Source organism: Pseudomonas sp. Xaverov 83 (assembly GCF_019352905.1).
Classification (GTDB): Bacteria; Pseudomonadota; Gammaproteobacteria; order Pseudomonadales; family Pseudomonadaceae; genus Aquipseudomonas; species Aquipseudomonas yamanorum.
Genome location: NZ_JAAAFU010000097.1, coordinates 1 through 55219, shown reverse-complemented (window position 1 = coordinate 55219; position 55219 = coordinate 1). Strand labels below are relative to the sequence as shown.

Here is a 55219-nt window from a genome sequence, read left to right as displayed (position 1 = left end):
ATCGATGCCGACGTTGTGGTAATGGCCGCCGGGACGGGCATCTCAACGCTGGCAGACATGCTTGGGGCGCCCCTTCCCATACACGCGTCGCCCTCCATTTTCATCCGCTACACCGCGCAATCCAACCTGGTGCAGACACTTATCTCCAGCCCGGAAATGGAAGTCAGGCAAGCGGCCGACGGTACGTTGCTGGCGGCAGAGGATTACCTGGGCGATGCCGTGGAAAACCAGCCGATGGCGATCGCGCTACGCACGGCCAACGCCATTCGGCACGAGTTCCATGGCGTTGATTCGATTGAGCCGCAGTTGGCGTGTATCGGACTCAGGCCCATCCCCGCAGACAGCATCCCCATCATTGGTTATCTACCCAACGTCAAGGACGTGTACGTATGTGTGATGCACCCTGGGGTTGCGCTGGCCGCAATAGTGGGCCGTCTTGCCAGTGAAGAAATCACTGATGGCAAGACCTGCGCCGCTTTCGGGCCATGTCGTCCTGACAGGTTTTTTCAACGGTAGGGGCTTGTTGGCACCCGTTCCCGCGCGCTACCTGAAGATGCCCTATCTAGATCTCAGGTACCGATAAAGCGTCTGCCGACTGATCTCAAAATCACGTGCCAATTTAGATTTACTTTCTCCAGCACCGGCCCGGTCAATTAGATTTACAACCTGATTGTCAGACAGTTTCTTCTTGCGGCCCTTGTACATCCCCCGGACCTTTGCAGTAGCAATGCCTGCCGCCTGTTTTTCCCTCATCGCCGCGCGCTCGAATTCTGCAATCAGCTCCATCACCGCAATGATGGACTCCACAACTTCAAGGCAGTCATGCCGGAAAATCAGGTTTTCGTTCAAGCACTCCAGCGTGACCTGCTTTTCAATCAGCCGGCGAATGAGTGTGCACAGCTGCTCCGTACTGGAGGTGAGCGAGGCCATGCTGTCCACTACCACGGTATCTCCACACTGCAGGTAGCGAAGTAGCCTTTCCTGGCCCGCGGGATTCGCGGCATTGTCTGCCGGCTCATCGCAAAACACGGCATCAAATACATCATCGCTCGTTATTGTCTCTATAGCGCCCTCGGACGCTTGTAGAGAACGCCGAAAATATTTGATGCGATGCAATCTCATGGTGCCTCCTTGGCAATACTTGTACAGAGTCTTTTTATACTTGTACAAACTGTAACTAAATTATCAAACCCTTACACCGATACTTGTAACACTGACCCCACCCAAAATACACAGTTGCAAAGAGTTGAACTTGCCTTATCATTTTGAAGCTTGGAATTCTAACAAGCTTTTCGCAAAAAAGTCGATTTCATATTTCTTGGATGACGCAAGTAATTCAAGCAGGCGAATATGAATAACTACTGTTTTATAGCTCAAACAATTGACTTGACCGGCTTGACGCGGCTGGTAATTTCCCATGCAATCAGAGGATGAATGGATGAAGGTCTTGGAAAACGCCATCGAAATTGATCACCCAACTACCGATCAGGAAAAGATTGATAAGGCAACTCGGAGCATTACGGACCATGGAAACTACCTGCGAAAGCGTTATCCGATCCTGCAGCACCAGAATGCGCTGGGCGCGGGTGTCATGGCGTTCTCCCTGATAGGGATGGTCATTACGGGAGGGCTCTATATAAAGGGTTTTATCCCCGCATGGATGTGTATTCTGGTCAATGCGCTGCTGACTTCGTTCATTCATGAAATCGAACACGACCTGATTCATCGCCTTTATTTTAGAAAACAACCGCTGGCCCATAATGCCATGATGCTCTTCTGCTGGCTGGCACGCCCGGGTATGCCCAGCCCGTGGCTAAGACGTACTCTGCACTTTCATCACCATAAGGAGTCCGGAACTGATTCTGATGTTGAAGCCTGGATCACCACGAGCGGCAGCCCTTGGGGAATACTGCGATTATTGAAACTGGTGGACGGATTTGTATTTGGTTTTCTAAATGCGATTTTTGCCCCGGGATGGCGGCAAAAGGTAAAATTGTTAGGCAAGATTATTCGGCTCAATACACCATTCGGGCTTCTGTATTGGGGGTGCTGGTATGTGTTCCTCGGCTACCACCTGTATGTCTGGTCAGGGTCAATGATTGGGATGGAGGTTCATAGCTCTGCCACGACGCTGGAATTAATGGATATCGTTAATAGCGCAGTAGTTATTCTTATAGCGCCCAATATGATACGGCAGTTCTGCCTATTTTTTATAAGTTCAAACATGCACTATTACGGCGATGTTGCCCCGCGTAACGCATTACAACAAACCCAGGTGATGAACCCTTGGTGGCTGTGGCCCTTCCAGTTGTTCTGTTTCAACTTTGGCAGCACCCACAGCATCCATCACTTCGTGGTGAGAGACCCGTTTTATCTGCGTCAGATGACGGCACCTTATGCTCATAAAGTCATGGCCCAGGCCGGTGTCAGGTTCAATGACTTCGGCACCTACAAGCGAGCGAACCGCTTCTCCGTGGAGCACTCCCAAACTCGGTCTCGTGGGTGAATTCCCCGACAACCATTATCGGTGTTCGGCAAGTATCAAGGGCCACACTTTAAATACGAGGACGTTGAGGTATGAAAGCGCAAGGGATGTGTGCGAAGCAGTTTGAAGCGGTCAAGCAGGCCTTCGAGGACATGTTTGATGATCCGCAGGAACGTGGGGCCGGCCTATGCGTGCAGGTAGGCGCAGAGACCGTTGTCGACCTCTGGGCGGGCATGGCGGATCTGGCAGGCACGAAGCCCTGGACCCGCGATACGCTGGCCAATACCTTTTGCGTTATAAAACCCTACGTCGCGGTGGCCGTCCTGATGTTGGTCGAGAACGGCAAGTTGGAGCTGGATGCGCCCGTGGCCCGTTACTGGCCTGAATTCGCCCAGGGCGGGAAAGCACGGGTCACCTTGCGCCAGGTGATGAACCACACCGCAGGCCTGCCGGCGCTGCGAGCACCCGACCATAACCCCATGATGTATGACTGGGAACATATGCTGCGGGTGCTGGAGGCCGAGCCGCTTTGGTGGGAAGCGGGAACAGACCTGGGGTACGGCACCACCACGTTTGGCTGGATTCTCGGTGAATTGATTCGTCGGGTGGACGGACGCGATCCCTGTGTGTTTATCCACGAAGAGATTCTGGATCCCCATGAGTTGGACGTGCACCTTGGCGTGGACGAAGAACACTTTCATCGTATCGCGCGTTTCGACAGTGCCACGGGACGGGTCGGTGATCCTTACTCGCAGGCATTGCGAACCGTGGTGAAAAACGAGCCGTCGCATATCGCGACACTCGCCTTCACCAACCCCGGAATGGTGCCCAGACGAACCAGTGACCCGCGCTGGTGGGCCTACCGGCAACCCGCCGTGTGTGGACACGGTTCAGCTCACGGCCTGGCCGGTTTCTACAGTGCATTGATGTCGGGAAACTTTATCGGTCCCGAACTGCTTCGTGAGTTCACTCGAGAGCACAGTCATGGCATGGATCGGGTATGGATGCGCCCCATGCGTTATGGATTGGGTTGCATGCTCGAGCAGCAACGCGACCCGACGGCTTCCCATGCGATGGGCCCAAACACCTTTGGCCATATCGGGCTTGGTGGCCCGATCAGTTTCGCTGATCCCGAAAAACAAGTGAGCTTCGGTTTTGTCACCACGACTTCGGGCAGCCATTCGATGATTGATCCACGCCCACGCCGACTTTCATCCCTTGTCTATGCGGCGCTTTGAGAGGCAAGGGGCGGATCTGTTCATCTGAGGCTTTCAAGGGGGCGCAATACTGCCGAATGCAACGCAGCAAGTTTGTGGCAAAACACAAGTTGCTGATGGCAAACCGAAACCTTCCCCTCCCGGCCAACAATGAGTCATTGGCTTATGAACGAAGGCTGGTACAACGACGACATGATTTATTTATAAATAAATTCATACGCCTCGATATAAGAACCTATCTTGTTTGAATGAGCAGTCACCCACACTGCATTCATGCCTTTCTTTCTTTGATCGTTGAATTCCGACTGAGTGGTACAAAGCTCAACCCAGCGTTCAGTCTTTAAATCCTTAATCCGCAGACCCGCCTCACAACGACTGAACTTTCCAACGTAGGGCCCCGGAGCAACCAGCTCGTAAGGTGACGCATACTGAACAATGTCGCCGGGCAACAGGTACGTAACGACGTCATAACTGTGCAAGGACAAAATCAGACCCAGGCAAAAACCACCAAAAAAAGATTCTCCAACACGGTTCGGGTTTCTTACAGCCGGACGATAGTAGGTGGCCCTTGCAGCAAAAAAGAGTCCAACCAGACAACCAATGACTATATAGGTCGTCCACTCGGGAATCGATGGCATTAAAACCGTTCGCATTACAATGCGACCGGCCCAGAGCATATAAGCAATCCATGCTCCAAATACCAGACACACCACCAACAACAAGGTTCTTTTCTTTGATTTGTTTTCAAATGAAGGATATTCCATTCCCTGCCTACTCTATTTTTAATTCCCGGGAAAAGCGCTTCGTGCTTCACGCCAACTTCCTTTACCCGATTGGCATGCCGGGCATATTAACGAATGAGCGTCATGGTGACCGATCTATTTACCCACGACTCACAGACATGCCCAGAGCACCATCGGTTCTACCCATCAGCGCAAATTGTTCAACCGCCTCACATCCCTTATCCTCGTGGCCTTACCTGCCAACGCCCGCCGGAGCCCTCATGGACCTCGCCACCCTCACCCTCTTCCTCCCGGCCTGCTTCGCCCTGAACATGGCGCCCGGCCCGAACAACCTGCTGTCCGTAAGCAACTCCACCCGCTACGGCTACCGTACTTCGTGCCTGGCGGGCGTCGGGCGCTTGTTGGCCTTTGCCGGGATGATCGCCCTCGCGTCCGCCGGGCTGGCGGTGGTGTTGCAAACCTCCGAGTTGTTGTTTTACGGGATCAAGATCCTGGGGGCGGCGTATCTGTTTTATCTGGCGTATCAACTGTGGCGGGCCAATCCGCAGGCGGAGGCTGAGTCGACAGCGCCCAAGGCAGGTTTGTGGGCATTGGCAAGACAGGAGTTCCTGGTGGCCGCCGGCAATCCCAAGGCGATCCTGATTTTTACCGCCTTCCTGCCGCAATTCGTCGACCCGGCACAGCCGATCACACCGCAATTCGCCCTGCTGGGGGCGATGTTCCTGGCCCTGGAATGGGTCGCCATCAGCGCCTACGCCTACATGGGTTTGCATATGCGCCGCTGGTTCGCGCAGCCTCGGGGCAAGCGGATTTTCAACCGGTGCTGTGCGGGGTTGTTGTCGGCCGCCGCGACGGTATTGCTGATGGCGCGCAAGGCCTGAGCACTGCGAAAAACTGGCCAAAACGCTTACAATCGCCGTCTCACCGCAACTCAGGCAGGCCAGTTCGCCCATGGCGCTCGACCCCATCACCATACTGGTCCTCACCATTGCCCTGGCAGGCGCCGCCGCGCTGTACCTGGCGGTCGAGTGGCGCAACGTTCGCGAACCATCACTGCTGTACTGGACCGCCGGTTTCGCCATCATCAGCGTGGGCAGCACCCTGGCGCTGCTGCGGGCCAGCGGCCTGCTGTTGATCGGCATCTGGTTCGCCAACGGGCTGCTGATCACCGCGCATTGGCTGTTCCTGTTGGGCGTTGCGCGTTTTACTCAGGTGCGCCTGTCTCGCGCCTGGTACCTGATCTTCGTGGGCTGGTTTGCCATGCTGCTGTTGCCGGAAGGACAGTCGTGGTCCAAGGCCATGCTGCTGGCCAACTCGCTGCTGGTTGCCCTGCCGACCCTGCGGGCCAGTTTCCTGCTGCGGCCCCATGGCCGGTCACTCAGCGTGGGCGCGGTGCAGCTGCGTTATGTGCTGCTGGCCCACGGGCTGTTTTATCTGGCCAAGTCGCTGGTGGCGATCGTGCCGGGTACGCTGATCGACCTGACGGCGTTTCGTGGCGAGATTATTCAGGTGTCGCTGGTGGAAGGCGCCATGGCGATCATGCTGATTGCGTTGTCGATGACCGGCACCGAGCGCTATCGCCGTGAGGAACAGATTGCACGATTGGCCGCCCGCGATCCGTTGACGGCGTTGTACAACCGCCGCGCCCTTGAAGTGCGAGCACCAAGCCTGCTGAGCAAGGTCTCGCAGGCCCGGCCAGGTGCCCTGCTGTTGATCGACATCGACAATTTCAAGCTGATCAACGACCTGTACGGCCATACCGCAGGCGACCGGCTGCTGGTGGCGCTGAGCGAGATGATCCGCGCGCAGTTGCCCGATGATTCGCTGGCGGCGCGGTTGGGCGGTGATGAATTCGTGATCCTGCTCAACAACACCTCGAACGCGCGCATTGTCGAGCTGGGCAGCGCCCTGCGTGAAGAGTTTCATCAAACCGCCTCACAGGCGTTCGCCACGCCCGAGGCGGTGACATTGAGCATCGGCGCCAGCCTGTTCGACGCGCCGCCCGCGAGCCTTGCCGCCTTGATCGAGCAAGGCGACGCAGCGCTTTATGAATCCAAGCGCGGTGGACGCAACCGTATTCGTCTGGTGGACCGGACTGCGGTGAGCGCTGATTGACTCAATCGGCGCGTCAACCTTTAAGCGCCGCCTCAATCCCCGCGACATCAATCTTGGTCATTCCCATCATCGCGTCAAACGCCCGCTTGGCTGCTGCAGGGTCGGGATTAGTGATCGCCGCGCTCAGCACCCTCGGGGTAATCTGCCAACGCACGCCCCATTTATCCTGACACCAGCCGCAGACATTTTCCTGGCCGCCATGGCTGACAATTGCGTGCCACAAGCGGTCGGTTTCCGCCTGGTCGTCGGTGGCCACCTGAAACGAGAACGCCTCGTTGTGCTGCACGCCAGAGCCGCCGTTCAGCCCCAGGCAAGGAATACCCATGACCGTGAACTCCACGGTCAGGACATCGCCCTGTTTGCCGGCGGGATAATCACCGGGCGCATGATGGACTGCGGTCACTGCGCTGTTCGGGAAGGTCTTGGCGTAGAAGTTGGCAGCGTCCAATGCGCGGCCGTCGTACCAAAGGCACACCGTGTTTTTGCTGAGCATGAGTGTTCTCCAGCGTGGAGGTTCGGACTTGCAGTGTAGTACCGCTACCGACAAGAATGCGTTCGCGTCCTGACACGCCCCCGCTTTAACCCCAACGGTGCAGATAATGAGTAACGGTGTAAGGATTGACCCGCGAACAGTCCCCGTCCCGCAATCCATCAGCCCCGAGGCCCAGGCGATGTTGCGTCGCGCGGTGAATGACGAGGGCGTACCGCTGAACAGCCTGTACACCCTGCCCGCCGCCGATGACCACGATGGCTGGCGACGCATGCAAGCCGCAGTCGCCCAACAGTACGCAGCGTCACAGGTGGGACAGACGGCAGAACACGTTGAGACATTCACCGTGGAAGACGCCACCGTGTACCGGGCGACACCGTCATACGGGGCGGAGTTCGCCTATATCGACCTGCACGGCGGCGCGCTGGTGTTCGGCGGCGGCGAAAACGCCCGCCTCGCCGCCGGCAAACACGCTGACCTGCACAACGTGACCTGCTACGGCGTGGACTACCGCATGCCGCCTGACCACCCATACCCGGCGGCACTCGATGACTGCATGGCCACCTACCGGCACGTACTGGCGCATCACACCCCGGACAAGATCGTGATCGGCGGCCGCTCGGCCGGGGGCAACCTTGCCGCCGCCACGGTGCTGCGGGCCCGCGACGAAGGCTTGCCGCTGCCGGCCGCGCTGGTATTGCTGTCCCCCGAAGTGGACCTGACCGAATCGGGCGACAGTTTCCAGGTCAACCGCACCGTCGACGTGGTGTTGCCCAACCCGCTGATGAGCACCAACCTGCTGTACGCCGCTGGCGCGGACTTGTCTCATCCGTACCTGTCGCCTCTGTTTGGAGATTTCGCTGCGGGCTTCCCGCCGACGTTCGTGCAAAGCGGCACCCGCGATCTGTTCCTCTCCAACGCTGTGCGCCTGCATCGCGCACTGCGACGGGCCGAGGTGCCGGTGGATCTGCATATTTTTGAAGCAATGCCCCACGGCGGTTTCATGGGCGCGCCGGAAGACGCAGAACTGTCGGCGGAACAGGTACGTTTCGTGCGCCACTGGCTGAACCGCGCCTGATCGCTGTGAGTTGACACACCCTGTAATAATCCATAAAGATGGGCGCATTCTTCAGGGTGTGTCCTCAATGTCTGCAACGACCTTCAACTTTTCCGTCATTGGCTTGATTGCCAAGGCGCAAGGTTGCGTTGCGCACGCCCTCAAATCGAAGAAACAGTCGCTCATGTGACCGGGGCGCGCTGTCCCGTCAGATGAGCTGACAGGACATTGAGCGCGAAGGCCCCCTCCTCTTGCTTACTTCCCTCTGCCCTCCTGACGGTGACGAAATCGGTCAACCATCAGGAGAAAGCGCATGTCATCGTTTCAAGGTATCTGGGTTCCCGTCGTTACACCGTTTCATAACGGCACCATAGACTTCATCGGCTTGCGCCGCCTGGTCTGCCATCTGCTGGAAAAAGGCGTGGCCGGGATCATGGTCTGCACCACCACGGGCGAAGCCGCGGCACTGAGCCGCCATGAGCAGTTGGCGATGCTGGATGCCGTACTGGAACTCGTACCGCCGCAGCAGGTGGTGATGGGCCTGGCGGGGTATAACCAGATTGAGCTGTTGCAGTTCCAGGCCGAAATCCTGAAGCGCCCGGTGGCCGGTTTGCTGGTGCCGCCGCCGAGCTACATCCGCCCCTCCCAGGCGGGCCTCGAGGCGTTCTTCCGCACCGTGGCCGATGCGTCCAGCGTGCCGATCATTCTGTATGACATCCCCTATCGCACCGGTATTGCCTTCGAACAGGCGACGCTGCTGAACATCGTTGCCCATGAACGAATCGTCGCGATCAAGGATTGCGGCGGCAACCTGGCCAACACCCTCGCGTTGTTGGCCAGTGTGAAGGTTGATGTGTTGTGTGGTGAGGATGTGCAGATATTCAACGCTCTGTGCCTGGGCGCGACCGGTGCGATTGCCGCGTCGGCGCATGTGCGGACCGAGGATTTTGTGGCGCTGCATCGGCAGGTTCGGGATAACCAATTGATGGCGGCTCGTGAGACGTTTTTCGGCTTGCTCCCGTTGATCCACACGATGTTCGTGGAGCCCAACCCCGCGCCGGTGAAGGCGGCGCTGGCGATGGAAGGGTTGATCGGCAGTGAGTTGCGGGCGCCGATGTTGAGGGCGAGTGAGGCGCTGAAAAGCCGGTTGCAACACGTATTAGCCGCGCGGGAATAACCTGTGGCGAGGGCTGCTTATCCTCTCGCCACCGCCAACCGATGCAACGTGATCTTGCGCACCTCCTGCTTGCTCACCTCAATGTGAGTCTTGAGCAGTTGCTGCGCCTGATCGCTTTGCCGTTGCAAGATCGCATCGAGGATGCTTCCGTGCTCCTCATAGGTCGCTGCAATACGCGCTTGCTGAGTGAAATCCAGCCGCCGAATGATGCGGATTTTCTCGGTAATCTCGTAATGCATGCGCGCCATTTCAGCATTGCCCGTGGCCTGCACCAGCCCGCAGTGGAACGCCTCATCCAGCGCCGAAACGAGCTGGGCGTCATCCAGCCGCGCACTTTCGTCGACCTGCCAAATCGCCCCAAGCCCTTCAAGCCCCTGCTCCGCCATGCCACACAAGCGATTGACGGCGGCCAACTCCAGCACGATCCGAACGTCGTAAAGCTCTTCGAAATAGTTGAAGTCGAACGGCCGCACCTGCCAGCCGCTCCTGAAGAACACCTCCAGGTACCCTTCCCGCTCCAGACGATACAGCGCCTGGCGCACCGGCGTGCGGCTGGCCTGCATGCGCTCGGCCACGTCACCTTCACTGAAGCGATCACCCGGCAACAAACGAAAGTCGAAGATGTCGTCCTTCAACTGCTGGTAGACCCGTTCCGCCAGGCTATCCGGCCGTTCGCTGGGCTTTCTCGTGGTTGAGAGCTGCATGGCTATTTCCTGCTCGCCATGTAGGCGCGCCAGCCACCGAATTCGGTGATGTCGGTGGCGCCTGCCAGGGCCCAGGGCTCGCAGATAAACCCTTTCACACTGCGCCCGTCCGCCAGGGTCAGGTTGCCGATACCCAGCGGCGCCGGAATCTCCGCGACGAACTCGCCAAAGCGGGCGATCGGCATGTCCCACAGTTCAACGATGATCGAGCGGCCCGAATCATCCTTGGCCAGCCCCGGCTTGGGCGGAACCGTGCCAGGCAGCGCATGCAAGCGGTAGTGGCTCGCCGTCAGGGTTTGCTCCACCAGCACGGCGTTGCGGCTGGTCAGTTGGAAATTCAGCGGCATCCCGGTGAGGTGCGCGCCCACCACCGCCACCCGTACGCTGCCCGGAACCTGCCGCGCGGGTGCCGGTTGCGGCAGATTGCGTTCGGTAGCTCCCAGCGACAGATCGAGGCCGGCCTGCCAACGCTTACCCAGATGCGCCAGGGCGGCGTCGTGCCAGGCAGGCGCAATCAGGGTGATGCCGCACGGCAGGCCATCGCTGCGCAGCCCGGCGGGCACGGCCAGTGCCGAGAGATCGGCCAGGTTGGTGAAGTTGGTGTAGAAACCAAACTGCGAGTTGTAGAGCACCGGTTCCAAGGCCATTTCCGCCAGGGTACGAATCGTCGGCGAGGTCGGCACCAGCAAGGCGTCGAAACCGGCCAGGGTGTCGTTGATGCGGCGGCTCAGTTCGGCGCGCAGGTATTCGGCTTTATAGGCATCGCAGGCGCTGTACTTGTGGCCGTTTTCAACGATGCCACGCACCACCGGGTTGATCGCTTCGGCGTTGCTGGCGAGCATGCCTTCCAATGCCACCGTGCGCTCCGCAACCCAGGAGCCGTAATAGAGCTGCTCGGCGAGTTGCTGGAACGGGCTGAAATCCACCGCCGTGATCTCGGCCCCGAGGGATCGAAACCTGAGCAGCGCTTGTTCGAACACGGCCTGGTTCTGTGCGTCGCCAAAAAACTCCAGGCTGGCCGGCACCGCCAGTTTGAACGTGGCCCCCACCGCTACCGGCGCGGTGTTGGGATTGATGCGTGAATAAGCGTCGCTCCCGTCGTAAGCCGCAGCGACGCCCGCAACCGTCTCGGCATCTTCAACGGTCAGCGCAAACACCGAAATACAGTCCACGGTGCGACAGGCCGGCACCAACCCGGTGTTGGACAGTCGACCCTTGGTCGGTTTCAGCCCGACGATATTGTTGAAGCCCGCCGGTACCCGCCCGGAGCCGGCGGTGTCGGTGCCCAGGGAGAACGCTACCAGGCCACGGGCAACCACCGACGCAGAGCCCGAGCTGGAACCGCCGCTGACATAGTCCGGGTTGAAGCTGTTACCTACCGCGCCGTAGGGCGAGCGTGTACCCACCAGGCCAGTGGCGAACTGATCCAGGTTGGTCTTGCCCATCAAGATCGCCCCGGCCGCCCGCAGCCGGGCCACCACTGATGCATCCGCCTTGGCCGTATAGGCAAACTCAGGACACGCCGCCGTGGTCTCCCAACCTGCCGCATCGATGTTGTCCTTGATGGCAAACGGCACGCCATACAACGGCAACTGGTCGATATCGCCGTCGACCGCCGCAAACCGCTCGGCCAGTTGCGCCAACTGGTCACGCAACTGCTGCGGTTGTACCCGGCTGATCCAGGCGTTGTCCTCGGCGGGAAGCGTGCCCGCCAGGGTCAACAGGATGTCGGGGGTCAGCGCCTGGCTGCGGTAAGCGGCCTGCCATTCGCCAAGGGTCCAGCCAAGTTGTTCGTTGCGCATTGAGGATTCCATCTTGTATCCAAGTTTGGATTTCTTTTAGCAATCGCTGGGCCAATCAGCTGCAAGCCAATGAATACGTGGCGCTGGCAGAAAACCGGCGGATTGGCCGCCCTCAACCGTGCTCCGTGATGAAGCAGCAATGCGCCAAAAAAAGACATTCAGGCGGCCGCCCGGTTGCGAGCGGGTCGATACCGGCCTATGTTCGAAACCATGCTGTAGACGCTGCTGTCCATCCCATACGCCCTTTCCGTAGCAGGTGACGACATGCCCACCGCTTCCCGCCCCGCCGTGCTCGAACTGATCGGCAACACCCCGCTGGTGCGGGTCAGCCGCTTCGATACCGGCCCGTGCACGCTGTTCCTCAAGCTTGAATCCCAGAACCCCGGCGGCTCCATCAAGGACCGCATCGGCCTGGCCATGATCGACGCCGCCGAACGCGACGGCCGCCTGCGCCCCGGTGGCACCATTATCGAAGCCACCGCCGGCAATACCGGCCTCGGCCTGGCGCTGGTGGGCCGCGCCAAAGGTTACCGGGTGGTGTTGGTGGTGCCGGACAAGATGTCCACCGAGAAAGTCTTGCACCTGAAAGCCATGGGCGCCGAGGTGCACATCACCCGCTCGGATGTCGGCAAGGGCCACCCCGAGTATTACCAGGATGTGGCGGCGCGGCTGGCCAAGGACATTCCCGATTCGTTCTTCGCCGACCAGTTCAACAACCCGGCCAATCCCCTGGCCCACGAAACCAGCACTGCGCCGGAAATCTGGGCCCAGACCCAGCATGACCTCGACGCCATCGTGGTCGGCGTCGGCTCGGCCGGCACCCTCACCGGCCTGACCCGTTTCTTCAAGCGCGTACAACCCGACCTGGCCATGGTGCTGGCCGACCCGGTCGGTTCGGTGATGGCTGAATACAGCCGCAGCGGCACCATGATCGAACCCGGCTCGTGGGCCGTGGAAGGCATCGGTGAAGACTTCATCCCCTCCATCGCCGACCTCTCCAGCGTGCGCCACGCCTACTCCATCAGCGACGAAGAAAGCTTCGACCACGCCCGCCAGCTGCTGCGGGCCGAAGGCATTCTCGGCGGCTCTTCCACCGGTACCCTGCTCGCCGCCGCCCTGCGCTATTGCCGCGAACAGACCGAGCCCAAGCGCGTCGTCACCTTCGTCTGCGACACCGGCACGCGCTACCTGTCCAAGGTCTACAACGACCAATGGATGAACGATGCCGGCCTGCTCCAATACAAACACTACGGCGACCTGCGGGACCTGATCGCCCGCCGTTTCGAGGACGGCCGGGTGATCAGCGTCGGCCCCGACGACAGCCTGCTCACCGCCTTCCAGCGCATGCGCCTGGCGGACGTGTCGCAATTACCGGTGCTGGTGGACGGCCAAAAACTGGTGGGGGTGCTCGACGAGTCGGACGTATTGCTCGGCCTGCATCAGAACGCCGCGCATTTTTCCATGACCGTGGCCAGCGCCATGACCAATGCTCTTCACACCCTTGCGCCCAGCGCCAGCCTTGCGCAATTGCAGGCCGAACTGGATCGCGGACTGGTGGCAATCATTGCCGACGCCTCGGGCTTTTACGGCCTGATCACCCGCGTCGACCTGCTCAATCACTTACGGAGATCCCTTGCATGACCCAGCACGATAAAAGCGCCTTCGCCACCCGCGTGATCCATGCCGGGCAATCCCCGGACCCGACCACCGGGGCGCTGATGCCGCCGATCTACGCCAACTCCACCTACCTGCAGGAAAGCCCCGGCGTTCACAAAGGATTCGACTACGGGCGCTCCCACAACCCGACGCGCTTCGCCCTGGAACGCTGCGTGGCCGACCTGGAAAGCGGCACCCAGGCCTTCGCGTTTGCCTCGGGGCTGGCGGCGATTTCCACCGTGCTGGAGCTGCTCGACGCCGGTTCCCACGTGGTCTCCGGCAATGACTTGTACGGCGGCACCTTCCGTCTCTTCGACAAAGTGCGCCAACGCAGCGCCGGGCATCGCTTCAGCTTCGTCGACCTGACCGACCTGTCGGCTTTCGAAGCCGCGTTGCAGGACGACACCCGGATGGTCTGGGTCGAAACCCCGAGCAACCCGCTGCTGAGCCTGACCGACCTCAGCGCCATCTCCCGCATCTGCAAGGCCCGGGGCATCATCTGCGTAGCAGACAACACCTTCGCCAGCCCATGGATCCAGCGCCCGCTGGAGTTGGGTTTCGACATCGTGGTGCACTCCACCACCAAGTACCTCAACGGCCACTCGGATGTGATCGGCGGCATTGCGGTGGTGGGCCAGAATCCTGAACTGGCCGAACGCGTGGGCTTCCTGCAAAACTCCGTGGGTGCGATTGCCGGACCGTTTGATGCGTTCCTGACCCTGCGTGGGGTGAAGACATTGGCGTTGCGCATGGAGCGCCATTGCAGCAATGCGCTGGAGCTGGCGACATGGCTGGAGCAACAGCCGCAAGTGGCGCGGGTTTATTACCCAGGCCTGGCATCACACCCGCAGCATGAGCTGGCACGCCGGCAGATGCGTGGGTTTGGCGGGATGATTTCGGTAGACCTGAAAAGCGACCTGGCGGGCGCCACACGCTTCCTGGAAAACGTGAAGATCTTTGCGTTGGCTGAAAGTCTGGGGGGCGTCGAAAGTTTGATTGAGCACCCGGCGATCATGACCCATGCGAGCATCCCGGCAGCGACCCGGGCACAGCTGGGAATTGGTGATGGGTTGGTGCGGTTATCGGTGGGGGTTGAGGACGTGGAAGACCTGCGGGCGGATCTGGCGCAGGCGTTGGCAAAAATCTAACGCGCAAACTGCCGGAGCGAGCATGCCCGCTCCGGCAACACTTTAAATAGCGTAATTGACCTCTACCATTCGCCCGGTCTTGATGGACTCCAGCGCACAGTCCGCCAAGTGCAACGCATACAGCCCATCGCGCATGTTGGTGGGCAGCGCGCGCCCCGCGCTCAGCGCCTGGATAAACTGCCCCAACTCATTGCGGTAGGCCTCCGCATAACGTTCCAGGAAGAAATGCTGCAACGGCTCCAACGCCTCGGTGTGCTCGTGGTTCCAATGGCGCAAGGTGCTGGGGCGATGGTTATCCGTGAGCAACACCCCATTGGCCCCGGACACCTCAAGTCGCTGGTCATACCCGTAGACCGCCTCCCGACAGCAGTTGATATGGCACTGTTTCCCGGATGCGGTGCGCAGTAGCACCATCACGCTGTCGAAGTCGTCAATCTGCGCCAGGCTCGGGTCTACCAGCCGGCTGGCTATCGCGCTGACTTCGATGGGCTCTTCACCCAGCAGGTGCCGCGCCATGTCGAAGTCATGAATGGTCATGTCCCGCAGGATGCCGCCGGAATGTGCCAGGTAATCCCGTGGCGCCAACCCCGGGTCACGGCTGGTGATGATCACCTGCCGCACAGCACCAATTTGCCCCGCGTCGATGGCCTGGCGCAGGCGCAGCGTGTCGGGATCGAAGCGGCGGTTGAAGCCCAGCATTACTTTGCCGCCCTCGCGCTCCACAGCTTGCGCCGCCGCCCGCGCCTTGGCGAAATTCAGGTCAATGGGCTTCTCGCACAGCACGGCCTTGCCCTGGGACACGGCCGCCAGCAGCAAATCGATATGAGTGTCGGTGGGTGTGCCAATCACCACCGCGTCGATATCGTCCCGACTTAGCACTGCTGCGCAGTCATAGGCCGCCTCGCAACCCAGCTGCGCAGCCAAGCCATCGACGCCCTCCCGCCAGGGGTCGGCGACCACCACCAGAGTGGCATCAGGATGGGCCGCGACATTGGCCGCGTGAATGTTGGCGATGCGCCCTGCACCAAGGACAGCGATACGTAGCATGGTCGAACTCCTGGGATTGTTATTGGGTTTGGAGATTCAGTCCGGCAGGTTGAACGGTGTGACGATCTGTACCTGTGACGGCGCAATCGGCCCAGCCTTCCACAGCCGATGAAATTGCAGGATGTGCAGGAACACATGGCGCGCATCGATCTGCAGGTTGTGATCGATAATCGCGGCGACTTTTTCTTCAGCCAACAGCTGGCGATTCTCTTCGTCGAGGTCGTGAGCAATAAACACGTCCAACGGGCGATCCAGAGCTGCGAAGGCGTCGACAATTGCGCGGTTGCCACCGCCGACGCTGTACACCGCCTTCAGTTCGGGATGCTGCTTCAACGCATCGGTGACCCGGGCAAACGTTCGGTCATACACGCCGTACCCACCGCTGATATCCAGTACCCGCAGGTGCGTCGCACGGCCGCGCAGCCACATGCGAAAACCCATTTCGCGTTCTTCCTCGCCCCGGAACAATTCACTGCCAATCACCACCGCCACTTCCTGGGGTTGGGGTGACAGCCAGCGGGACAGAAGGTACGCGGCGGTTTGTCCGGCGGTGCGGTTATCCATGCCTACGTAGCCGATGCGCTCGCTGTGGGGCAGATCGGTGACCAGGGTCACCACCGGAATACCTGCGGCCGCCAGGTGCTTGACCGCCAGATTCACCGCCGGCTCGTCCGCGGCCTTGAGCACCACACCCTGGCTGCCGGTCTCGAGGCAGCGCAGCAATTGGTCGTGCATCGCCTGAGGCTCGATTTCTTCGAACAAATGAAACCGCGGGGCGATACGAAACGGTGCCAGGCTGCCCAGTTGGGCGGTGATGGCGGCCTGCACCGCCGCACTGAAGCGCTTGGGCGTGTGCATGATCACATCGACATGAAAGGTCCGGCCTACTGCCAAGCCATTTTTTTCCTGGGATTCCAGCTCATCCAGAGCCTGTTCGATACGCCGCCGGGTTTGGGCGTGCACGCTGCCGCGCTCATGCAAGACGCGATCGACCGTCGCCTTGCTGACGCCCGCCTGGGTGGCCAGTTGCTTAATGGAAAAGTGTTTAGCGCGTTCGAGCATGCCGTTGAGCCTGAGGTTTTTTTGAGGTCTTTTTGAGACTCGTTGAGGTGACCGCAATGCTAGTCTCAGTTTTGCCCGGCGTCGAGCCCGGCCTTCAAAACAACAAAAACCCAGGAGACCCCGATGCCTTCAACCGACCTCAGCCATACCTTCAAAGGCCAATACTTTGTCGTCACCGGCAGCACCCAGGGGTTGGGTGCTGCCGTCGCCCATACCCTCGCGCGGCGCGGTGCTGCCGGCCTGATCATCTGCGGACGCCGCCCGGACCAGGGCCAGGAGCAAGTACGGCAGTTGGCAGCGCTCGATTGCCGCGCGGTGTTTGTCCAGGCGGACCTGGAACAGATCGGCGACTGCCGCGCCGTGATCGAGGCGGCCCGTGCCCACTTCGGCACCCTCCACGGGCTGATCAACTGCGCCGGGATGTCGGATCGCGGCACCATTCTCGACACCTCCCCCGAACTGTTTGACCGACTGTTTGCGGTCAATGTGAGGGCGCCGTTTTTCCTGATGCAGGAAGCCTTGAAGCTGATGATCAGCCAGAGGGTTGAAGGTGCAGTGGTCAATATCCAGAGTGTCACCGGCCACGGCGGGCAATCGTTCTTGAGTGCCTACGCGGCGTCCAAGGGCGCTCTCGCGATTCTGACCAAAAACGTAGCGTTCAGCGCCCTGCGCAACCGGATTCGGGTCAACGGCTTGAACATCGGCTGGATGGACACACCTCACGAGGATGAAATCCAGCGGCACTACCACGGTGCCGGGGATGGCTGGTTGGAGGCCGCCGAAGCCGCGCAGCCCTTCGGCCGCCTGCTCAAACCTGAAGAGGTGGCCCAGAGCGTGGCATTTCTATTGTCACGCGAGTCGGGAATGATGACCGGCACGGTGATCGACCTGGAGCAAGGCGTCATCGGCTGTGGCGACGGCGGCACCCCACGCCCCGATCAGGCCCTGAGCCTGGTGGAGGGTGCGTGATGCCTGCCTTTGTCAGCGCCGACGCAGTGCAACTGGAAGATTTTCACTCGATCTGTGCCCAGCAGGCGGCTGCCGAGGACTACCCGCACTGCGCCGAAGTGTGCAGCAACATCCCGATCTATCAAGCCCAGGCACTGCGCAACGGCGATCATCACGCCGTGCTAGACGAACTGCATCGCCTGTTCAGCCAGGGGCCGGGAGTGATGGTGGTGCGCCAGGGCTACGCCGACCTGGACGTGGTCGACCGTCACAGCCAGGTATTCGAAGCGATCTTTGCCCAAGAGGCTGCGCAAGGTGTGGCCGCCGACCACTTCGCCAAGGCCGGCAGTAACGGACGTATCTGGAACTCATTACAGAAGGCGGCACTACAGTCACCGGCATCCTTTGTCGAATATTACGCCAACCCACTGCTGGGGTTGATCGCACAAGCCTGGCTCGGCCCAGGCTACCAAGTCACGGCCCAGGTCAACGTGGTGCACCCCGGTGGCCAAGCCCAGCAACCGCACCGTGATTATCACCTGGGATTCCAGACCATCGACGTGGTGGAGCGCTTTCCGTTGCCCCTGCACACGCTGTCCCAATACCTCACGCTGCAAGGGGCCGTGGCCCATAGCGACATGCCCCTGGAAACCGGCCCGACCCAACTGCTGCCGTTTTCCCAGCAATACCCGCTGGGCTACCTGGCCTGGAGGCGCACTGAATTCATCGAGTACTTCCAGCAGCATGCAGTGCAATTGCCGCTGAACAAAGGTGACCTGCTGTTCTTCAACCCGGCCCTGTTTCACGCCGCTGGCACCAATCGCACACCGGACCGCCAGCGCATGGCCAACCTGCTGCAAATCTCCTCGGCGTTCGGCAAAACGATGGAGGCTGTGGACCGCGACCGGATGATGCTGGCGCTCTACCCTTGCCTGTTGGAGCGCCTGGCGGACAACGTCATGGATGACGAGGCGCTGCACGCGGTGATCGCCTGCACCGCCGATGGCTATTCCTTTCCCACCAATCTGGATACCGACCCACCCTTACAGGGCCTGGCTCCGCAAACCGGGCAGCAACTGATGTTGCAGGCACTGAACGAACGCTGGCCCTACGAGACCTTTGCCGAACACGTTGCGCAACTACGCGCCAAACGCCAAGGCTGAGGAATGTTTTCAACGTCTTCCAAAACAACAAAAAACGGACTGAAACCATGAAAAAACAGCTGCTGACCTTGCTCCTGACCCTCATCGTTACCCCGCTCGCCCTCGCCGAGACACGCATCGGCGTCAGCATCGCCCAGGTGGACGATGTGTTCCTCGCCCAGATGCGTGACTACATGGCGGCCCACGCCAGGGACCTCACCGACGTGACCCTGCAATTCGAAGACGCCCAAGGCGATGTGGTGCGCCAACTGAACCAGGTGCAGAGCTTTTCTGCCCAAGGCATGGACGCGATTATCGTCAACGCGGTCGACACCGCCGCTACCCAGAAAATGACTGTGAATGCCCAGCAGGCGGGTATCCCGCTGGTGTACGTCAACCGTCGCCCGGACATCCCCGGCTTACCGGCCGGGGTGGGTTATGTCGGCTCGGACGAGATCAAAGCGGGCGAGATTCAGATGCGCTACCTCGCGGAAAAAATGAACGGCAAGGGCAACCTCGCAATCATGCTCGGCTTGCTCTCTAACAACGCCACCCACAACCGCACACAGGGCGTGAAAAACGTACTGAAGGATTACCCCAACATCCATATCGTCGAAGAACAAAGCGCCGACTGGCAGCGCAGCAAGGCCATGGACCTGATGAACAACTGGATCGTCTCGGGCAAGAAAATCGACGCCGTGGCGGCCAATGCCGATGAAATGGCTATCGGTGCCGCGATGGCGATTACCCAGGCCGGTATGCACCCTGGCAAGGACATCCTGGTGGGCGGCAGCGACGGCGGACCCGCCGGCCTGGATGCGATCAAAAAAGATCTATTGGTAGTCACGGCCTATCAGGACAACAAGGGCCAGGCCGTCGGCTCGATTGACCTGGCGCTAAAGATGATCAGAAAGCAGCCCTACACGGCGGAGCTGACCATTCCCTATCAACAGATCACCAAGGACAACTATCAGGCCTTTCTCACCCCTTGATTGTTATCAGCCCAGCGCCAAGCAGACCGGCCAGCCCCGACAAACAGAGCACTCCCACTCCATAAGCGAGGGTGCGCCAGGGCTGGCGGCCGCTCAGATACATCACCGTATGCATCACACGGGCAGCGGTGAACAGACAGAACAACCCCGCGGTAGCGGTGCCTGGCGTTTCCATCGCCAGGCACAGGCCACCCAAAATGAAGAACAACGGAATATTTTCCAGATCATTGGCCCAAGCCTTTTCGGCCCGGGAGACTTGCGGTAACTCCTGGGGATTCGCATCGCGATGGAAGAAAGCTGCATCCTCGTGGTTAGTGAATGCACGGTATCTGAGCCGAAAGAAGCCTTGGTAGCAGGAGATCGCCAACATCTTCAGGAACAGCACCAGCACGCACAGCGCATAAACCTCCATCACTGGCCCCCTGAAGGTTCGCGGAACCCGTTGACCACGATATACAGCAGCGGACCGATGGATACGAAAACCGCCGTTACCAGTAAATAGGGCAACACCGACGCCAGGGATTTGCCCCTGGCCCGCGCATCCCGGTACATCCACACACAGGCCAAGGCCGCCATCAGATACAAGTCAATCACCACCTGGGCAGTGTCCGGCCTCGACACCAATTCAAGCCCGAACGCCATGAGCGATTGATCGGCGATCAACATCGTGATCAATGTGTACAGGGCAAAAGCCAACAACCCGGCCAGGGCAATCCAGGGTCTGCGCATGCTCTCCTCCTTGGAGACAACGATTCGGAAAGCTGCACATTAGTGATAACGTCCTCTCCCTCTCAATGACCTCAAAGGTCATCGACACCACCGACCCGCACGGCCAGAGTCAACCCATGAGCAGCCAACCTTTCCCCCGCGCCAACCCCGACACTACCGCCGGCACGCAACTGCGCGTGCTGCGTCGGCACGCCAGACTGAGCCAGCTGGAACTGGCGCTGATCACCGGGGTTTCCCAACGCCACCTGAGCTGCATCGAGACCGGGCGCGCCAAGCCGAGCCCGGGCACCTTGCATAATTTGCTGATGGCGCTGGAGGTTCCGCTGGAGCAATGCAACAGCGTGTTCCTCGCCGCCGGCTTCGCCCCGCGTTATGAGGCAACCCCGCTCTCCTCGCCCTCCATGGAGGCCATTCGCGAGGCGATCAGCCATGTGCTCCACGCGAACAATCCTGCGCCGGCGATCGTGCTGGGCAGCCATTGGGAAGTGCTCGCCGCCAACGCCAGTACCCAGGTGCTGTTCGAGCTGGTGGGGATCAAACCGGAGGCGGCTGATGGATTGAATTTGCTGGTCACCCTGCTACAGCCTGGCGGCCTGGGTGATCATTTGATCAACGCTGAAGAAATCCGCACCATCGCCTGGCAACGGGCGACGCGCGAGGCGTTGGGCAACCCCGAACTTGCCAGGCTTCTGGACAGCCTGCCGGCCCCGCAAAGTACCGAAGCCTTGGTCAATGAACCACCGCCACTGGTGCTGACACGCGTCAACTCCCGTGAAGGTGAGCTGAACTTCATGTCGACCTTCACCACCTTCGGCATGCCCCAGGACATCACGGTGACGTCGTTGCGCATTGAGCATTTGATTCCGGCGGATGCGCAGACGTGGCAGGTGATGACCGCGGCGTATGAGCGGTCGAAATAGGCAATGCCTTGCCGGATCCGGCAACCCCTGACCACTCCCCTGCCCAGCGGCCCCGCAGCACTGGCCTTGCAGCACATGGCCTGACTCTTGCTCTGCCTCTGCTACCAACCAGGGAGCAGCATCATGATCGGAAGCACCAGCCTCATCGCACTGGCCCAGAAGAGCCTGACCCAGTCCATGGAAAACGGCACCCTGCGGGCCGGCAGGATTGAAGTCACCAACGCCACGCCCGAGATCAAGGCCAAGCTGGAAGCCAGCTATCAGGAGCAAGTGCGCTCGACCGCGCAAACCGTTGCCACCGCCAGGGCCAACCCTTCTTGGGCGACCTTCGACGATAAAAGCAACGCCGTCGAACTGCCCGATGTTCAGTCACTCAGCAAAAGCGACGCCACCCATGTGGCCAACGGTCTTCAGTACCTGCTCGATATCGGGCGCCTGGACGGCAAGACCGTCACCGCGAAAAATGGCGACCAGTCGACCGATAACATCGCGGTCTACAAGGACTGGCTCCAGGCCCACATCGGCGTGGATGTACAGGCCTGAGACGACTCACACCATCGGCACGGCAATCAGCAGGATCGCCGTGCCATGGGTGGCCGTCGCCGCCACCACACCGTAGCGCATCCGCACCAGCCCGCAGACCACGCCTTCAATCAGGGTAAAGGCCAGCACCGGCCAGCCCAGTTGCGTCACGCTCAGGGCCAAAAATGAATGGCACGCGGCGAACGCCAGCCCGCTGAGCAACGCCGCACGCAGCGGCCTAACGTGCTGTTCGAGATAGCCCTGCAGGACGCCGCGAAACAACACCTCTTCCAGCGCATTGGCGCAGTAGGCAAGCACCAGCATGCCCATCAGCCAGGTCCAGTAAGCCGGGATTGCCGCCGGTTCGATGCCTTGATACAGGCGCAATGGCAGGCCAATCAAACTGCCGGCCACCAACCCCACTGCCAGGCCCACAGCGCGATTGCCCTTGAACAGCACCGTCAGTTGCCATAACTCCGGGGCCAGGCGCGCGAGCAGTGCGATCAGCCCAAGGGATAAGCCGCCCAGCGCCGCCAGCACGAAGGGATTGGCCGTGAACTGGATCTGCACCTCGCGGCTCAGCGACCAAATGCCCAACGGCGTCATCGCATCGCGCATCAGCACGAAGGCCAACAGCAGAATAACGATGCGCACGCCCGGCAATGTTTTTGGCGTGAGGCCGAACCACAGGCCGAACAGGATCAGCCCTGGCAGCAGATAAATCCCATAGTGAATCAGCACTGTAAAAGCGTCGGCAATCACTCGGTGTCAGCCCTGTGCTACAGCGATCATGTCGATTTCCACGGCGGCGCCCTTGGGCAGTTGCAGCACGCCCACCGAGGTGCGCGTGTGAGAACCGGCAGTCCCCAGGATCTCGTTCAACAGGTCCGACGCACCGTTGGCCACTTCGCTTTGCTGGTCAAAGTCATCCGCGCTGCGCACGTACACATTGATCTTGAGGATCGCCTTGACCTGATCCAGGGAGCCCAGTGCCTGCTTGAGCAAGCCCAGGCAACGCAATGCGCTGACGCCGGCGGCAATCTGTGCATCGGCCAGGCTTAGGCTTTCGCCGACCTTGCCGGGCAGCACGATCGTGTCACCCACCCGCGGGATCTGGCCGCTGATATAAACGTGATTGCCATCCCTGAGCAGCGGCGTGTAGTTGCCGCCGATCTTGAACTCGTTGAGTTGATAACCCAGGCGCACCATGGCCGCCGCGTACTTTTGATCCGGTGTCATGTTTGTTGTCCCCACTGGCTGTTGCGAATCCACACCATGAAGTCGCCGGCCACAGCATAGCCATGTGCCATTTCCACGGGAAGTGCCGAGCGTTATCTCGCAAGTGATACGACGACCAATACTGACAAACAGCGCTTATATTCTGGCCCGCTACAAATTTCACTTTCCTTGATCCCACGAAATACGGCATGGTTGTACGATGACTTAAGCGCAACTCCTGAGTCGTCCCAGTACCCACAACAACAAGGAAACACCCATGCAAAACGTCAAGGTTCTGATTGGTTTTCTGTGCCTGTTCAGCGGTTACGCGGCCGCCGCGCCTGCCGCAGCCGACAAGGATGTCGCCGTTGCGGTCGATCACCTGACCCAGGCCATGCTGCACAAGGACATTCCGCAACTGCAGGCTCTCACTGCCAACAACCTCACCTACGGCCATTCCAGCGGCAAGGTCCAGAACAAGCAGGAATTTATCGCCGACATTGAAACCGGCAGAAGCGGCTTCAAGACCCTGGAAATGCAGAAACAGACCATCACCCTCAATGGCGACACCGCCCTGGTGCGCAACCACTTTTCCGCCCAGGCGGTAAACAGTGGCGTCGAGGTGCCTACCGAAATTGAAAATTTCCAGGTCTGGCAGAAGCAGAAAGGCAAGTGGCTGCTGATTGGGCGCCAGGCGTACAAATTCTGAGTCCCGCCTGGATCGTTCCCACGCTCTGCGTGGGAATGCATCCGGTGACGCTCTGCGTCACTATCGCGCAAATCTACAGCGGGACGCGGAGCGTCCAAGGCGGCATTCCCACGCAGAGCGTGGGAACGATCCGGCCCCCTAGTACGCCTCCACCGCCCAGCGCACTTTCAGCAGCGCCTCGCGCAACACCTCCCGGTCCACCGACCCCAGCGCCACTCGCAAGGCATGGGGCACGTGGGCCGAGACGGCAAACGGCTCGGCCGTGGACACCGAGATATTTTCCCGTGCCAACGCCATGGTGATCTGATCGGCGCGGGCATCTTCCGGCAAGGGCAGCCACAGAAAATACGAAGACGGATGGCGGATAACATTCAATCCCGCCAACACCTCATCGGCCACCGCCTGGCGCGCCTGGGCGTCTTCACGCTTTTGCGCTTCCAGCTGCAGCACCGTGCCGTCGTCGATCCACGCGGCAGCCACCGCAGTCATCACCCCCGGAGTGTTCCAGGTGGTGGCCATGACCGTACGCTCCAGCGCCGCCATCCACGGCTGCGGAGCGGCGACGAAACCCACCCGCAGGCCGGTGGCAACGCTCTTGGACAGCCCCGACACATACACCGTGCGTTCCGGTGCCAGTTCGGCCACAGGCGGCGGCGGGTCCTCGGCTAAAAACGCGTAGGCCGCGTCCTCGATCAGGATCAAATCATGCTGGCGGGCAATCGCCACCAGGTGCTCGCGCTGCTCCCTGCTCATCACCCAGCCCAACGGATTATGCAGGGTCGGCATGCTGTACACGGCGCGTACCGGGCGCCGTGCGCAGAGTTGTTCAAGAAAGGCCAAATCGGGGCCCGTCGCGGTCACCGGAATTGCGACGATTTCCAGGTGCAACGTCTCGGCCAGCACCTTGAACCCCGAATAGGTCAACGCATCCACCGCCACCACATCGCCGGGTTTGAGCAGCGACATCATGGTCACCGCCAGCCCGTGCTGGGCACCGCTGACGATCAATACCTGCTCGGCCTGCACCGTCAACCCACGACTCGCCAGGTGGCGCGCCACCGCCGCCCGCTCGTGCAACCGACCGGCGTGGGGCTGGTAGCGCAGCAGGGCCGACAGGTCGCCGGACAACGCCAACTGACGCAACGCCGTGCGCAGCAGGTCGGTCTGGCCCGGCAACGACGGATAGTTGAAGTTGAGGTCGATCATGCCCGCCGCCACGGCGATCTGCCCTATGCCCTGCCCCGGCGACAACGCGATTTCCCGCACAAAGGTCCCGCGCCCGGTCTCGCCGCTGACCAGGCCCATGGCCTCAAGTTCGGTGTACACCCGGCTGGCCGTGACCAGCGCCAGGCCGTGGCTGGCGGCCAACTGGCGGTGGGTCGGCAAACGGGTGCCCGCCGCCATCGTGCCGGAGCGGATATCCCGGGCGAAGGTATCCACCAATGTCTTGTAGCGGGCGCGAGGCATAGAGGATGTATCCATGACAATTTTTTGATTGTCTCAATGGTGAATCATAGGATGCGGGAGACGCAACTTATCCTTATCGAGCCAACCCCCATGGAACGCACCACGCACCTCAACACCCAGGAACACAACCCCAGCGGCTGGATCAATGGCTTGATCGGCGTGGTGATCTTCAGCGGATCGCTGCCCGCCACACGCCTGGCGGTGCTGGAATTTGATCCGGTGTTCCTGACCGTCGCCCGCGCCACCATCGCCGCCCTGCTTGGCCTGTGCCTGCTATGGTTGTTCAAGGAAAAGCGCCCGGCCCGTAGCCAGTTGTTGCCCTTGGCGATTGTCGCACTGGGCGTGGTGATCGGCTTCCCGCTACTCACCGCCCTGGCGTTGCAGTACGTCACCAGCGCCCACTCCATCGTGTTTGTCGGCTTGCTGCCGCTGGCCACCGCCGTGTTCGGCGTATTGCGTGGCGGCGAGCGGCCCAAGCCGGTGTTCTGGCTGTTTTCGATTCTGGGCAGCCTGCTGGTGGTGGGCTACGCCATCGCCCAGGGCCTGAGCGCCGCGCCTGCCGGAGATTTGCTGATGCTGCTGGCGATACTGGCGTGCGGCCTGGGTTATGCCGAAGGGGCCAAACTTTCGCGCACCCTGGGTGGCTGGCAGGTGATCTGCTGGGCGCTGGTGATCTCGCTGCCGATTGTGGCCCCTCTGACGGCGATCCTCGCGCCAAGCTCTTTCGTTAACATCAGCCTGCCGGCCTGGCTGAGCCTGGCCTATGTGTCGCTGTTCAGCATGCTGATCGGGTTTGTGTTCTGGTACCGCGGGCTGGCTCAGGGCGGCATCGCCGCCGTCGGGCAATTGCAGTTGCTGCAACCGTTTTTCGGCCTGGCACTGGCAGCCACGCTGCTGCATGAACAGGTGAGCCTGGGCATGCTGGTGGTGACTGTCGCAGTGATTGCGTGTGTGGCCGGGGCCAAGAAGTTTGCCCGCTAGCCATCAGCGCTCAGGCGCAACCATCTTGAACTTGATGACAATCGCATTGGACACCACGCTGTCCGCCCACTCCCCTGCGCCGATCTTGAAGTCGTCGCGCTTAAGCACCAACTCGCCATCGAACACACCAATGCCGCTCTGCTCCTTGAGCGCCACCTTGACCTCCACCGGCCGGGTCTGGCCCTTGAGGGTCAGGTTGCCGCTGAACAGGTAGCGGTTGCCACCCAGGTCAGTGATGTGGGTCGAGGTAAAGATGCCCACCGGGTAAGTCGTCATGTCGAACCAGCCGGGCTTGGGCAGTTCGGTGTTGGCGTCGTCGCTGCCGGCATTGATGCTCGGCAGCTGGATGGTCAGCACGGTGCTGGCGGCGGTCGGGTTTTGCGTGTCGAAATTCAGGGTCGCCGAATAGCTGCCAAACGTGCCGTACACCTGCTGGCCCATCTGGTCATAGGTGAAGCTGAGGGTGCTGGCCGCCGGATTCACGTCGATGTATTCCACCGCATACGCGCTGGACAAGGTGCCGAGGGTAAGGAAGGCCGCTAGCAATCGAGGTTTCATGGGATTCTCAACCGGGAATGAACACGCTGTGCACTGCTAACAGCGTAGGTGCTGGATTTATTCACGTGCCTGGCATTAGGCTCGTACCCCGACGGAACTCAAACAACAAGGAGCCACGATGCCCGCGCTTTCCCTGCAAGACACCACGGCCCCCGAAGGCGTCTGTTATGGCTGCGGCAGCCGCAACCCCCACGGCCTTCACATCAAGAGCCGCTGGGACGCCGACGGTATCCACGTGATCGCCGAGCACCAGCCCGACGCCCAATACTGCGGCTGGCCAGACCTGGTCTACGGCGGCTTGATCGCGATGCTGGTGGACTGTCACTCGAACTGGACCGCCATGGCCTACCACTACCGGGCCGAGCAACGCGAACCCGGCAGCCTGCCGCGTATCGACTGCGTGACCGGCAACCTGGGGATCAAATTCATCAAGCCGACACCGATGGGCGTACCGCTGACCTTGCGCGCGAAAGTCGAAGGTGACGTGGGCCGCAAGAGCCGCGTGGTGTGCGAGGTGTACGCCGATGGCGTGCTGACGGCCATTGGCGATTCGGTCTTCGTGCGGGTCGACACCGGGCAATTGGCAGCCGCCGCCCATGGCCGGGAAGCCTGATACTGGTCTACATTCAGTCCCACTGCTAATCGAGGACGCTACCGATGACTCGTCTGACCGCCAAAGATTTCGCCCCTGAACTGCTGGAGCTTTACGACGGCTACGCCCACGGCAAGATCAACCGCCGGGAATTTCTCGACCGCGCGGCGCTGTTCACCTTTGGCGGGCTGACGGCCTCGGCGCTGCTCGCCGCCCTGAGCCCCAACTACGCGCTGGCCGAGCAGGTGAAATTCACCGACCCGGATATCGTCGCCGACTACATCACCTACCCGTCACCCAAGGGCAACGGCACGGTGCGCGGCTACCTGGTGCGCCCGGCCAAGGCCAGCGGCAAGGTGCCGGCGGTGGTGGTGGTGCATGAGAACCGTGGGCTGAACCCGTATATCGAAGACGTCGCCCGTCGGTTGGCCAAGGCCGGATTCATTGCCCTGGCACCGGATGGCTTGACCTCCGTTGGCGGTTATCCCGGCAACGATGAGAAAGGTGTGGAGCTGCAGCAGAAAGTCGATCCCGAGAAGCTGATGAACGACTTTTTCGCGGCCATCGAATGGTTGATGCACCACGATGCAAGCACTGGCAAGGTGGGGATCACCGGGTTCTGTTATGGCGGCGGCGTGACGAATGCGGCGGCGGTGGCTTATCCGGAGTTGAGTGCGGCGGTGTCGTTTTACGGGCGTCAGCCTGAGGCCAAGGACGTGCCACGGATCAAGGCACCGATCATGTTGCATTACGGTGAGCTGGATACGCGGATCAATGAGGGCTGGCCGGCGTATGAGAAGGCGTTGAAGGCAGCCGGCACGACGTACGAGGCGTTTATCTACAAGGGCGCCAATCACGGTTTTCACAATGATTCGACGCCAAGGTATGACGAGGCGGCGGCGAATCTGGCGTGGGAGCGGACCTTGGGTTGGTTTAAAAAGTATCTGGTCTGAACACACCCTGTCGGGGGGCTGGCACGCCAGCCCCTGCTACTCAGGGCTGCAAACGTCGCACTCTCCAGCCCGTATCACTGCGGTCATACCGCAACCGCTCATGCAGCCGTTCCTGCCCATTCCCCCAAAACTCCAGGGATTCCAGTCGCAACTCAAATACACAATACCCCTCGGGACGCGGCAGCGGGCCTTGAACATCAGCCAGCTCCCTGGCGGCATCGCGCATGGCCTGCACATCTTCCAGCTCTTCACTCTGGCGCGACACCGACGACATCGGATGCGTGGCATACGGGCGCTTGAGCCACGCCTCATCCGCCTTGGCATCCGGCAAGCGCACGGCCTGGCCATTGAGGATGATCTGCTGACTGGTTTCGCGCCAATACAGCACACCCGAAGCCCAGGGGTTGTGGGTCAGTTCACGGCCTTTCTGGCTGCCGGCATGGGTGCTGAACAGCAACCCCGTGTCACTGATCTCACTGATGACCACGATCCGTGTCGAGGGCCGGCCCTGGCTGTCGGCGGTGGCCAGCGCCAGCGCCTTGGGTTCGCGGATGCCCACCCGTCGTGCACGCTCCAGCCAGTTGCGCAGCACGCCCATGGGGTCGGCGGGCAGGGTCTGGTACTCGGGGAACGGGGCATCCAGCGTGCCGGTGAGGGATTCCGACATGCCTTTACCCAACAGCGGTTTGCCTTGTACTGAACTGTTCATAAAACGATGGTCCCCCGTCCGAACGTGACGCCATTCCCCGATACTTCGACGCGTGTCAGTTGATCGGCGCGGCCCTCCGCCCTGGCAAACATCAGTGAAGGGCGGCCGATTTCCACGCCCTGCAAAATCTCCACCTGCTGGCCGAACTCGACCTGGCCATGGCGCGCCAGGTGAATCGCCAGTGGCCCGGCAGCGGAGCCGGTGGCCGCATCCTCGACCACACCATAAGCCGGTGAGAACATCCGGCTGCGCCAGCGCCGTCCCGCGCCGGCAAAACAGTTGATGGCCATGTCGTGGAAGCTGGACAGCGCACGATGGTCTGGGTGCAGGGCCGACAAGGCCTCGATACTCGGCAGACCAACAAACACATGGCGCGGGCCGTTGTGATAGATCTCGATGGGAAAGGTCGATTCACTGATGCCCAAGGCCTTGAGCAATTCGGCGTCGCGGCCCAGGGCCGTCCAGGTCGGTATGGGCTGGTCCATGCTGGCGGCGATCACGCTGCCGTTCTGACGCTCCAGTTCAAAAGCGATGGTGCCCATCTGGGTTTCCAGGTACAGCCGGTGATTATCGGTGTGCGCGCCCAGGGCAATGGCCGTACCCAGTAACGGATGGCCGGCAAAGGGCAGTTCGTTGACCGGGGTGAAAATCCGGATCAGCGCATCACCACCGTTACGTGGCTTGAGCACGAAGGTGGTTTCCGACAGGTTCATCTCTCGGGCGATACGTTGCATTTGCGCGGCCGGCAGATCATCGGCGTCAAAAAACACCGCGACCGGATTGCCTTCCAGCGGGACGCTGGCAAAGGCGTCGATGATGACGTACTTGTGCATGGTTATCTCCCGGCGGCCGAAACGCTGCTGTCGACAGGTGTATGGATGAGCGCGTGCCGCAGCAGGTCGGCGATGATGCGGGGGCCTTCCTGGGTCAGCAGCGACTCGGCATGAAACTGCATGGAGGCAAACGACGGCCCACGCAGGGCATGCACCTCGCCGGTCTCGCTGTCGCGACTGATCTCGACAGTACCGATGCCGTTGATGTCCAGGCGGTCACTTGAACTCTGGGCTGCGAAGGTGTTGTAGAAACCCACCCGCTCGGCGTTGCCGAACAGGTCGATTTGCTTTTGCACGCCCTGGTTGGGTATGGCCTTGCGTTGCAGCTCCAGGCCCAGGCACAGGCTCAACACCTGATGACTCAGGCACACCGCAAGGAACGGCCGCTGCTGGCTGAGCAAGGAGCGGATGGCCACGTGCAAATGGTCGATTTTCGGCAGTTGGACATCGCTCGGGTTGCCAGGGCCAGGGCCCATGATCACCAGGTCGTAGCCGTCGAAACTGTACTCGTCACTGAAGCTGCACACCGTCACCACCAGGCCCAGGGCCCGCAACTGCTTGGCGATCATCGAGGTGAAGGTGTCTTCGGCGTCGACAATCAGCACCCGGCGCCCATTGAAGTCAGCCTGGGTCTGTTGCCGCTGCTGGCTGTCCATCAACCAGAAGTCCGAGACGTAGGCATTGCGGCTGGCCAATGCGGCGCGCACCTGCAGGTGGTTGCCAAAGCGCGAGGGTGCCTGGTTTTTCAGGGCGGCAATCAGGCCGGCGGCCTTGGCCCGGCTTTCAGCAGCTTCGGTCATCGGCTCGGAGTGACGCACGATGGTCGAGCCCACACTGATCCGCACCTGGCCGCGGTTGTCGATGTCGGCGGTGCGAATCAGGATCGCCGAGTCCAGGGAGCGCCCGCCTTTGCCATCGCTGCCGATCAACGCGGCCATGCCGCTGTAGTACGCCCGGCCTTGCGGCTCATAACGCTGGATCACCCGGCAGGCGCTTTCCAGCGGGCTGCCGGTGACGGTCGGGGCGAACAGGGTTTCCCGCAGGATTTCGCGCACATCGCGACGGGTCTTGCCTTCGATGAAGTACTCGGTGTGGGCCAGGTGCGTCATTTCCTTGAGGTAAGGACCGAGGACGTGGCCGCCATCCTCACAAATGCGCGCCATCATTTTCAGCTCTTCGTCGACCACCATGTACAGCTCATCGGCCTCCTTGCGGTCGGCCAGGAAGTCCATGACTTCCGTCAGGCTCGGGCCGGCAGGCGGGTAGCGGTAAGTGCCACTGATGGGGTTCATCACCGCCAGCCCATCCTTGACACTGATGTGGCGCTCGGGAGATGCCCCCACAAAGGTGCGGCTGCCGGTGTGGATGATAAACGTCCAATAGACCCCTTTCTCCCGCACCAGCAGATGACGAAAGAACGACAGCGCACTGGCCGGGCCGTACTCGCTGATCTCCGCCAGAAAGGTGCGTTTGATCACGAAGTTGGCGCCCTCCCCTGAGCCGATTTCATTGGCGATCACCTGGCTGACGATCTCGGCATAGCTTGCGTCGCTGAGGTCGAAGCGTTCGCTGTTCAACTGGATCGGCACGTTGGGCAGCAACTCCAGCAACTGTTCGATGCCGATGGATTGCTGCTCGGTAATGTTCATCGCCAGCAGCGGTGACTGATCGTCCACCGCCTCGAAGCCGCGTTCGGCAATCTGGCGGTAGGGAATCAGCGTCAGTACATCCAGGCGAGGAGCGCCGATCGAGGGCACAGGCAAGTCGATATCGGCCAGGACCTGTGGCTCCGACATCTCGCCAATCAGCACATCCAGCAGCCCGGGGCCGCTGGATTCCGGACGATACAACAGGGCAAACGGCTCGGGCGCCGGTTGCAGGATGCGCTCCATGAGGCGGGCGGCGGCTTGGCTCATAGCACCACCTCGTCGGTGGTGATGACCATGGCACAGCGGCTGGCGGCGTATTCGATGGCCATCCAGTGGTGCTCCTTGCTGAAGTCGGCGATTGCGTCGGCAACGAGGAAGGGCTGGATGTCGTTGGAGTAGGCATCCACCGTGGAAATCAGTACACCGACATGGGCATACACCCCACACAGGATCAACTGGTCGCGCTCGGTGGCGCGCATGCGTTCCAGCAGGTCGGAGTGGAAAAACGCACTGTAGCGCCACTTGGTCAGCAACCAGTCACCGGGCTTGGGCGTCAGGGCGTCGACCACCTCGCGGTCGGTGGGGCTGGCCTTCATGCCGGGGCCCCAGAAGTCTTTGAGCAACCCGCGCTGCTCCTCGCTCATGCTGCCGGGCTGGGCGGTGTAGGCCACCGGCACGCCGTGGTCGACAGCCCACTGACGAATGCGCGCGGAATTACCCACGACGGCTTCACGCAAGGCATCCGGCAAAGGCCGCAGGAAGTAGCGCTGCATGTCATGCACCAACAGCACGGCGCGCTCGGGGTCGATGCGCCATTGCGCGAGGTTGACGGGCAGGTCGCGGGAAGTAGGCAGGGCGTAAGGGACAATCGATGGAATGCCGGTCATGGCGACAAACTCCAGTCAAAGGGAAGCATGGGTGGAGGAAGGCAGGTTTTTCCAGGCCATCACCGCAGTAATGGCTTGCCAGGGGTTCAGGCGTGGGTCGCACAGGCTTTTGTAGTGGCTGGCAACCTGACTCAGGCCGGCGGCATCGGAGGCGCACTCGCTGACGTCATCGGGGGTGGTTTCCAGGTGCAGGCCGGCAGCCACGCCACCGGCCGAGGTCACGGCATGCTTGAAGGCGGTGATTTCCTCGGTGATGGTCTGCACCATGCGGGTCTTGTTGCCGCAGGGCGCGACGATGGTGTTGCCGTGCATCGGGTCGCTGAGCCAGATGATCTTGTGGCCAGCCAGGCGCACCGCTTCAACCAGCGGCGGCAGGCGATCGGCGACCTTGTGGGCGCCCATGCGGGCAATCAGGGTCAGCCGACCGGGTTCGCGCCTGGGGTCCAGGCGTTCGCACAGGCTCAGTATCTGGTCGTGGGTGATGTCCGGGCCGACCTTGCAGGCCACCGGGTTGAGCACTTCGCTGAGCAGGGCCACGTGAGCGCCGGTCAACTGACGGGTACGCTCGCCGATCCACGGCCAGTGGGTTGAACCGAGAAATACCCGGCCCTGTTCGTCCTGGCGCACTTGCGGCAATTCGTAGTCGAGCACCAGCATCTCATGGCTGGTCCAGGCGGGAGAGCCGCTGAGCTGTTCCTTGCCGGCCGGTTCTTTCCAGCCCAGGTGTTGCATGATGTCCTGCGCGGCGCGATAGCCGCGAACCAGGCGTTGCGCATCATGCTGGCGATGGCCGCAGACCGCCTCGCGGCCGTTGACCATGTCACCGCGATACACCGGCAACTCGACATCGCCGATGCGTTCGCTGTTGTTGGAACGCGGCTTGGCAAACTGCCCGGCAATCCGCCCTACCCGCACCACCGGTTGCTGGGTCACCAGCCGGAACGCTCCGGCGAGGATGTCCAGCACCGCAGCTTTGCGGGCTACATGGCCGGCAGCGCTTTCATCCATGTCCTCAGCGCAGTCACCGGACTGGATGATCATCGCTTCGCCGGCCGCGACCCTGGCCAAGGTGGCACGCAAGACCAGGATGTCTTCGACGCGAATCAGTGACGCGCTGTCCCTGAGGTAGGCCTGCGCGTCATGCAATTGTGAGGGTTCGCTCCATTGAGGCTGCTGGAACGCTTCACAACTTAGAACCCGTTTCAGTAAGTCTTCCATGATGCGATCACTCTCCCAAAGGATTACGTAGGAATGCCTTCACGCTTGATCTGCGGTACTGGAATGCCCAGGGCGCGCAGTTGTTGAAAGACGTTCATGAACTCGCGATTGCGTTTTACCTTGCCGTCTTCCAGCTCGAAAGAATGCAGGAAGTGGTTCTCGTAATACCCTTCCGGGTAACCCGGAAAGAGGATCTTGCCGTGACCATCGCACTCGACCCAAATATGGTTGGGGTCATCGGTTTCAAATACTTTGACGTTGTACCACTCCCAATCCGGGAAGCACTTGAGTGACCAAACAGCATGTTCGGCCAACTTGGCTTTGCCACTGATGACAATGGGCGCGCCGGTATCCGTGGTCCATAAACCACCCGAGCCGTCTTCGGTAAACAACTCATGGCGGCGCAGGCGGTCCTGACCTTTGGTACGCATGTATTGCTCGACCGTGGCGCGGTTCTTGCGGCGAAGTTCAGTGGTGTCACTTGCGGTTAGTTGTCGCACGGCATTAGTAGGCATGTTCACTCTCCAATGTTCAGGGGCTTATGAGGCGGGAATACCTTCACGTTTGATTTTTGGCACGGGAATGCCCAGGCCGCGAAGTTGCTCGAAGGGGTTCATGAACTCACGGTTCTGCGTGATCTTGCCGTTGTCCAGTTCGAAGGAATGGATGTAATGGTTTTCGCAATAACCTTCCGGATAACCGGGCACCCGGGTTTTGCCACGGCCGTCGCTTTCCACCCAGAAGTGGTTGGGGTTGTCGGTTTCAAACACCCGGACGTTATGAAACTGCCAGTCTGGAAAGCACTTTTCCAGCCATACCCCAAGGGCGGCGAGTTTGGCATGGCCCTTGAATACAAGGGGTTCGCCGGTTTCTGTGTTCCAGGAGCCGCCACTGCCATTGGGAGTGAACAACTCATGACGCCGCAGGCGATCTTTGCCATGGGTTCGCATGTACTGCTCGACGGTGGCCCGATTTTTTCGGCGAAGTTCAAGCTGATCATTAAAGCCACTAGCGGAAAGCGAAGTAGGCATGGGCAGCGTTCTCCTTAGTTGAATTGATTTTTTGGAAATCAAGTAAATATTTAGTTAATTGCGTACGACGGCATTTACAGATTTTAACTTTTGCGCCTTCGTGGTTGTGCTGCGGGGTGTTGTTTATACACCTGCTTTTCTTGAGGTTGGAACTACCAGATCTTGTAGGGATCGGGTAAAAGTAAACGGACTAAGATTCGTCTGATGGACTGTTGCATTATTATGAATCGCAAGGCGCATTCGTCGACCGAGCGTCGGCAATGGCCAACCGGCATCGTCAGGCTATCAATGGCCTATGGCTAGTTAGTTGAGTTAGACATAAGAAATCTAGTGCTAGTGCGAAGGCGTCTATGACCGCGCAGTTTTGTGTGTTGACATGAGTTCAGGTTGGTCTAGTCTCACGACTCGTTTCCAACTTTTAAGGTGTTCAAAATGGAATTAGGACAGCTGTTGGGATGGGATGCGTATTTTTACAGTATCTTTGCGCAAACCATGAATATGCAGGAATTTACTGCTGTCGCGTTGCAGGCTTTACGTGAACTACGGTTTGATTTTTTTGCCTATGGCATGTGCAGCGCGACGCCGTTCATGCGCCCCAAGACCTATATGTACAGCAATTATCCCGAGGACTGGATACGGCGATATCAGGCAGCCAACTACGCGACGATCGACCCCACGGTGAAACACAGCAAAGTCTCGTCGGCCCCCATTTTGTGGAGCAATGAGCTATTCCGGAGTTGCCCGCACCTGTGGTCTGAAGCCAACGACTCGAATCTCTGCCACGGCCTGGCACAACCTTCATTCAGCACCCAGGGGCGCGTCGGGGTGTTGAGCCTGGCACGCAAGGACAACGTCATCAGCCTTCAAGAGTTCGAAGCATTGAAGCCAGTGACCAAAGCGTTTGCCGCCGCAGCCCACGAGAAAATCTCCGAGCTGGAGAGTGACGTTCGTGTGTTCAACACGGATGTGGAATTCAGTGGGCGGGAGTGTGATGTGCTGCGCTGGACCGCAGACGGCAAGACCTCGGAGGAAATTGGCGTGATCATGGGCGTGTGCACCGACACCGTGAATTACCATCACCGCAACATCCAGCGCAAAATCGGCGCCAGCAACCGCGTGCAAGCCGTGTCTTACGCCGTTGCGCTGGGCTATATCTGAGGTTCGTCGATAATCGCCGAGTCGATCAAACGGACGACTCGGCGTGTTTCAAGCGGTCTGTTTCAATAATGCGCCGGACATGAAGGCTGACGGTGGGCAAGCACCGCGGTGGTGTTCACGGTGAGCCGAGAGTTTGATGGCGAGGATTTTTTCGTCTTCGTGCATGGTGACCGGCCCCAGTCGTTCGTAGTTGACCCCGTTGATTTTGTAATAGCGCTCCATCGTGCTGTTGACGATTCCGACGATGGCATCGGCGCCCGCCAGGCTGGCGATCTTGAGGCTTTTCCAGAACAACGGCATGGCCAATTGCGGTTCGCGGGTGGTGAAGCGTGTCATTTCCCAGATGGCCGGATGCTTGGGCGGTGTCCCTGCGCAGGTATGGCTGAAAACGCCCTCCAGCAGGTTGGGGAGTGTGGTGGGTATCAGGCGGGCGCAGCCGATGATTGCGCAGTGCTCGTTGAACGCCAGCACGTAGCGGGCGTGCTCGGTATCGTATTGATCCCATTCACAACCGGCCTGGTGCGGATGGACAGGCAGTCGCCATCCGAGTTTCTCGACGAATTGTTCGTGCCGAAAGCGGCCTAGCATGAGTTTAAGTTCGTCGCTCATTTCGCTCAGCGTGTGCTCTTCCATGTGCATGGCTGGGAGTTCCTTGGGGCTGGGGGAAGTGCGGCTTTTTATAGAGGACTTGGTCAGCCTTGGCACCTACAAGATCTTGTAGGGTGAGTTGGCATGACCTTCGCCGCTCAACGCCCGCCCGCTGATCAGCGTCTGGCCTGTTCCAGCGCGTACTGCCGGCAGTGGTTGAGATACCCTTCCTCATGGTTCCCCACCAACTGCACCACACTGGTCCATAACCACGACGGCGCATCCAGCTGCTTCGACCGGTTCTCCTGCAACACCGCCATCCAGTCCTTGCGCGTATCCCGGTCCATCTGCCGTGCATGCGCCACGCCGACCACCCGCGCCAGGTACCCGGCCGCGTGCATTGCATCAATCTCGCTCAACTCATCCAGTTCCAGCTTCATGTCCTGGGGCAACAACTCGCGGATAAAAAAACCGTGATCCAGAAACCGCGTCGCCAGCATCCGTTCCCCCAACGACGGTGACAGGTGCCTGGCGCCCTCCACCACTCGCCGGCCATTATCCCGGGGCATCTTCGCCCGTGCCGCCCGCGGCGCTGCAGCCCCTACCGCTTCCTTGATATCGAGCAGGCAGTATTCCTGATCGTCCTGGTCCCCTACCCCCAACAACACCGCATACCGCAACAACCCAAGGGAGCTGCAACCCTTGACCCAGTACGCCGAGTCCAGCAGCTCAACCTCGTCATCGTTGGATCGGCCTTTGAGCGAAGTCACCAACCGGTGGATTTCATCCGAAGCGCACAACGTCTCAAGCGCTGACTTTTCCGCCCGGGACAACGACCAGAAATGCTTGCCCAACGGAATCGTCGGCCGGGTGTTTTCGATACGTTCGCGGGCCAGGTTCTTCCAGGTGCGCTCCACCGCACTGCGCATCCCGGCCTTGACCTGGGACGGACGCGGCGGTGCCTCGTCGGGCTTGTCCTTAAACGCCTGCGCGTAGCCCACCATCATCTCCTCAAGCATGCGGGCGGTGGTCACCCCCGGCAGGTCCGAACCCCGGGCAGCGGTGGCCAGGGACAGCGCCAGGCGCACCAGGTCATGGGCCGGGTTGCCGATCACTGCCTGGTCAAGGTCGCGGATATGCATGTCGATCCGGCCCTTGGTATCGCCCGTGGGCCCGAGGTTGCCGGCGTGGCAGTCGCCGCAGATCCAGATCGCCGGCCCGTGGGGCAAGCGCCGCCCGCGCTGGCTGTGCAGCCACTCATAAAACTGAACCGTACTGCCCCGCACATAAGCGTGGGCGGAGCGCGCCATCTTCAGGTTGCGCAGTTGCGTGAGGTGGGGCATTCGCGAAGAGGGACGCGGAATTTTCATAGAGGTACTCGTCGTGGAGATACGGTAGAGGCTGGCCCGCGACAAATGTTTCATTTTGTTTCAGCGGATTTTATTAATAAGCCACACCAATCAATCCCACTGCAATCGGTCTTTCTATTCCTCCCGTCCCCAGAGCTAGCATCGGGTCAACTCGATGCAGCGAGTCACAACCCTAACTGCACACATCCCCAAACACTGCCGCCCTAACAAAAGAGATAAAGCAGATGAATGAAGTGATGAACACCGCACCCGCCAAGATCAACCTGGTCAAGGCCAGAGGTTCGCTGGTATGGGACGATCAGGGCAAGGAATACATCGACTGTACCGCCCAGGCCTGGTCAAACAACCTGGGGGCCAATGACCCTCGGGTGGTGGAAGCCGCCGTCGCACAATTGCGCGAAATGACCCACATCCGCCCCAATTTTGGTTCACCGGCCCACACCCGGCTGGTGAAGAAGCTGCGGGAAGTCTCCCCGGGTTCCCTCAACCAAATGGGCTTCGCCCTGCATGGCAGCCTCGCCGGTGAAATGGCGATGAAACTGGCCTTCAAGAACCGCCCCGGCGCGCAAAACCTGCTGGTGCTGCAAGACGGCTACCATGGCCGCTCCCTGGCCACCCTCGGTGCCAGTTGGCCGCATCCGAACAACCCGTTCCTGGCAATTCAACCGCGCTTCACTCGCGTGCCGCATCCCAACCCGTACCGCACGCGCCTGGGCATGGATCCGGAAACCGAGTCGCAGCTGTGCCTCGGCCTGCTGGAAGAAACCATCCTCAAAGGCGTCGACGGTGGCGTGGCGGCGGTGATGATGGAACCGATCCAGGGCAACGGCGGGCACATCGAATTTCCCCGTTCCTACTACAAGGGCGTACGCGAGATCTGCGACCGCCTCGGCGTGTTGCTGATTTTTGATGAAGTGCAAACCGGTTTCGGGCGCATGGGCACTATGTTCGCTGCGGACTATTACGACGTGCTGCCGGACATCATCGTGTTCGGCAAAGGCGTCGGCGGCGGCTTCCCCTTGGCCGGGATCCTGGCCGACGACAAGCTCAAATGGTTCGACGAAGGTGAAGAAGCCCTGACCTTCGGCCACTTCCCGGTCTCGCTGGCTGCCGGCTACGCCGCAGTGGAAGCCATCGTCGCCGACAACCTCTGCGAAAAAGCCCGGGACTCCGGCGACTACATCACCGCCCGCCTCAAGGAAATGCAAACCCGCCACCCGCTGATCGGCGACGTGCGCTGCCCCGGACTGATGGCGTCCATCGAACTGGTCAAGGACCGCACCACTAAGGAACCGGCCTGCCGGGAATCCCAGGAGGTGTATCGCCTTGGGGTGGAGCGCGGCGTATTGTTTGGCGAAAGCCGTTATGCCGGTTTGGGCAACCTGATCAAGGTCAAGCCTGCGCTGGATATCGAACGCCCGTTGCTGGCCAAGGCCCTCGACGTGCTGGACGAGGTGATCGGCATCATCGAGGAGCAACGGCCATGAGCACATTCGTTGAAAACACCGTGACCGCCCCGCCGAATGCCCAGGCCCCGCTGTCCAGCGACGACGCCGACCTCGCCAGCCTCGGCTACGAGCAAAAAATGCACCGCACCATGAGCTCGTTCACCTCGTTTGCCCTGGCCTTTTCCATGGTCTCAATCAACACCGGCGTGGTCACGCTGTTCGCCGACCCGTTCAACCGCGTCGGGGGCATCGGCATCCTCCTGTGGCTGTTGGTGATCCCGCTGGTGTGCTGCATCGTCATGGTCTACTGCCACCTGGCCGGGCGCATTCCGCTCACCGGCTACGCCTACCAATGGTCCAGCCGGTTGGCGGGCAATCACTTCGGCTGGTTTACCGGCTGGGTGGCGTTCACCTCGTTTGTCGCCGGTACAGCCGCCACCTCGGCGGCCATCGGTACGGTGTTCGCACCGGAGATCTGGGCCAACCCGACACAGGGTCAGATCCAGGGCCTGAGCATCGGCGCCACGCTGGTGGTGGGCTTGCTGAATATCTGCGGGATTCGCCTGGCAACCCGGATCAACGACATCGGCGCGATCATCGAAATCATCGGCACGGTACTGCTGGCGATTGCGTTGTTCTTCGGGGTGTTTTTCTTCTTTGAGCACACCCAGGGCGTGGCGATCCTGACCTCCGCGCAACCAGTGAGCGGCGGCACGCTCAGCTTCACCACCATCGCCCTCGCCACCTTGCTGCCGGTCTCGGTGCTGCTGGGTTGGGAAGGCGCCGCCGACCTGTCCGAGGAAACCAAGGACCCACGCCGCGCCGCGCCCCGGGCGATGATTCGTGCGGTGCTGGTGTCCAGCGTATTGGGCTTCGTGGTGTTCGCCTTGCTGAGCATCGCGATCCCGGGCTCGGTCAGCGAACTGCTCAGCCACAGCGAAAACCCGGTGATCAATATCGTGCGCCTGCAACTGGGCAATGCCGCCGGCGTGGGCATGATCGTGATCGCTTTCGCCTCGATCCTCGCCTGCCTGATCGCCAACATGGCGGTGGCCACGCGCATGACCTTCGCCCTGTCCCGGGACAACATGCTGCCGGGCTCCAAGGTGCTGGCGAAGATCAACCCGCACTTCGGCACGCCGGTCGCCGCCATCGTGCTGATCACCGCCATCGCCGTGCTGCTGAACCTGGCGAGTGGCGGGTTTGTCACGGCGATCTACTCGATGGTCGGCCTGACCTACTACTGCACTTACCTGCTGACGCTGATTGCCGCGTACCTGGCCTATAAAAACGGCCGGATGCCGGGGGCGCCTGCGGGCGTGTTCAGCCTGGGCCGCTGGTTGCTGCCGATGATTATCCTCGGCGGCCTGTGGGCCATCGCGGTGATCCTGACCCTGAGCGTGCCGGAAGAAAGCCACACTGGCGCTATCACTACCGGGGTTACACTCGGCGTGGGCGTGTTGTGGTGGTTGTTTTCACTGCGCACGCGCCTTAACAATGGCACCGCCGGGCCGAGCGGCAAATTGCTCGACCACTAGCCGCTGATTGCAGCCAAAAGACAAAACCCCGAACACCGGGGTTTTGTCTTGTCACCTCCAAGGAGCTTCCCGATGTTTGAACAGGCCAGCTGGCTCAATCAACCCCAGCATTGGCGCCGAGAAGGCGAGCGACTCAAGGTCCGCACCGATGCCAGTACCGATTTCTGGCGTGAAACCCACTATGGTTTTGTACGCGACAACGGGCATTTCCTGTTTGTTGAAACCGACGGCGACTTTACCGCCCAAGTCAAAATCCACAGTGAGTTTACCCACCTGTATGACCAGGCCGGGTTGATGGTGCGGGTGGATGAAGCGCATTGGGTGAAGATCGGTGCGGAACTGTCCGACGGTGTGACGCTGTTGAGCAGCGTATTGACTGATGGCGTGTCGGACTGGGCCACCGGGGTGTTCCCAGGGAATCCCGAAGCGTTCTGGATTCGCGTCACGGTGGCCAAGGGCGTGTTGCGTGTGCAGGTGTCGGTGGATGGCGTGAGCTGGCCGTTAGTGCGCCTGGCGCCGTTCCCCGTGGCTGCGTCGTATCAGGTGGGGCCCTATTGCTGCACGCCGGAACGTGGCGGGCTGGAGGTGGAGTTTTCCGAACTGCAGGTGGGTGCACCCAACGGCAAATCCCTGCATGACCTGTCCTGACTAACGCCGGCTGCTCGCCACTTCCATCGCCAACTCGGCAAAGTTGCGCGCCGCCACACTCGGTTGCGGCGGCAACGCCACTGCCACTTCACACATCGGCATATCGCTGATCACCGGGAACGCCAGGCCGGGCCTCGCATAAAAACGTGCAGTGGACAGCGCGGTGATACTGATCCCTCGCTCCGACGCCACCGCCTGCAACTCGGTCTCCACCGTCGAAGCTTCATGGACGATCCGCGCCGGCTGGCCATTGCGGTACGCGTCGGCGGTCCAGAAACTGCGCCACACACCCACCCCCGGCGCGGCAATAATCGGCTCTTCCAACACGTCGTAGATGCTTACGCTGCTCTCCCCGGCCAGCCGATGACTGGACGCCAGGCACGCCACGCAGGGTTCGGTCACCAGGGTGTGCAACTCGATGTCGGCCAGGCCCAGTGGCGGGCGCAGCACCGAGACATCCATGCCCTCGTCGATCCCGGCATGGGGCGAACCGAAGTCATACTCGCGCACCACCAATTCGATCTCCGGGTAGCGCTTGGCGAACACACTGAGGATCTGTGGCATCAGGTCCACACCGGCGCCGATCAGGAAACCAATATTCAAGGAACCGCGCACCCCGCGCGCATGTTCCTGGGCGGTGCGTACCAGGCGGCTTACGCCATTGACGATATCCCGCGCTTCTACCAGCAAGGCCAGGCCCGCCTCGGTCAATGCCACGTTGCGGGTGTTGCGTTGGAACAGTTGTACGTCCAGCAGCGCCTCAAACTGGCGGATAGTCTGGGACAGCGCCGGTTGCGAGACATGCAGGCGGGTCGCGGCACGCACGAAGCTGAGTTCCTCGGCCACCACCACGAAGGCCTTGAGTTGACGGATGTCCACGCCGGAAGTTTGCATTGCAGCCTCTTATGATCAGTGGGCAGACCGAGTGGGAGAATAACCTGTGGCGAGGGACTAGTTCATGGCGATCTCAAGCAACCACGCCTTGAACGCCAGCATTGCCGGTGTCTCGGCCCGGGACTGCAAGCGCGTCAGCCAATAACTGCCGGTGGTGATGCCCACCTCGAACGGCTGCCGGATCACATCCGTCGCCAACTGCCGGCTGAACATCATCGCCGGGGCCAGCGCCACCCCCGCCCCTTGCAGCGCTGCCTCCATCATCGCCAGGGACGAGTCGAAAACGATACTGCGCGGCACCAGCGTGTCAGCCGGCAACCCGGCGGCCTGGAACCACTGCGTCCACTCATCCGCGCGGTAGGACCGCAGCAACGTGTGCTTCAACAGGTCCGCCGGGGTCTGCAATTGCCGGGCGAGTTGCGGCACACACAGTACCGTCAGCGGCGCCTCCAGCAATTGGCACGCCTCGGTGCCGTGCCATGCACCTGCACCAAAGCGAATCGCGTAATCCAGGCCTTCGGCCGCCACATCGACGCGGTTGTTGTTGGTGGACAGGCGCAGGTCGATAAACGGGTAGCGCGCCTGGAAATCCGCAAGCCGCGGCAACAGCCAGCCCACCGCAAAGGTGCCCACCGCGCCCACCGTCAAGACTTCGCGGTAATGCCCGCCTTCAAACTGGCCTAAGGTTTGAGCGATGCGGTCGAAGGATTCCCGCAGCACCGGCAGCAAGGTCTCGCCCTCGCTGGTGAGCATCAGGCCCCGAGGCAGGCGTTTGAACAGCGTGATATTGAGCTGAGCCTCCAGGCTTTTCACCTGGTGACTGACCGCCGCCTGGGTGACGCACAACTCAATCGCCGCCCGGGTAAAACTCAAATGCCGTGCGGAAGCCTCGAAGGCCCGCAGTGCGTTGAGAGGCAAATGGGAACGGAGCATGGCTTGACCCTAATTTTTCTAATGGCTGTTGCGAGATATCATCGTTTGCCGCCGGATCACAAACTGCCTAAATTTGCGGCGCCTGCGCAGGCAACGGTATTCACCCGATCACCTTCATGGAAGTCACGTCATCATGTACACATCCATTTTCCCAACCGTGCGCAACACCACGATATTCGCCTTATTGCTCGGCGCCGGCAACTGCATGGCCGCCACCGATATTCTCCAGGTGGTCGACAGTACCGTCGAACCCCTGATGCAGCAACAGGACATCGCCGGCCTGTCGGTCGCGGTGATACAGAACGGCAAGGCGCAATACTTTAACTACGGCGTCGCCAACAAGGAGAGCAAGCAGCCCGTCACCGAAAACACCCTGTTTGAAATCGGCTCGGTGAGCAAGACCTTCACCGCCACCCTCGCCGGCTATGCCCTGGCCAACGGCAAGCTGAAACTGTCAGACCCGGCCAGCCAATACCTGCCGGCATTGCGCGGCGACAAGTTTGACCACATCAGCCTGCTCAACCTCGGCACCTATACTGCGGGTGGCTTGCCGCTGCAATTCCCCGAAGAGTCCGATAACACCGGCAAGATGATCAGCTATTACCAGCACTGGAAACCGGATTTCGCCCCCGGCACCCAACGCCTCTACTCCAACCCGAGTATCGGCCTGTTCGGCCACCTGGCAGCGCAAAGCCTCGGCCAGCCGTTTAACCGTTTGATGGAGCAGACCCTGCTGCCGAAACTCGGCCTAAAGCACACCTTTATCACCGTGCCCAAGGCGCAAATGAACCTGTACGCCCAAGGTTACGACAAGGCCGGCAAACCAGTGCGCGTCGGCCCTGGCGCCCTCGACGCCGAAGCCTACGGCATCAAGACCAGCACTTCGGACCTGATTCAGTACGTTGAAGTGAACATGCACCCGGCGAAGCTGGAAAAGCCCCTGCAACAGGCGATTGCCGCGACCCATACCGGGTACTACACGGTGGATGGCATGACCCAGGGCCTCGGCTGGGAGATGTACCCCTACCCGATCACGCTGGATGCATTGACTGACGGCAACTCGGCGCAAATGGCCTTCCAGCCCCACAAGGTCAGTTGGCTGACACCACCGCAAGCGCCCCATATCGACACGCTGGTGAACAAGACTGGCGCCACCGGTGGCTTTGGCGCCTACGTCGCTTACGTACCGAGCAAAGGCCTGGGAGTGGTGATCCTGGCGAACAAAAACTACCCGAATGCCGAACGGGTGAAAGTGGCCCATGCGATCCTGAGTGCGATGGATAAATAAGTCCCTGCACACATCAAATGTGGGAGCGGGCTTGCCCGCGATGGCGGTGTATCAGTCGGCACCTATGCTGGCTGACACTCCCTCATCGCAGGTAAGCCCGCTCCCACAGTGTTTTGTGGCGTGATTTGAGTTGTGCTTACATCCCCAACCAGTGCGGCAAGGCCAGGGAGATGAACGGCAGGTAGGTCACCATGATCAGGAACACCAGCAAAATCATCAGCCACGGCAACGCCGCGCGGATGGTCTGCCCCAGCGTCAGCCCGGTCACCGCCGAGGTCACAAACAGGTTCAGCCCCACCGGTGGATGCACCAGGCCAATCTCCATGTTGACCACCATCACAATCCCCAGGTGAATCGGGTCGATCCCCAGCTTCATCGCGATCGGGAAGAAGATCGGCGCCAGGATCAGCACGATCGCCGACGGCTCCATAAAGCTGCCCGCCACCAGCAACACCACGTTGACCATGATCAGGAAACCAATCGGCGTCAGGCCTTCGGAGATCACCCATGCGGTGATTTCCTGGGGGATTTGCTCCGTGGTCAGCACATGAGCAAAAAGCATGGCGTTGGCGATGATAAACATCAGCATGATCGCCAGGCGCCCGGACTCCAGCAGCACCTTGGGGCAATCCTTGATCTTCATGTCCTTGTAGACGAACAGCGCGACAAACGCCGAGTACACCGCCGCCACTGCCGCCGCTTCGGTCGGGGTGAACATGCCGCTGTAGATGCCGCCAAGGATGATCACCAATAGCAACAAGCCCCAGAACGCACGGCGGGCGCAGGTCAGCCACTCGCGAAAGGTCGCCCGTGGCTGGGCCGGCAGCTTCTTGATGCGCGCGACGATGTAGATCGCGACCATCAACATCAAGCCCAGCAGCAGGCCCGGAATCACCCCGGCCATAAACAGCTTGCCCACTGAGGTTTCAGTCGCCGCCGAGTACACCACCATCACGATCGACGGCGGAATCAGGATGCCCAGGGTGCCGGCGTTGCAGATGATCCCGGCGCCGAATTCCTTCGGATAACCCGAGCGCACCATGCCCGCCACGGCAATCGACCCCACCGCCGCCACCGTCGCCGGCGATGAGCCCGACAGCGCGGCAAACAGCATGCACGCCAACACCGCCGCAATCGCCAGCCCGCCACGGATATGCCCGACGCAGGCGTTGGCAAAGTCGATCAGCCGTTGCGCCACGCCGCCGGTGGTCATGAACGCACCCGACAACAGGAAGAACGGAATCGCCAGGAAGGTGTAGGCGTCCGAGGTTTCAAACAGCTTGATTGCCAGGGAACTCACCGAGTCCGGGCTGAACATCAGGATCGACACCGCGCCCGACAAACCCAGGGAGATCGCGATGGGCACACCGAGGAACATGAACACGAACAGCAGCAAAAACAGACACAGAACGGCCATCAGTGACGCTCCTCATGGCTGCCGGCCAACTTGCTGGCTTCACCGGCTTCGTCGGCCAGGCCCAGCCCGGTTTGGCGGTGGGTGAAGATGCGGTAGAAGATTTCCAGGTAGCGGATGAACACCAGGGCAAAGCCGATGGGCACGATCACCACGATGTCGTCGACATCGATGCCGAACTTGTCGAGGTCTTCGGCGCCGATGTGCGCCGTCGTCACCGCGCTCAGCCACTTGTAGCTGGCGACCATGAACAACCCGGCGTACGCCAGGCAGCACAGGCAGGCGAGCATGCCCAGCAGGCGCTGCACCCGGCGCGGCGTCAGCTTGACCAGGGCGTCGACGCCCAAGTGGCCGGCGGTGCGCACGCCGTAGGAGATGCCGAAGAAAATCAGCCAGCCGAACATGGCCTTGGTCAGCGCCACGCTCCAGGTCATGTCCTGGGCCCAGCCCATGGTGTGATCACCCAGGGCATTGAAGAAACCGCTGCTCCACGCCCACTTATCAGCGAGGGCAAAGAACAGGGTGTAGATGTTGTTGAGCATGACGTAGACAAAAGTCACCAGGGTCATGGCGGCCAGCAGGATGGCGATAAAGCCTTCCTCCAGGTGCTCCCAGACGCGCCTTAGCGTTTGCATGGCAAAACCTCGCGAAACTGGACGGGGATATTCACGACAAGTCACTGACGAAACCGGATCAATGTGGGAGCTGGCTTGCCTGCGATGCGGGCAACTCGGTCTTTCAGGAAGACCGAGGTGATGCCATCGCGGGCAAGCCCGCTCCCACAGGAGTCGGGTTTGTTTCAGCAACCAATTACTGGTTCGACGCGTCGGCCGCCTTGATCAGGTCGGCACCGATTTCACCTTCGAACTTCTGCCACACCGGGCGCATGGCTTCGCGCCACAGCTGGCGTTGCTCGGGGGTCAGTTCGATGATTTCGCTGGTCTTGGCGTCGATGATCTTCTGCTTGGCCGACTGGTTCAGCGCTTCGGCCTGCTTGTTCACCTCGACGGTGACTTCAACCATGATCTGGTCGAGGGTGGTGCGCACATCCGGCGGCAGGCCGTTCCAGAACTTGGCGTTGGTGATCACCATGTAGTCGATCAGGCCATGGTTGGACTCGGTGAAGTACTTCTGCACTTCGTTGACCTTCTGGCTTTCATAGTTCGACCAGGTGTTCTCGGTGCCGTTGACGGTGCCGGTCTGCAAGCCCTGGTACACCTCGGCGAAGCTCATCTTGCGCGGGTTGGCGCGGATCGCCTTGAACTGCTCTTCCAGCACGCTGGAGGCCTGCACGCGGAACTTCAGGCCACGGGCATCCTTGGGCTCACGCAATGCCTTGTTCGCCGACAACTGCTTGAGGCCGTTGTGCCAATAGGCCAGGCCGAGGATGTTCTTGTCTTGCATGGAGGTCAGCAACGCCTTGCCCTGGGCGGCCTGGAAGCGGTCGACTGCCGCCAGGTCGTTGAACAGGAACGGCAGGTCGTAGATCTGTACTTGCTTGGTGTACTGCTCAAACTTGGCCAGGGATGGCGCCAGCATCTGCACGTCGCCCAGCAGCAGCGCTTCCATTTCCTTGCCGTCGCCGAACAGTGAAGAGTTCGGGTACACCTCGACTTTCACCCGACCGGGCAGGCGCTCTTCAGCGAGCTTCTTGAACAGCAACGCGCCCTGGCCTTTCGGGGTGTTTTCCGCGACGACGTGGGCGAACTTGATCACGATGGGGTCGGCCGCCTGGGCCAGGCCCGCGGCAAACAAGGTGGCGGCGCAGAACAGCGCCCGAGAAAGCTTGAGCATGGAAAATCACCTTCTTATTGTTGTGTTATAGGGCAAGGTGCCTGATGTCACGCGTATAGAGAATTTCGAATTTTAGATACCTGCGTTCGGCGTGGACGAACGCCGACTTCACAAACAACGGAGATCCAATGTGGGAGCTGGCTTGCCTGCGATGGCGGCGTGTCAGGCAACACATCCTTGGCTGAACCACCGCTATCGCAGGCAAGCCAGCTCCCACACTTTAGAGTTGTGCGGCCAGCAATCTTTGCGCCCGCAGCAACACCGGTGCATCCACCATTTGCCCATCCAGTTGATAGGCCCCGGCCCCATGTGCACCGGCTTCCACCACCCGTTTGGCCCACGCCAAATCTTCGGCGCTGGGGGCCAACGCCTGGTGAATCACCGCCACTTGCCTGGGATGGATACACAGCGCGCCGGCAAAGCCCATTTCATAGGCATGCCGAATCGCGCGGCGCAGGCCTTCGGGGTCGTCGATGGCCGGGTGCACGCCGTCCAGTGGCGCCACCAGCCCGGCGGCGCGGGAATGCACGATCAAGGCAAGGCGGGCCTGGTCCAGGGCAAATTGCGCGGCCGGGGAGCCGCTGCTCAGGTTCAAGTCCAGCGCCAGGTCCAGGCCGCCGAATGACAAGCGCTCCACCAACGGTGCATGGGCGATTTCCGCCACCGCCAGCAAGCCCCGCGCACTCTCGATGATCGGCCAGATGGCCTTGCCCGTTGCCGCCACTACGGCCACCTGGGCCGCGCTTTCAACCTTGGGCAGCAACACCCCCGCCACCCCGGCGTGGGCCTGACAGAACGCTACATCGGCAAAATGCTCGGGGTGCTCCGGCGCATTGATCCGCACCCACACCCGCGCATCCGGCGTCGCCTGCAAAAACGCCCCGAGGTTGTCCCGAGCCTGACGCTTGAGCGGCTCTTCCACCGCGTCTTCAAAATCCACAATCACCGCATCGGCACCACTGGCCAAGGCCTTGGTAAAACGTTCCGGGCGGCTGCCTGGTACAAACAGCGCAGAGCGCACAAGAGAAGTTGGCATCGCTCAATTCCTTATCAGATAACGCCGCGTGCACGCAGGCTGTCGATGGCTTCAGCGGAGTAACCCAACTGGTCGAGAATCCCCTGGCTGTGCTGCCCCAGTCCCGGCACCGCGTCCATGCGCGGGGTAAACGCCGCATTGCGTGCCGGTGGCAGCAACGACGGCAACTTGCCCGCCGGGCTGTCGACTTCGCGCCAACTGTCGCGGGCCTTCAGTTGCGGGTGGTCCCACACGCCTTGCATATCGTTGACCCGGGCGCTGGCGATTTGCGCGTCTTCCAGGCGCTGGATCACGGCTTCGGCACTCATCTGCGTGAAGCGGTCGACGATGATCTGACGCAGCACGTCGCGGTTTTCCGAGCGCTTGAAGTTGGCCGAGAAACGCTCGTCGGTGGCCAGCTCCGGCGTGAGCAGCACCTTGTCGCAGAACGCCGCCCATTCCCGTTCGTTCTGCAAACCGAGCATCACCGTGCCGCCGTCGCCGGTGGGAAACGGCCCATAGGGGTAGATCGTCGAATGCGCCGCACCCGCGCGCGGTGGCTGGGGCGCGCCGTCGAAGGCGTAATACATCGGGTAGCCCATCCACTCCACCAGGCTTTCCAGCATGCTGACGTCGATGCGACTGCCCTGCCCGGTTTTGCCCCGCAGCAGCAGCGCCGAGAGGATGCCGCTGTAGGCGTACATCCCGGCGGAAATATCGGCGATGGAGCAGCCGGCCTTGGCCATCTGGTCCTCACCCGGGCCGCCGGTGACCGAGAGGAAGCCGCCTTCACTCTGGATCAGCAGGTCGTAGGCTTTCTTTTTCTCGTAAGGTCCGCCTTCGCCATAGCCAGAGATGTCGCAGACGATCAGCCGCGGGAAGCGCTCATGCAGCGCCTCAAATGACAGGCCCATGCGCGCTGCAGCGCCCGGTGCCAGGTTCTGCACCAGCACGTCGGCGTCGGCCAGCAGGGTTTCCAGGATGTCCCCGGCATCATCGTGTTTGAGGTCCAGGGTCAGGCTTTCCTTGGAGCGGTTGGTCCACACGAAATGCGACGCCAGGCCGCGCACGCGCTCATCGTAGCCTCGGGCAAAGTCACCGGCGCCCGGGCGTTCGATCTTGATCACGCGGGCGCCCAGGTCGGCCAACTGACGGGTGCAGAACGGTGCGGCAATCGCGTGTTCCAGGCTGACGACGGTGATGCCGTCCAACGGTCGTTGATTAGCAGTCATGACGATTCCTTAAAGCCAGTGAGCCAGGGACGTGGCGTTGCGCAGATCCCAGACTTTTTCGATCAGCCCGGTGGTTTGCGCGGGCGTGCGGGCGCCGCTGAATTGGGTCAGGCGCTGGAATTTGTCGGCCAACTCGGCACGGTTCAGGGTGTTGCCGGGATCGCCCTTGGGTTCGTCGATGGCGCCGTGCAAGGTGCGGCCATCGACGGTGGTCACGATGACCCGGCCCAGCCAGCGCTGCGGATAGGCACCGTCGACTTCGGCGTCGAGGGTCATGGAGACCTTGTCGCGAAACGCCGCCACGTCCCCGTCGCTCAGCGCCAGCTCGTGAAACTCGGTCAGCCCGGCCTTGCCATGCACGGCAATCAACCCCAGCACGGTGCCCATGGAAAACTTGGCCTGGTGCACGGTCTGCGGCAGCGTCACCCGGCCCAATACGTCGATGGCGCCTTGGTGAACGCGGGTTTCCACGCGGGTGATGTGCTCATGGCTGATGCCCTCGCGCTGCATCAGGTCCAGCAACGCATCGGCGGCTGGATGGGTGTGGCGGCACGAGGCGTGAAACTTGAACGAGGTTTCCAGCAACGCCCAGCGACTGCCGAGGCGATCCGACAGTTTGCCGGGGTCTGCGTCGGTGGACATGCCCGCCGCCATCCCCTGATCACCTTCCAGAATATTGCGCGCACCGGTCAGCCCGTCCGCCGTCAAATACGCGGCCAACAAACCATCGGCGGCCGCCTTGGCGGTGTGCAGTTGCTTGGAGTCGGCGGCATCCCGCAGGAACTCCCAAAGACCGGCCGCCTGGGTGCCGGCACTGCCCAGCAGGTTGATAAACTGCTCTTGATTGAAGTCGAGCAATTTACCCACCGCGACAGCCGCCGCGAGGGTGCCGACGGTGGCCGTGGTGTGGAAGATCCGGTAGTGGGAACGGCCCATGAATTCACCGATGCGAATCCCGGCCTCGTAACCGGCCACCGAGGCCAACAGCAGTTCGCTACCGGACTTGCCGAGGTCTTGCGCTGCGGCAAATGCAGCAGGAAACACCACGGTCGCCGGGTGCAAGACGGAGCTGTTGTGCAGGTCGTCCTGCTCCACCAGGTGCGACGACGCACCGTTCACCAGTGCGGCAAAATACGCACTGCTGCTGCCCCCGTTAACGATGATCTGCGCCGGGCCATTGGCCGGGCCCATCCTGCGGGCATAACGCTCGAACAGCGGAATCGGATGCGCGCCTTGGCTGGCCAGCGCCGAAGCGAGCCAATCGAGGAACAGGTCTTCGGTGCGGGCGAGTACGTCGTCCGGCAACTGCTCGTAATTCAACTCGGCGAGGAACCGGCACAGCGCTTGGGTATGGCTCATAGTCGGGCCCTCAGAAGCTGCGTGGCAGTTCGAGCAAATGCTCGGCCACGTAGGACAGGATCAGGTTGGTAGAAATCGGCGCGACCTGATACAGGCGGGTCTCGCGGAACTTGCGCTCCACGTCGTATTCACAGGCAAACCCGAAGCCGCCGTGGGTTTGCAGGCAGGCGTTGGCGGCTTCCCAGGACGCCTTGGCCGCCAGGTACTTGGCCATGTTCGCGCTGGCCCCGGCGTTGGCGCCGCTGTCGTATTCCTCACAGGCACGCCAGCGCATCAAGTCGGCCGCTTCGATCTCGATATGCGCTTCGGCAATCGGGAACTGCACGCCCTGGTTCTGCCCGATGGGCCGGCCAAACACCACGCGGTCACGGGCATAGGCGCTGGCTTTCTCGATAAACCAGCGGCCGTCGCCAATGCATTCGGCGGCAATCAGGGTGCGCTCGGCATTCAGGCCATCGAGGATGTAGCGGAAACCCTTGCCCTCCTCGCCAATCAGGCTGTCGAGGGGCAATTCCAGGTTGTCGAAGAACAGCTCGTTAGTCTCATGGTTGACCATGTTGGCAATCGGCTGCACGGTCAGGCCGTTGCCAATGGCTTCCCGCAGGTCCACCAGGAAGATCGACATGCCTTCGGATTTTTTCTTCACCTCCGCCAGCGGCGTGGTGCGGGCCAGCAGGATCATCAGGTCGGAGTGCTGCACCCGCGAGATCCAGACTTTCTGGCCGTTGATCACGTACTTGTCGCCGCGCTTGACGGCGGTGGTCTTGATCTTGGTGGTGTCAGTGCCGGTGGTGGGCTCGGTCACGGCCATCGACTGCAGACGCAGTTCGCCGCTGGCGAGCTTGGGCAGGTAGAAGCTTTTCTGCGCTTCGCTGCCGTGGCGCAGCAAGGTGAACATGTTGTACATCTGGCCATGGACGGTGCCGGAGTTGCCGCCACAGCGGTTCACTTCCTCAAGAATCACCGAGGCTTCCGCCAACCCGAGGCCGGAGCCGCCGTAGGCTTCGGGGATCATTGCCGACAGCCAGCCGGCGTCGGTCAAGGCTTTGACGAAGGCTTCCGGAAAGCTCTTTTCTTCATCGACCTTGCGCCAGTAGGCAGCGTCGAATTCGACGCACAGTGCGCGGACGCCTTCGCGGATGGCATTCAGTTCTTCGTTGTCATTCGGGTTCATTAACGGCTCTCCGCCTGTTGTTTTTGGAGGTTTATTCGAAATGCAGCTCGGCGCGCTGGGCCAGGCCGTCAGCGTTGCCCGCCCACAGTTCGCCCACGCCCGGCGCAGTGATGCGCCCGCCGACTTCAAAGGGCTGCGGGGCAATCAATGGCCGCACGCCGCGATAGGAAAAACGGCGCAACGTGGCCCCAGGGTTCGCCCGACAAAACGCGCGCAGGCTCAAGGTGGCGATCAGCGGACCGTGCACCACCAGCCCCGAATAACCCTCGGTGCCGGTGACATAGGGATAGTCGTAGTGGATGCGGTGGCCGTTGAAGGTCACGGCGCTGTAGCGGAACAGCAGGGTTGGCGTCGGGTCGACCGCTTCGCGCCAGTCACCTTCGGGTAATACGTCACCGCTGCCCTGCTTGGGCGGCGTGGGTTCGCGATAGACGATGTCCTGTTCCTCGCGGATGGCCAGGCGGCCGTCCTGGGAGTAGTCATGGCGCACGGTGACGAACAGCAGCGAGCCGGTGCGGCCGGTTTTTTCTTCCACTTGGGTGATGGTCGAGACACGGGTGGCTGCCTCACCGGCACGCAACCCATGGAAGAACTCGATGCGTCCACCGGCCCACATGCGGTTGCGGTTATCCGCCGGCGGCAGGAACCCGCCACGGGCCGGGTGGCCGTCACCGCCCAGGGCGGATTCGGGCAGCGGGTCCTGGAAAAAGCCCCATTGCCACAAGGGCGGAACCGCCTCGCCATCTGCCGGTACCGCTTCGCCGAAGGTCGCGGCGATGCGTTTGAGCAGGTTGTGGCTCAAGTGGTCGTGGGCTGTTTCGCTACGGCCGATCCAGTCTGTGGCGCTCATCAGGTGCATGTCCTCGGGCAGGGAGTCTGAGCCGGATCATGCTGGGCCTTGGCCGTTCTGAGAATTTGCATTTCAATAAAGCAGCGTTCGGCTATGCTGAACGCCATCGCCCATAAAAAGATCTCAAGAACCCGGATGATCAATGTGGGAGCTGGCTTGCCTGCTCCCACATGGGTTCTTCGTCGCTGCCCCGGAGCCTTGCATGCACTTTGATCTGGCTGACTTACGCCTGTTTATCCATATCGCCGAATCCCCCAGCCTGACCCAGGGCGCCAAGCGCGCGTTCCTTTCGCCGGCCGCCGCCAGTGCGCGGATAAAGGCCCTGGAGGGCCAACTCGACACCCGCCTGTTGTACCGCGACAGCCGTGGTGTGGAAATTACCCCGGCGGGCGAACGGCTGCTGCACCATGCGCGGCTGATCATGCGCCAGGTGGATTACCTGAAAAGCGAGTTCACCCAATACGGCATCGACTCGGCCGGGCATATCCGCATTTTTGCCAACACCACCGCCGTGACCGAATTTCTCCCGGAGGTGCTGGCCGGCTTCCTGTCCCAGCGCCCCGGCGTGACGGTGGACCTGCAGGAGCGGCTGTCGCGGGATATCGTGCGGGGCGTGCTGGATGGCACCAGCGACATGGGCATCATCGCCGGGCCTGTGGAAGCGTCGGGTTTGCAGGTGCTGCACTTCAGCACCGACCACCTGGTGCTGACGGTACCGGTGGGGCATCCGCTGGCGGGCCTGCCTTCGGTGACGCTGGAGCAAACCCTGGCTTATCAACATATCGGCTTGCATGACGGCAGCACGTTGCTGAGTTTCCTGCGTGAGCATGTGGAGCGGCTGGGCAAGCACTTGTCGTTGCGCATTCAAATGTCGAGCTTCGAGGCGATCTGCCGGATGGTTGAGGCGGGCGTGGGGATCGGCATCATTCCCGAGTCGGCCGCCGTGCGGCACAGCCGGACCATGCAACTGGTGACGGTGAAGCTGGATGAAGTTTGGGCAGTGCGCGAGCGCAGTATTCTGGTGCGGGAACTGGAGGCGTTGCCGGGGACGATTCGGGCGTTGATCGCGACCTTGATGCCCGAGATGGAACCGCCCCGGCTGCCGGGCGCCTAAGCTAACGTTGCTCTTTTGCGAAGGAGATCTGGTCATGCAGCTTGAAGGTTCCTGCCATTGCGGCGCGGTTTCGTTCAGTCTTGAGAGTGCGCATCCCTACCCTTATCAGCGGTGTTATTGCTCGATTTGTCGCAAGACCCAGGGGGGTGGCGGGTATGCGATCAACCTTGGGGGGGATGCCAGGAGCCTCAAGGTGCGGGGGCGCAAGTTGATTTCGATTTATCACGCGCGGATGAAAGGGCCGGGGGATAGCCGGGCGCATGCGAGTACGGCTGAGCGGCATTTTTGTTCGCAGTGTGGGTCGGGGTTGTGGTTGTTCAGTCCGCAGTGGCCGGAGTTGATTCATCCGTTTGCTTCGGCGATTGATACGCCGTTGCCGGTGCCGCCGGAGCATACGCATCTGATGCTGGGGTCGAAGGCGCCGTGGGTTGAGGTGAGTGTTCGCGCGGGGGACCTGGAGTTTGAGGAGTATCCAGAGGAGTCGATTGCCGAGTGGCATGAGCGGTTGGGGCTGGGTTGATTGATTAAGTGAGTGAGTGAGTGAATATCCGTTATTTGGGTGATGGCTGAGATTGGTTCCGCTCTTACAGCGGCTCACTTTTGAAAAGCGCAAAAGTAAGCAAAACGCTCTTGCCCCACCA

General features: G+C 61.0%; 57 protein-coding genes (1 of these 57 cut by a window edge). 25 read left to right on the top strand and 32 right to left on the bottom strand.

The features are described from left to right. On the top strand, positions 1–516 hold the final stretch of the coding sequence (locus K0H47_RS30390) for an FAD-binding oxidoreductase (RefSeq protein WP_219274164.1). It extends 543 nt beyond the left edge of the window; only the last 516 of its 1059 coding nucleotides appear in the window; the start codon falls outside the window, past its left edge; the stop codon is at positions 514–516. Positions 517–558: 42 nt separating this feature from the next. Here the strand turns inward: K0H47_RS30390 and K0H47_RS30385 are convergent, their stop codons facing one another. Then, a complete protein-coding gene (locus tag K0H47_RS30385) occupies positions 559–1122 on the bottom strand; it encodes a recombinase family protein (RefSeq protein WP_201141972.1) in 564 nt (187 codons plus the stop codon). Positions 1123–1438: 316 nt separating this feature from the next. Here K0H47_RS30385 and K0H47_RS30380 point away from each other — a divergent pair, with 316 nt between their 5' ends. Together K0H47_RS30380 and K0H47_RS30375 are read left to right on the top strand one after the other, a co-directional pair. Further along, positions 1439–2506, top strand: coding sequence for a fatty acid desaturase (locus K0H47_RS30380; protein ID WP_219274243.1), 1068 nt, complete (start codon positions 1439–1441; stop codon positions 2504–2506). A 71-nt stretch (positions 2507–2577) separates the two neighbouring features. Further along, entirely contained in the window at positions 2578–3723 is a 1146-nt protein-coding gene (locus K0H47_RS30375) for a serine hydrolase domain-containing protein (RefSeq protein ID WP_219274162.1), read from the top strand. A gap of 176 nt (positions 3724–3899) precedes the next feature. On the opposite strand, the gene K0H47_RS30370 is transcribed toward K0H47_RS30375, so the two are convergent. Then, a complete protein-coding gene (locus K0H47_RS30370) occupies positions 3900–4466 on the bottom strand; it encodes a hypothetical protein (RefSeq protein WP_219274160.1) in 567 nt (188 codons plus the stop codon). Positions 4467–4705: 239 nt separating this feature from the next. Here K0H47_RS30370 and K0H47_RS30365 point away from each other — a divergent pair, with 239 nt between their 5' ends. Together K0H47_RS30365 and K0H47_RS30360 are read left to right on the top strand one after the other, a co-directional pair. Next, positions 4706–5326: a LysE family translocator gene (locus tag K0H47_RS30365; protein ID WP_177026104.1), complete on the top strand. Its 621-nt coding sequence runs from the start codon at positions 4706–4708 to the stop codon at positions 5324–5326. A 70-nt stretch (positions 5327–5396) separates the two neighbouring features. After that, the gene (locus K0H47_RS30360; protein ID WP_219274158.1) at positions 5397–6560 is read left to right on the top strand and encodes a GGDEF domain-containing protein; all 1164 of its coding nucleotides are present in this window, start codon (positions 5397–5399) and stop codon (positions 6558–6560) included. 13 nt (positions 6561–6573) lie between these two features. On the opposite strand, the gene K0H47_RS30355 is transcribed toward K0H47_RS30360, so the two are convergent. Beyond that, positions 6574–7053 carry a VOC family protein gene (locus K0H47_RS30355; RefSeq protein WP_219274156.1) on the bottom strand — a complete coding sequence of 160 codons (480 nt, stop codon included), beginning with the start codon at positions 7051–7053 and terminating at the stop codon, positions 6574–6576. A gap of 106 nt (positions 7054–7159) precedes the next feature. Between K0H47_RS30355 and K0H47_RS30350 the strand changes: the two genes are divergently transcribed. Further along, entirely contained in the window at positions 7160–8128 is a 969-nt protein-coding gene (locus K0H47_RS30350) for an alpha/beta hydrolase (protein ID WP_219274154.1), read from the top strand. A 292-nt stretch (positions 8129–8420) separates the two neighbouring features. Next, positions 8421–9284 carry a 4-hydroxy-tetrahydrodipicolinate synthase gene (gene dapA, locus K0H47_RS30345; protein WP_219274152.1) on the top strand — a complete coding sequence of 288 codons (864 nt, stop codon included), beginning with the start codon at positions 8421–8423 and terminating at the stop codon, positions 9282–9284. 17 nt (positions 9285–9301) lie between these two features. On the opposite strand, the gene K0H47_RS30340 is transcribed toward dapA, so the two are convergent. Both K0H47_RS30340 and atzF read right to left on the bottom strand, forming a co-directional pair. Beyond that, positions 9302–9988, bottom strand: coding sequence for a GntR family transcriptional regulator (locus tag K0H47_RS30340; protein WP_201141988.1), 687 nt, complete (start codon positions 9986–9988; stop codon positions 9302–9304). 2 nt (positions 9989–9990) lie between these two features. After that, the gene (gene atzF / locus K0H47_RS30335) at positions 9991–11790 is read right to left on the bottom strand and encodes an allophanate hydrolase (protein ID WP_219274150.1); all 1800 of its coding nucleotides are present in this window, start codon (positions 11788–11790) and stop codon (positions 9991–9993) included. A gap of 264 nt (positions 11791–12054) precedes the next feature. Here atzF and K0H47_RS30330 point away from each other — a divergent pair, with 264 nt between their 5' ends. Together K0H47_RS30330 and K0H47_RS30325 are read left to right on the top strand one after the other, a co-directional pair. Then, complete coding sequence (locus tag K0H47_RS30330) at positions 12055–13431, top strand: cystathionine beta-synthase (RefSeq protein ID WP_063029676.1); 1377 nt, start codon at positions 12055–12057, stop codon at positions 13429–13431. Then, positions 13428–14594 carry a cystathionine gamma-synthase gene (locus tag K0H47_RS30325; protein ID WP_219274149.1) on the top strand — a complete coding sequence of 389 codons (1167 nt, stop codon included), beginning with the start codon at positions 13428–13430 and terminating at the stop codon, positions 14592–14594. The genes K0H47_RS30330 and K0H47_RS30325 overlap by 4 nt, the downstream gene beginning before the upstream one ends. Positions 14595–14636: 42 nt before the next feature. On the opposite strand, the gene iolG is transcribed toward K0H47_RS30325, so the two are convergent. Continuing rightward, positions 14637–15641 carry an inositol 2-dehydrogenase gene (gene iolG / locus K0H47_RS30320; protein ID WP_093209504.1) on the bottom strand — a complete coding sequence of 335 codons (1005 nt, stop codon included), beginning with the start codon at positions 15639–15641 and terminating at the stop codon, positions 14637–14639. A 36-nt stretch (positions 15642–15677) separates the two neighbouring features. Then, on the bottom strand, positions 15678–16703 hold the full coding sequence (locus K0H47_RS30315) for a LacI family DNA-binding transcriptional regulator (protein ID WP_177026109.1): 1026 nt from the start codon (positions 16701–16703) through the stop codon (positions 15678–15680). A 123-nt stretch (positions 16704–16826) separates the two neighbouring features. On the opposite strand from K0H47_RS30315, the gene K0H47_RS30310 reads away from it, so the two are divergent. Genes K0H47_RS30310 through K0H47_RS30300 form a run of 3 tightly spaced genes read left to right on the top strand, consistent with a single transcriptional unit; the run spans position 16827 to position 19785 of the window. After that, positions 16827–17672: an SDR family oxidoreductase gene (locus K0H47_RS30310; RefSeq protein ID WP_063029668.1), complete on the top strand. Its 846-nt coding sequence runs from the start codon at positions 16827–16829 to the stop codon at positions 17670–17672. Continuing rightward, positions 17672–18814, top strand: a complete 1143-nt coding sequence (locus K0H47_RS30305) for a phytanoyl-CoA dioxygenase family protein (protein WP_093209499.1) — start codon at positions 17672–17674, stop codon at positions 18812–18814. The genes K0H47_RS30310 and K0H47_RS30305 overlap by 1 nt, the downstream gene beginning before the upstream one ends. A 47-nt stretch (positions 18815–18861) precedes the next feature. Continuing rightward, complete coding sequence (locus tag K0H47_RS30300) at positions 18862–19785, top strand: sugar ABC transporter substrate-binding protein (RefSeq protein ID WP_008436286.1); 924 nt, start codon at positions 18862–18864, stop codon at positions 19783–19785. On the opposite strand, the gene K0H47_RS30295 is transcribed toward K0H47_RS30300, so the two are convergent. Both K0H47_RS30295 and K0H47_RS30290 read right to left on the bottom strand, forming a co-directional pair. Beyond that, on the bottom strand, positions 19775–20197 hold the full coding sequence (locus tag K0H47_RS30295; protein WP_093209496.1) for an MAPEG family protein: 423 nt from the start codon (positions 20195–20197) through the stop codon (positions 19775–19777). The genes K0H47_RS30300 and K0H47_RS30295 overlap by 11 nt on opposite strands. After that, the gene (locus K0H47_RS30290) at positions 20197–20514 is read right to left on the bottom strand and encodes a DUF2834 domain-containing protein (protein WP_219274147.1); all 318 of its coding nucleotides are present in this window, start codon (positions 20512–20514) and stop codon (positions 20197–20199) included. The genes K0H47_RS30295 and K0H47_RS30290 overlap by 1 nt, the downstream gene beginning before the upstream one ends. 116 nt (positions 20515–20630) lie before the next feature. On the opposite strand from K0H47_RS30290, the gene K0H47_RS30285 reads away from it, so the two are divergent. Next, positions 20631–21434 (top strand): helix-turn-helix domain-containing protein, encoded by an 804-nt coding sequence (locus K0H47_RS30285; protein WP_242488302.1) that lies wholly within the window; start codon positions 20631–20633, stop codon positions 21432–21434. A gap of 123 nt (positions 21435–21557) precedes the next feature. Beyond that, positions 21558–21977, top strand: coding sequence for a hypothetical protein (locus K0H47_RS30280; RefSeq protein WP_257626782.1), 420 nt, complete (start codon positions 21558–21560; stop codon positions 21975–21977). Positions 21978–21983: 6 nt separating this feature from the next. Here the strand turns inward: K0H47_RS30280 and K0H47_RS30275 are convergent, their stop codons facing one another. Together K0H47_RS30275 and K0H47_RS30270 are read right to left on the bottom strand one after the other, a co-directional pair. After that, the gene (locus K0H47_RS30275) at positions 21984–22718 is read right to left on the bottom strand and encodes a CPBP family intramembrane glutamic endopeptidase (RefSeq protein WP_219274145.1); all 735 of its coding nucleotides are present in this window, start codon (positions 22716–22718) and stop codon (positions 21984–21986) included. 6 nt (positions 22719–22724) lie between these two features. Next, positions 22725–23195 carry a RidA family protein gene (locus K0H47_RS30270; RefSeq protein WP_093209483.1) on the bottom strand — a complete coding sequence of 157 codons (471 nt, stop codon included), beginning with the start codon at positions 23193–23195 and terminating at the stop codon, positions 22725–22727. A gap of 256 nt (positions 23196–23451) precedes the next feature. Between K0H47_RS30270 and K0H47_RS30265 the strand changes: the two genes are divergently transcribed. Then, positions 23452–23883, top strand: coding sequence for a nuclear transport factor 2 family protein (locus K0H47_RS30265; protein WP_063029654.1), 432 nt, complete (start codon positions 23452–23454; stop codon positions 23881–23883). A 138-nt stretch (positions 23884–24021) separates the two neighbouring features. Here K0H47_RS30265 and K0H47_RS30260 read toward each other — a convergent pair whose 3' ends face one another. Then, positions 24022–25350, bottom strand: a complete 1329-nt coding sequence (locus K0H47_RS30260; protein WP_219274143.1) for a PLP-dependent aminotransferase family protein — start codon at positions 25348–25350, stop codon at positions 24022–24024. A gap of 90 nt (positions 25351–25440) precedes the next feature. Between K0H47_RS30260 and K0H47_RS30255 the strand changes: the two genes are divergently transcribed. After that, entirely contained in the window at positions 25441–26331 is an 891-nt protein-coding gene (locus K0H47_RS30255; protein WP_219274142.1) for a DMT family transporter, read from the top strand. A gap of 3 nt (positions 26332–26334) precedes the next feature. Here K0H47_RS30255 and K0H47_RS30250 read toward each other — a convergent pair whose 3' ends face one another. Beyond that, positions 26335–26889 (bottom strand): YceI family protein, encoded by a 555-nt coding sequence (locus K0H47_RS30250; protein ID WP_219274141.1) that lies wholly within the window; start codon positions 26887–26889, stop codon positions 26335–26337. Between the two features lie 118 nt (positions 26890–27007). Between K0H47_RS30250 and K0H47_RS30245 the strand changes: the two genes are divergently transcribed. Continuing rightward, positions 27008–27502 (top strand): PaaI family thioesterase, encoded by a 495-nt coding sequence (locus K0H47_RS30245; protein ID WP_063029646.1) that lies wholly within the window; start codon positions 27008–27010, stop codon positions 27500–27502. Positions 27503–27546: 44 nt separating this feature from the next. Further along, positions 27547–28434, top strand: coding sequence for a YghX family hydrolase (gene yghX, locus K0H47_RS30240; protein ID WP_201142006.1), 888 nt, complete (start codon positions 27547–27549; stop codon positions 28432–28434). A 40-nt stretch (positions 28435–28474) separates the two neighbouring features. On the opposite strand, the gene phzG is transcribed toward yghX, so the two are convergent. From phzG to K0H47_RS30205, 7 genes are read right to left on the bottom strand one after another with little or no spacing between them, the layout of a single operon-like run. Beyond that, entirely contained in the window at positions 28475–29143 is a 669-nt protein-coding gene (gene phzG, locus K0H47_RS30235; protein ID WP_063029642.1) for a phenazine biosynthesis FMN-dependent oxidase PhzG, read from the bottom strand. Beyond that, positions 29140–29976 (bottom strand): PhzF family phenazine biosynthesis protein, encoded by an 837-nt coding sequence (locus K0H47_RS30230; RefSeq protein ID WP_063029640.1) that lies wholly within the window; start codon positions 29974–29976, stop codon positions 29140–29142. The genes phzG and K0H47_RS30230 overlap by 4 nt, the downstream gene beginning before the upstream one ends. Before the next feature lie 2 nt (positions 29977–29978). Next, complete coding sequence (locus K0H47_RS30225; RefSeq protein WP_374106801.1) at positions 29979–31868, bottom strand: anthranilate synthase family protein; 1890 nt, start codon at positions 31866–31868, stop codon at positions 29979–29981. A gap of 20 nt (positions 31869–31888) precedes the next feature. Next, on the bottom strand, positions 31889–32512 hold the full coding sequence (locus tag K0H47_RS30220) for an isochorismatase family protein (RefSeq protein ID WP_093209460.1): 624 nt from the start codon (positions 32510–32512) through the stop codon (positions 31889–31891). A 15-nt stretch (positions 32513–32527) separates the two neighbouring features. Beyond that, entirely contained in the window at positions 32528–33730 is a 1203-nt protein-coding gene (locus K0H47_RS30215; protein ID WP_063029634.1) for a 3-deoxy-7-phosphoheptulonate synthase, read from the bottom strand. A 23-nt stretch (positions 33731–33753) separates the two neighbouring features. Further along, a complete protein-coding gene (locus tag K0H47_RS30210; RefSeq protein WP_063029632.1) occupies positions 33754–34245 on the bottom strand; it encodes a PhzA/PhzB family protein in 492 nt (163 codons plus the stop codon). 24 nt (positions 34246–34269) lie between these two features. Next, on the bottom strand, positions 34270–34761 hold the full coding sequence (locus K0H47_RS30205; protein ID WP_063029630.1) for a PhzA/PhzB family protein: 492 nt from the start codon (positions 34759–34761) through the stop codon (positions 34270–34272). Positions 34762–35193: 432 nt separating this feature from the next. Between K0H47_RS30205 and K0H47_RS30200 the strand changes: the two genes are divergently transcribed. Next, the gene (locus tag K0H47_RS30200; protein ID WP_063029628.1) at positions 35194–35919 is read left to right on the top strand and encodes an autoinducer binding domain-containing protein; all 726 of its coding nucleotides are present in this window, start codon (positions 35194–35196) and stop codon (positions 35917–35919) included. A gap of 48 nt (positions 35920–35967) precedes the next feature. On the opposite strand, the gene K0H47_RS30195 is transcribed toward K0H47_RS30200, so the two are convergent. Then, positions 35968–36558 carry an acyl-homoserine-lactone synthase gene (locus tag K0H47_RS30195; RefSeq protein ID WP_063029626.1) on the bottom strand — a complete coding sequence of 197 codons (591 nt, stop codon included), beginning with the start codon at positions 36556–36558 and terminating at the stop codon, positions 35968–35970. 125 nt (positions 36559–36683) lie between these two features. After that, positions 36684–37877: a DUF2252 family protein gene (locus K0H47_RS30190; protein WP_219274139.1), complete on the bottom strand. Its 1194-nt coding sequence runs from the start codon at positions 37875–37877 to the stop codon at positions 36684–36686. A gap of 224 nt (positions 37878–38101) precedes the next feature. Here K0H47_RS30190 and K0H47_RS30185 point away from each other — a divergent pair, with 224 nt between their 5' ends. From K0H47_RS30185 to K0H47_RS30175, 3 genes are all read left to right on the top strand, one after another. After that, complete coding sequence (locus tag K0H47_RS30185) at positions 38102–39364, top strand: aspartate aminotransferase family protein (RefSeq protein WP_177071525.1); 1263 nt, start codon at positions 38102–38104, stop codon at positions 39362–39364. Continuing rightward, entirely contained in the window at positions 39361–40863 is a 1503-nt protein-coding gene (locus tag K0H47_RS30180; RefSeq protein ID WP_063029619.1) for an APC family permease, read from the top strand. Before K0H47_RS30185 ends, K0H47_RS30180 begins: the two co-directional genes overlap by 4 nt. A 72-nt stretch (positions 40864–40935) precedes the next feature. Continuing rightward, entirely contained in the window at positions 40936–41511 is a 576-nt protein-coding gene (locus tag K0H47_RS30175; RefSeq protein WP_093209449.1) for a DUF1349 domain-containing protein, read from the top strand. Here K0H47_RS30175 and K0H47_RS30170 read toward each other — a convergent pair whose 3' ends face one another. Together K0H47_RS30170 and K0H47_RS30165 are read right to left on the bottom strand one after the other, a co-directional pair. Continuing rightward, positions 41512–42405 (bottom strand): LysR family transcriptional regulator, encoded by an 894-nt coding sequence (locus K0H47_RS30170; RefSeq protein ID WP_063029615.1) that lies wholly within the window; start codon positions 42403–42405, stop codon positions 41512–41514. 57 nt (positions 42406–42462) lie between these two features. Beyond that, positions 42463–43338, bottom strand: a complete 876-nt coding sequence (locus tag K0H47_RS30165; RefSeq protein WP_093209446.1) for a LysR family transcriptional regulator — start codon at positions 43336–43338, stop codon at positions 42463–42465. Between the two features lie 133 nt (positions 43339–43471). On the opposite strand from K0H47_RS30165, the gene ampC reads away from it, so the two are divergent. Beyond that, on the top strand, positions 43472–44626 hold the full coding sequence (ampC, locus tag K0H47_RS30160) for a class C beta-lactamase (RefSeq protein WP_219274138.1): 1155 nt from the start codon (positions 43472–43474) through the stop codon (positions 44624–44626). 136 nt (positions 44627–44762) lie between these two features. On the opposite strand, the gene dctM is transcribed toward ampC, so the two are convergent. From dctM to K0H47_RS30120, 8 genes are all read right to left on the bottom strand, one after another. Then, positions 44763–46043, bottom strand: a complete 1281-nt coding sequence (dctM, locus tag K0H47_RS30155) for a C4-dicarboxylate TRAP transporter large permease protein DctM (protein ID WP_010169752.1) — start codon at positions 46041–46043, stop codon at positions 44763–44765. Beyond that, the gene (locus K0H47_RS30150; RefSeq protein ID WP_003215060.1) at positions 46043–46675 is read right to left on the bottom strand and encodes a TRAP transporter small permease; all 633 of its coding nucleotides are present in this window, start codon (positions 46673–46675) and stop codon (positions 46043–46045) included. The genes dctM and K0H47_RS30150 overlap by 1 nt, the downstream gene beginning before the upstream one ends. Before the next feature lie 175 nt (positions 46676–46850). Beyond that, complete coding sequence (dctP, locus tag K0H47_RS30145) at positions 46851–47834, bottom strand: C4-dicarboxylate TRAP substrate-binding protein DctP (RefSeq protein WP_017475173.1); 984 nt, start codon at positions 47832–47834, stop codon at positions 46851–46853. Between the two features lie 220 nt (positions 47835–48054). Beyond that, positions 48055–48870, bottom strand: a complete 816-nt coding sequence (locus K0H47_RS30140; RefSeq protein ID WP_219274137.1) for a CoA ester lyase — start codon at positions 48868–48870, stop codon at positions 48055–48057. Positions 48871–48884: 14 nt separating this feature from the next. Then, entirely contained in the window at positions 48885–50081 is a 1197-nt protein-coding gene (locus K0H47_RS30135; protein WP_219274136.1) for a CaiB/BaiF CoA-transferase family protein, read from the bottom strand. A 9-nt stretch (positions 50082–50090) separates the two neighbouring features. Continuing rightward, the gene (locus tag K0H47_RS30130) at positions 50091–51440 is read right to left on the bottom strand and encodes an MmgE/PrpD family protein (RefSeq protein WP_219274135.1); all 1350 of its coding nucleotides are present in this window, start codon (positions 51438–51440) and stop codon (positions 50091–50093) included. A gap of 10 nt (positions 51441–51450) precedes the next feature. Continuing rightward, on the bottom strand, positions 51451–52614 hold the full coding sequence (locus K0H47_RS30125; protein ID WP_219274134.1) for an acyl-CoA dehydrogenase family protein: 1164 nt from the start codon (positions 52612–52614) through the stop codon (positions 51451–51453). Between the two features lie 31 nt (positions 52615–52645). Next, positions 52646–53464: a MaoC family dehydratase N-terminal domain-containing protein gene (locus K0H47_RS30120; protein ID WP_219274133.1), complete on the bottom strand. Its 819-nt coding sequence runs from the start codon at positions 53462–53464 to the stop codon at positions 52646–52648. A 202-nt stretch (positions 53465–53666) separates the two neighbouring features. On the opposite strand from K0H47_RS30120, the gene K0H47_RS30115 reads away from it, so the two are divergent. After that, positions 53667–54578 carry a LysR family transcriptional regulator gene (locus K0H47_RS30115; protein WP_008436234.1) on the top strand — a complete coding sequence of 304 codons (912 nt, stop codon included), beginning with the start codon at positions 53667–53669 and terminating at the stop codon, positions 54576–54578. Between the two features lie 34 nt (positions 54579–54612). Continuing rightward, positions 54613–55098 (top strand): GFA family protein, encoded by a 486-nt coding sequence (locus K0H47_RS30110; RefSeq protein WP_177009473.1) that lies wholly within the window; start codon positions 54613–54615, stop codon positions 55096–55098. The last annotated feature ends 121 nt before the right edge of the window (positions 55099–55219 follow it).

Coding starts and splice junctions, on each gene's coding strand:
- K0H47_RS30385 (WP_201141972.1), bottom strand. CDS start 1,122: ATGAGATTGCATCGCATCAAATATTTTCGGCGTTCTCTACAAGCGTCC.
- K0H47_RS30380 (WP_219274243.1), top strand. CDS start 1,439: ATGAAGGTCTTGGAAAACGCCATCGAAATTGATCACCCAACTACCGAT.
- K0H47_RS30375 (WP_219274162.1), top strand. CDS start 2,578: ATGAAAGCGCAAGGGATGTGTGCGAAGCAGTTTGAAGCGGTCAAGCAG.
- K0H47_RS30370 (WP_219274160.1), bottom strand. CDS start 4,466: ATGGAATATCCTTCATTTGAAAACAAATCAAAGAAAAGAACCTTGTTG.
- K0H47_RS30365 (WP_177026104.1), top strand. CDS start 4,706: ATGGACCTCGCCACCCTCACCCTCTTCCTCCCGGCCTGCTTCGCCCTG.
- K0H47_RS30360 (WP_219274158.1), top strand. CDS start 5,397: ATGGCGCTCGACCCCATCACCATACTGGTCCTCACCATTGCCCTGGCA.
- K0H47_RS30355 (WP_219274156.1), bottom strand. CDS start 7,053: ATGCTCAGCAAAAACACGGTGTGCCTTTGGTACGACGGCCGCGCATTG.
- K0H47_RS30350 (WP_219274154.1), top strand. CDS start 7,160: ATGAGTAACGGTGTAAGGATTGACCCGCGAACAGTCCCCGTCCCGCAA.
- dapA (WP_219274152.1), top strand. CDS start 8,421: ATGTCATCGTTTCAAGGTATCTGGGTTCCCGTCGTTACACCGTTTCAT.
- K0H47_RS30340 (WP_201141988.1), bottom strand. CDS start 9,988: ATGCAGCTCTCAACCACGAGAAAGCCCAGCGAACGGCCGGATAGCCTG.
- atzF (WP_219274150.1), bottom strand. CDS start 11,790: ATGCGCAACGAACAACTTGGCTGGACCCTTGGCGAATGGCAGGCCGCT.
- K0H47_RS30330 (WP_063029676.1), top strand. CDS start 12,055: ATGCCCACCGCTTCCCGCCCCGCCGTGCTCGAACTGATCGGCAACACC.
- K0H47_RS30325 (WP_219274149.1), top strand. CDS start 13,428: ATGACCCAGCACGATAAAAGCGCCTTCGCCACCCGCGTGATCCATGCC.
- iolG (WP_093209504.1), bottom strand. CDS start 15,641: ATGCTACGTATCGCTGTCCTTGGTGCAGGGCGCATCGCCAACATTCAC.
- K0H47_RS30315 (WP_177026109.1), bottom strand. CDS start 16,703: ATGCTCGAACGCGCTAAACACTTTTCCATTAAGCAACTGGCCACCCAG.
- K0H47_RS30310 (WP_063029668.1), top strand. CDS start 16,827: ATGCCTTCAACCGACCTCAGCCATACCTTCAAAGGCCAATACTTTGTC.
- K0H47_RS30305 (WP_093209499.1), top strand. CDS start 17,672: ATGCCTGCCTTTGTCAGCGCCGACGCAGTGCAACTGGAAGATTTTCAC.
- K0H47_RS30300 (WP_008436286.1), top strand. CDS start 18,862: ATGAAAAAACAGCTGCTGACCTTGCTCCTGACCCTCATCGTTACCCCG.
- K0H47_RS30295 (WP_093209496.1), bottom strand. CDS start 20,197: ATGGAGGTTTATGCGCTGTGCGTGCTGGTGCTGTTCCTGAAGATGTTG.
- K0H47_RS30290 (WP_219274147.1), bottom strand. CDS start 20,514: ATGCGCAGACCCTGGATTGCCCTGGCCGGGTTGTTGGCTTTTGCCCTG.
- K0H47_RS30285 (WP_242488302.1), top strand. CDS start 20,631: ATGAGCAGCCAACCTTTCCCCCGCGCCAACCCCGACACTACCGCCGGC.
- K0H47_RS30280 (WP_257626782.1), top strand. CDS start 21,558: ATGATCGGAAGCACCAGCCTCATCGCACTGGCCCAGAAGAGCCTGACC.
- K0H47_RS30270 (WP_093209483.1), bottom strand. CDS start 23,195: ATGACACCGGATCAAAAGTACGCGGCGGCCATGGTGCGCCTGGGTTAT.
- K0H47_RS30265 (WP_063029654.1), top strand. CDS start 23,452: ATGCAAAACGTCAAGGTTCTGATTGGTTTTCTGTGCCTGTTCAGCGGT.
- K0H47_RS30260 (WP_219274143.1), bottom strand. CDS start 25,350: ATGCCTCGCGCCCGCTACAAGACATTGGTGGATACCTTCGCCCGGGAT.
- K0H47_RS30255 (WP_219274142.1), top strand. CDS start 25,441: ATGGAACGCACCACGCACCTCAACACCCAGGAACACAACCCCAGCGGC.
- K0H47_RS30250 (WP_219274141.1), bottom strand. CDS start 26,889: ATGAAACCTCGATTGCTAGCGGCCTTCCTTACCCTCGGCACCTTGTCC.
- K0H47_RS30245 (WP_063029646.1), top strand. CDS start 27,008: ATGCCCGCGCTTTCCCTGCAAGACACCACGGCCCCCGAAGGCGTCTGT.
- yghX (WP_201142006.1), top strand. CDS start 27,547: ATGACTCGTCTGACCGCCAAAGATTTCGCCCCTGAACTGCTGGAGCTT.
- phzG (WP_063029642.1), bottom strand. CDS start 29,143: ATGAACAGTTCAGTACAAGGCAAACCGCTGTTGGGTAAAGGCATGTCG.
- K0H47_RS30230 (WP_063029640.1), bottom strand. CDS start 29,976: ATGCACAAGTACGTCATCATCGACGCCTTTGCCAGCGTCCCGCTGGAA.
- K0H47_RS30225 (WP_374106801.1), bottom strand. CDS start 31,868: ATGGAGCGCATCCTGCAACCGGCGCCCGAGCCGTTTGCCCTGTTGTAT.
- K0H47_RS30220 (WP_093209460.1), bottom strand. CDS start 32,512: ATGACCGGCATTCCATCGATTGTCCCTTACGCCCTGCCTACTTCCCGC.
- K0H47_RS30215 (WP_063029634.1), bottom strand. CDS start 33,730: ATGGAAGACTTACTGAAACGGGTTCTAAGTTGTGAAGCGTTCCAGCAG.
- K0H47_RS30210 (WP_063029632.1), bottom strand. CDS start 34,245: ATGCCTACTAATGCCGTGCGACAACTAACCGCAAGTGACACCACTGAA.
- K0H47_RS30205 (WP_063029630.1), bottom strand. CDS start 34,761: ATGCCTACTTCGCTTTCCGCTAGTGGCTTTAATGATCAGCTTGAACTT.
- K0H47_RS30200 (WP_063029628.1), top strand. CDS start 35,194: ATGGAATTAGGACAGCTGTTGGGATGGGATGCGTATTTTTACAGTATC.
- K0H47_RS30195 (WP_063029626.1), bottom strand. CDS start 36,558: ATGCACATGGAAGAGCACACGCTGAGCGAAATGAGCGACGAACTTAAA.
- K0H47_RS30190 (WP_219274139.1), bottom strand. CDS start 37,877: ATGAAAATTCCGCGTCCCTCTTCGCGAATGCCCCACCTCACGCAACTG.
- K0H47_RS30185 (WP_177071525.1), top strand. CDS start 38,102: ATGAATGAAGTGATGAACACCGCACCCGCCAAGATCAACCTGGTCAAG.
- K0H47_RS30180 (WP_063029619.1), top strand. CDS start 39,361: ATGAGCACATTCGTTGAAAACACCGTGACCGCCCCGCCGAATGCCCAG.
- K0H47_RS30175 (WP_093209449.1), top strand. CDS start 40,936: ATGTTTGAACAGGCCAGCTGGCTCAATCAACCCCAGCATTGGCGCCGA.
- K0H47_RS30170 (WP_063029615.1), bottom strand. CDS start 42,405: ATGCAAACTTCCGGCGTGGACATCCGTCAACTCAAGGCCTTCGTGGTG.
- K0H47_RS30165 (WP_093209446.1), bottom strand. CDS start 43,338: ATGCTCCGTTCCCATTTGCCTCTCAACGCACTGCGGGCCTTCGAGGCT.
- ampC (WP_219274138.1), top strand. CDS start 43,472: ATGTACACATCCATTTTCCCAACCGTGCGCAACACCACGATATTCGCC.
- dctM (WP_010169752.1), bottom strand. CDS start 46,043: ATGGCCGTTCTGTGTCTGTTTTTGCTGCTGTTCGTGTTCATGTTCCTC.
- K0H47_RS30150 (WP_003215060.1), bottom strand. CDS start 46,675: ATGCAAACGCTAAGGCGCGTCTGGGAGCACCTGGAGGAAGGCTTTATC.
- dctP (WP_017475173.1), bottom strand. CDS start 47,834: ATGCTCAAGCTTTCTCGGGCGCTGTTCTGCGCCGCCACCTTGTTTGCC.
- K0H47_RS30140 (WP_219274137.1), bottom strand. CDS start 48,870: ATGCCAACTTCTCTTGTGCGCTCTGCGCTGTTTGTACCAGGCAGCCGC.
- K0H47_RS30135 (WP_219274136.1), bottom strand. CDS start 50,081: ATGACTGCTAATCAACGACCGTTGGACGGCATCACCGTCGTCAGCCTG.
- K0H47_RS30130 (WP_219274135.1), bottom strand. CDS start 51,440: ATGAGCCATACCCAAGCGCTGTGCCGGTTCCTCGCCGAGTTGAATTAC.
- K0H47_RS30125 (WP_219274134.1), bottom strand. CDS start 52,614: ATGAACCCGAATGACAACGAAGAACTGAATGCCATCCGCGAAGGCGTC.
- K0H47_RS30120 (WP_219274133.1), bottom strand. CDS start 53,464: ATGAGCGCCACAGACTGGATCGGCCGTAGCGAAACAGCCCACGACCAC.
- K0H47_RS30115 (WP_008436234.1), top strand. CDS start 53,667: ATGCACTTTGATCTGGCTGACTTACGCCTGTTTATCCATATCGCCGAA.
- K0H47_RS30110 (WP_177009473.1), top strand. CDS start 54,613: ATGCAGCTTGAAGGTTCCTGCCATTGCGGCGCGGTTTCGTTCAGTCTT.